This is a genomic window from Candidatus Nitrosopumilus sp. (assembly GCF_028278985.1).
Lineage (GTDB): Archaea > Thermoproteota > Nitrososphaeria > Nitrososphaerales > Nitrosopumilaceae > Nitrosopumilus.
In genome coordinates, this window is record NZ_JANQTA010000007.1 from 1 (window position 1) to 46,530 (window position 46,530).

Annotated in this window: 44 protein-coding genes and 3 tRNA genes; 26 read left to right on the top strand and 21 right to left on the bottom strand. The window is 32.4% G+C overall.

What is annotated here, in order from left to right; all coding sequences use genetic code 11:
* On the top strand, positions 1-2,646 hold a 2,646-nt coding region (locus Q0941_RS03065), incomplete at its 5' end, for a hypothetical protein (protein ID WP_299291252.1).
* A 4-nt stretch (positions 2,647-2,650) separates the two neighbouring features.
* Here the strand turns inward: Q0941_RS03065 and Q0941_RS03070 are convergent.
* Positions 2,651-4,108, bottom strand: coding sequence for a glycine--tRNA ligase (locus Q0941_RS03070; protein WP_299291254.1), 1,458 nt, complete (start codon positions 4,106-4,108; stop codon positions 2,651-2,653).
* Positions 4,109-4,141: 33 nt separating this feature from the next.
* Complete coding sequence (locus tag Q0941_RS03075) at positions 4,142-4,981, bottom strand: deoxyribonuclease IV (RefSeq protein WP_299291255.1); 840 nt, start codon at positions 4,979-4,981, stop codon at positions 4,142-4,144.
* Between the two features lie 83 nt (positions 4,982-5,064).
* Between Q0941_RS03075 and Q0941_RS03080 the strand changes: the two genes are divergently transcribed.
* The 5 genes from Q0941_RS03080 to Q0941_RS03100 are packed head-to-tail and all read left to right on the top strand — an operon-like array spanning position 5,065 to position 11,648.
* Entirely contained in the window at positions 5,065-6,090 is a 1,026-nt protein-coding gene (locus tag Q0941_RS03080) for a DNA primase (protein ID WP_299291257.1), read from the top strand.
* Complete coding sequence (locus Q0941_RS03085) at positions 6,087-7,208, top strand: DNA primase small subunit domain-containing protein (protein ID WP_299291259.1); 1,122 nt, start codon at positions 6,087-6,089, stop codon at positions 7,206-7,208. Before Q0941_RS03080 ends, Q0941_RS03085 begins: the two co-directional genes overlap by 4 nt.
* Positions 7,209-7,255: 47 nt before the next feature.
* Positions 7,256-10,108, top strand: coding sequence for a UPF0182 family protein (locus tag Q0941_RS03090; RefSeq protein WP_299291261.1), 2,853 nt, complete (start codon positions 7,256-7,258; stop codon positions 10,106-10,108).
* Positions 10,109-10,651 (top strand): type 1 glutamine amidotransferase, encoded by a 543-nt coding sequence (locus Q0941_RS03095; RefSeq protein WP_299291263.1) that lies wholly within the window; start codon positions 10,109-10,111, stop codon positions 10,649-10,651.
* A gap of 34 nt (positions 10,652-10,685) precedes the next feature.
* The gene (locus Q0941_RS03100; RefSeq protein ID WP_299291265.1) at positions 10,686-11,648 is read left to right on the top strand and encodes a hypothetical protein; all 963 of its coding nucleotides are present in this window, start codon (positions 10,686-10,688) and stop codon (positions 11,646-11,648) included.
* Here Q0941_RS03100 and Q0941_RS03105 read toward each other — a convergent pair.
* A tRNA-Gly gene (locus tag Q0941_RS03105) sits at positions 11,649-11,722 on the bottom strand.
* Between the two features lie 51 nt (positions 11,723-11,773).
* Between Q0941_RS03105 and Q0941_RS03110 the strand changes: the two genes are divergently transcribed.
* Positions 11,774-11,947 carry a zinc-domain-containing protein gene (locus tag Q0941_RS03110; RefSeq protein ID WP_299291267.1) on the top strand — a complete coding sequence of 58 codons (174 nt, stop codon included), beginning with the start codon at positions 11,774-11,776 and terminating at the stop codon, positions 11,945-11,947.
* On the opposite strand, the gene Q0941_RS03115 is transcribed toward Q0941_RS03110, so the two are convergent.
* Entirely contained in the window at positions 11,948-12,070 is a 123-nt protein-coding gene (locus Q0941_RS03115; RefSeq protein ID WP_299291269.1) for a hypothetical protein, read from the bottom strand.
* Between the two features lie 74 nt (positions 12,071-12,144).
* On the opposite strand from Q0941_RS03115, the gene Q0941_RS03120 reads away from it, so the two are divergent.
* Genes Q0941_RS03120 through Q0941_RS03140 form a run of 5 tightly spaced genes read left to right on the top strand, consistent with a single transcriptional unit; the run spans position 12,145 to position 16,872 of the window.
* The gene (locus Q0941_RS03120; RefSeq protein ID WP_299291271.1) at positions 12,145-12,555 is read left to right on the top strand and encodes a S6e family ribosomal protein; all 411 of its coding nucleotides are present in this window, start codon (positions 12,145-12,147) and stop codon (positions 12,553-12,555) included.
* Positions 12,556-12,586: 31 nt separating this feature from the next.
* Positions 12,587-13,849 (top strand): translation initiation factor IF-2 subunit gamma, encoded by a 1,263-nt coding sequence (locus Q0941_RS03125; protein WP_299291273.1) that lies wholly within the window; start codon positions 12,587-12,589, stop codon positions 13,847-13,849.
* Complete coding sequence (locus tag Q0941_RS03130; RefSeq protein ID WP_299291275.1) at positions 13,842-14,210, top strand: twitching motility protein PilT; 369 nt, start codon at positions 13,842-13,844, stop codon at positions 14,208-14,210. Before Q0941_RS03125 ends, Q0941_RS03130 begins: the two co-directional genes overlap by 8 nt.
* 34 nt (positions 14,211-14,244) lie before the next feature.
* A complete protein-coding gene (locus tag Q0941_RS03135) occupies positions 14,245-14,697 on the top strand; it encodes a YbhB/YbcL family Raf kinase inhibitor-like protein (RefSeq protein WP_299291277.1) in 453 nt (150 codons plus the stop codon).
* Between the two features lie 48 nt (positions 14,698-14,745).
* Positions 14,746-16,872, top strand: coding sequence for an STT3 domain-containing protein (locus Q0941_RS03140; protein WP_299291280.1), 2,127 nt, complete (start codon positions 14,746-14,748; stop codon positions 16,870-16,872).
* A 4-nt stretch (positions 16,873-16,876) separates the two neighbouring features.
* Here Q0941_RS03140 and Q0941_RS03145 read toward each other — a convergent pair whose 3' ends face one another.
* The 3 genes from Q0941_RS03145 to cobO are packed head-to-tail and all read right to left on the bottom strand — an operon-like array spanning position 16,877 to position 18,435.
* A complete protein-coding gene (locus tag Q0941_RS03145) occupies positions 16,877-17,032 on the bottom strand; it encodes an RNA-protein complex protein Nop10 (RefSeq protein ID WP_299291282.1) in 156 nt (51 codons plus the stop codon).
* Between the two features lies 1 nt (position 17,033).
* Positions 17,034-17,828: a translation initiation factor IF-2 subunit alpha gene (locus tag Q0941_RS03150; RefSeq protein WP_299291284.1), complete on the bottom strand. Its 795-nt coding sequence runs from the start codon at positions 17,826-17,828 to the stop codon at positions 17,034-17,036.
* 40 nt (positions 17,829-17,868) lie between these two features.
* Positions 17,869-18,435 carry a cob(I)yrinic acid a,c-diamide adenosyltransferase gene (gene cobO, locus Q0941_RS03155; protein ID WP_299291335.1) on the bottom strand — a complete coding sequence of 189 codons (567 nt, stop codon included), beginning with the start codon at positions 18,433-18,435 and terminating at the stop codon, positions 17,869-17,871.
* A 51-nt stretch (positions 18,436-18,486) separates the two neighbouring features.
* On the opposite strand from cobO, the gene Q0941_RS03160 reads away from it, so the two are divergent.
* A complete protein-coding gene (locus Q0941_RS03160; protein WP_299291286.1) occupies positions 18,487-19,839 on the top strand; it encodes a cobyrinate a,c-diamide synthase in 1,353 nt (450 codons plus the stop codon).
* On the opposite strand, the gene Q0941_RS03165 is transcribed toward Q0941_RS03160, so the two are convergent.
* From Q0941_RS03165 to Q0941_RS03180, 4 genes are read right to left on the bottom strand one after another with little or no spacing between them, the layout of a single operon-like run.
* Positions 19,828-20,469, bottom strand: coding sequence for a precorrin-8X methylmutase (locus tag Q0941_RS03165; protein WP_299291288.1), 642 nt, complete (start codon positions 20,467-20,469; stop codon positions 19,828-19,830). The genes Q0941_RS03160 and Q0941_RS03165 overlap by 12 nt on opposite strands.
* Positions 20,459-21,211, bottom strand: a complete 753-nt coding sequence (locus Q0941_RS03170) for a sirohydrochlorin chelatase (protein WP_299291290.1) — start codon at positions 21,209-21,211, stop codon at positions 20,459-20,461. The genes Q0941_RS03165 and Q0941_RS03170 overlap by 11 nt, the downstream gene beginning before the upstream one ends.
* Positions 21,208-22,260 carry a cobalamin biosynthesis protein gene (locus tag Q0941_RS03175; RefSeq protein ID WP_299291292.1) on the bottom strand — a complete coding sequence of 351 codons (1,053 nt, stop codon included), beginning with the start codon at positions 22,258-22,260 and terminating at the stop codon, positions 21,208-21,210. Before Q0941_RS03175 ends, Q0941_RS03170 begins: the two co-directional genes overlap by 4 nt.
* 31 nt (positions 22,261-22,291) lie before the next feature.
* Positions 22,292-23,377, bottom strand: coding sequence for a cobalt-precorrin-5B (C(1))-methyltransferase (locus Q0941_RS03180; protein WP_299291294.1), 1,086 nt, complete (start codon positions 23,375-23,377; stop codon positions 22,292-22,294).
* Positions 23,378-23,461: 84 nt separating this feature from the next.
* Between Q0941_RS03180 and Q0941_RS03185 the strand changes: the two genes are divergently transcribed.
* Positions 23,462-24,331 carry an NAD-dependent epimerase/dehydratase family protein gene (locus tag Q0941_RS03185; RefSeq protein ID WP_299291296.1) on the top strand — a complete coding sequence of 290 codons (870 nt, stop codon included), beginning with the start codon at positions 23,462-23,464 and terminating at the stop codon, positions 24,329-24,331.
* Here the strand turns inward: Q0941_RS03185 and metK are convergent.
* Positions 24,308-25,474 carry a methionine adenosyltransferase gene (gene metK / locus Q0941_RS03190; protein WP_299291298.1) on the bottom strand — a complete coding sequence of 389 codons (1,167 nt, stop codon included), beginning with the start codon at positions 25,472-25,474 and terminating at the stop codon, positions 24,308-24,310. The two genes, Q0941_RS03185 and metK, sit on opposite strands and share 24 nt — an antisense overlap.
* Positions 25,475-25,488: 14 nt before the next feature.
* Positions 25,489-25,734: a U6 snRNA-associated Sm-like protein LSm6 gene (locus Q0941_RS03195; protein WP_299291300.1), complete on the bottom strand. Its 246-nt coding sequence runs from the start codon at positions 25,732-25,734 to the stop codon at positions 25,489-25,491.
* Between the two features lie 107 nt (positions 25,735-25,841).
* On the opposite strand from Q0941_RS03195, the gene Q0941_RS03200 reads away from it, so the two are divergent.
* Complete coding sequence (locus Q0941_RS03200) at positions 25,842-26,495, top strand: ATPase domain-containing protein (RefSeq protein ID WP_299291303.1); 654 nt, start codon at positions 25,842-25,844, stop codon at positions 26,493-26,495.
* A 98-nt stretch (positions 26,496-26,593) separates the two neighbouring features.
* A complete protein-coding gene (locus Q0941_RS03205) occupies positions 26,594-29,332 on the top strand; it encodes a DEAD/DEAH box helicase (RefSeq protein WP_299291305.1) in 2,739 nt (912 codons plus the stop codon).
* Here the strand turns inward: Q0941_RS03205 and Q0941_RS03210 are convergent.
* Positions 29,329-30,738 carry a single-stranded DNA-binding protein gene (locus tag Q0941_RS03210; RefSeq protein WP_299291307.1) on the bottom strand — a complete coding sequence of 470 codons (1,410 nt, stop codon included), beginning with the start codon at positions 30,736-30,738 and terminating at the stop codon, positions 29,329-29,331. The two genes, Q0941_RS03205 and Q0941_RS03210, sit on opposite strands and share 4 nt — an antisense overlap.
* Before the next feature lie 200 nt (positions 30,739-30,938).
* On the opposite strand from Q0941_RS03210, the gene Q0941_RS03215 reads away from it, so the two are divergent.
* Together Q0941_RS03215 and Q0941_RS03220 are read left to right on the top strand one after the other, a co-directional pair.
* A complete protein-coding gene (locus Q0941_RS03215; protein WP_299291308.1) occupies positions 30,939-31,877 on the top strand; it encodes an ABC transporter ATP-binding protein in 939 nt (312 codons plus the stop codon).
* Entirely contained in the window at positions 31,861-32,622 is a 762-nt protein-coding gene (locus Q0941_RS03220) for an ABC transporter permease (protein ID WP_299291310.1), read from the top strand. The genes Q0941_RS03215 and Q0941_RS03220 overlap by 17 nt, the downstream gene beginning before the upstream one ends.
* Before the next feature lie 28 nt (positions 32,623-32,650).
* Here Q0941_RS03220 and Q0941_RS03225 read toward each other — a convergent pair.
* Positions 32,651-32,723, bottom strand: a tRNA-Gln gene (locus Q0941_RS03225).
* A 56-nt stretch (positions 32,724-32,779) separates the two neighbouring features.
* Positions 32,780-33,805: a DUF354 domain-containing protein gene (locus Q0941_RS03230; RefSeq protein ID WP_299291312.1), complete on the bottom strand. Its 1,026-nt coding sequence runs from the start codon at positions 33,803-33,805 to the stop codon at positions 32,780-32,782.
* A 63-nt stretch (positions 33,806-33,868) separates the two neighbouring features.
* Here Q0941_RS03230 and Q0941_RS03235 point away from each other — a divergent pair, with 63 nt between their 5' ends.
* The 5 genes from Q0941_RS03235 to Q0941_RS03255 are packed head-to-tail and all read left to right on the top strand — an operon-like array spanning position 33,869 to position 39,166.
* Positions 33,869-35,008, top strand: coding sequence for a hypothetical protein (locus tag Q0941_RS03235; RefSeq protein ID WP_299291314.1), 1,140 nt, complete (start codon positions 33,869-33,871; stop codon positions 35,006-35,008).
* Positions 35,009-35,041: 33 nt separating this feature from the next.
* Entirely contained in the window at positions 35,042-35,593 is a 552-nt protein-coding gene (locus tag Q0941_RS03240) for a nucleotide exchange factor GrpE (protein ID WP_299291316.1), read from the top strand.
* A gap of 6 nt (positions 35,594-35,599) precedes the next feature.
* Positions 35,600-37,486: a molecular chaperone DnaK gene (gene dnaK / locus Q0941_RS03245; RefSeq protein ID WP_299291318.1), complete on the top strand. Its 1,887-nt coding sequence runs from the start codon at positions 35,600-35,602 to the stop codon at positions 37,484-37,486.
* A 46-nt stretch (positions 37,487-37,532) separates the two neighbouring features.
* Positions 37,533-38,618, top strand: coding sequence for a molecular chaperone DnaJ (gene dnaJ / locus Q0941_RS03250; RefSeq protein WP_299291319.1), 1,086 nt, complete (start codon positions 37,533-37,535; stop codon positions 38,616-38,618).
* An 8-nt stretch (positions 38,619-38,626) separates the two neighbouring features.
* The gene (locus Q0941_RS03255) at positions 38,627-39,166 is read left to right on the top strand and encodes a hypothetical protein (protein WP_299291321.1); all 540 of its coding nucleotides are present in this window, start codon (positions 38,627-38,629) and stop codon (positions 39,164-39,166) included.
* On the opposite strand, the gene Q0941_RS03260 is transcribed toward Q0941_RS03255, so the two are convergent.
* Positions 39,153-39,353 carry a hypothetical protein gene (locus Q0941_RS03260; RefSeq protein ID WP_299291337.1) on the bottom strand — a complete coding sequence of 67 codons (201 nt, stop codon included), beginning with the start codon at positions 39,351-39,353 and terminating at the stop codon, positions 39,153-39,155. The two genes, Q0941_RS03255 and Q0941_RS03260, sit on opposite strands and share 14 nt — an antisense overlap.
* Positions 39,354-39,391: 38 nt before the next feature.
* Here Q0941_RS03260 and Q0941_RS03265 point away from each other — a divergent pair.
* Positions 39,392-39,476, top strand: a tRNA-Leu gene (locus tag Q0941_RS03265).
* A gap of 3 nt (positions 39,477-39,479) precedes the next feature.
* Here the strand turns inward: Q0941_RS03265 and gatE are convergent.
* Genes gatE through Q0941_RS03280 form a run of 3 tightly spaced genes read right to left on the bottom strand, consistent with a single transcriptional unit; the run spans position 39,480 to position 44,877 of the window.
* Positions 39,480-41,378, bottom strand: coding sequence for a Glu-tRNA(Gln) amidotransferase subunit GatE (gene gatE / locus Q0941_RS03270; RefSeq protein WP_299291323.1), 1,899 nt, complete (start codon positions 41,376-41,378; stop codon positions 39,480-39,482).
* Between the two features lie 8 nt (positions 41,379-41,386).
* Positions 41,387-42,676 carry a Glu-tRNA(Gln) amidotransferase subunit GatD gene (gene gatD, locus Q0941_RS03275; RefSeq protein ID WP_299291325.1) on the bottom strand — a complete coding sequence of 430 codons (1,290 nt, stop codon included), beginning with the start codon at positions 42,674-42,676 and terminating at the stop codon, positions 41,387-41,389.
* A gap of 32 nt (positions 42,677-42,708) precedes the next feature.
* Positions 42,709-44,877 (bottom strand): CDC48 family AAA ATPase, encoded by a 2,169-nt coding sequence (locus tag Q0941_RS03280; protein WP_299291327.1) that lies wholly within the window; start codon positions 44,875-44,877, stop codon positions 42,709-42,711.
* A 119-nt stretch (positions 44,878-44,996) separates the two neighbouring features.
* Between Q0941_RS03280 and Q0941_RS03285 the strand changes: the two genes are divergently transcribed.
* Both Q0941_RS03285 and Q0941_RS03290 read left to right on the top strand, forming a co-directional pair.
* Entirely contained in the window at positions 44,997-45,731 is a 735-nt protein-coding gene (locus Q0941_RS03285; protein WP_299291329.1) for a 50S ribosomal protein L2, read from the top strand.
* Positions 45,732-45,776: 45 nt separating this feature from the next.
* Complete coding sequence (locus tag Q0941_RS03290) at positions 45,777-46,055, top strand: acylphosphatase (RefSeq protein ID WP_299291331.1); 279 nt, start codon at positions 45,777-45,779, stop codon at positions 46,053-46,055.
* Here the strand turns inward: Q0941_RS03290 and Q0941_RS03295 are convergent.
* The gene (locus tag Q0941_RS03295; RefSeq protein ID WP_299291333.1) at positions 46,052-46,384 is read right to left on the bottom strand and encodes a hypothetical protein; all 333 of its coding nucleotides are present in this window, start codon (positions 46,382-46,384) and stop codon (positions 46,052-46,054) included. The two genes, Q0941_RS03290 and Q0941_RS03295, sit on opposite strands and share 4 nt — an antisense overlap.
* Positions 46,385-46,530: the final 146 nt, after the last annotated feature.

Genomic DNA, 46,530 nt, shown 5'->3' on the forward strand with positions numbered 1-46,530 from the left:
GACCTTACAGAAACACTCGAGTTTGTTGACGATATCGACAGAACAATCTCAGTCGACCTTACAGAAACCATTGAATTCGTAGACAACGTAGAGAGAACACTCACAGTTGACCTTACAGAAACACTCGAGTTTGTTGATGACATTAACAGAAACATCCCAGTCACATTAACCGAAACACTCGAGTTTGTTGACGATATCGACAGAACATTCACAGTAGACCTTACAGAAACACTCGAGTTTGTTGACGATATCGACAGAACATTCACAGTCAACCTTACAGAAACAATCGAGTTTGTAGACAACGTAGAGAGAACACTAATTGCATCAATTTCACTTGTAGAAACTTTGAGCTTAATTGATAATGTTGATACAGAACATGATGCAACAACTACACTAATTGAAACTCTTACATTTACAGCAAGTGCTACTGGATTAGCAAATCTAGGTATTGATCAAATCTTAATTGAAGATGACCAACCAGCTGTAGCTATCACTGATGATAATAAAGAATTAGTAATTACATCTACAGATATTGCACTTGAGACAATTGAATTAGTTAATGCCGATGATGTAGTAATGAACTATACTCTAGTTCAAACTGGAAATACCGTTACAATTGATAATGGTTGGACTGCATCATCTGATCTTGATGCAAGTGTAACATCCTTTGATGTAGAAGTTACAGTTGCTGATTCCACCGTAGTTACAGGACCTACTGGTTGGAACGGATTATTGAACTTACCAACATTAACTTCTGTGGCTCCTGCTGATACAAGCGATGTAACATATGATGATGTCACTTCTATTGAAATTGGTCTTTCTGCAGATGAACTAACATTTGATGAGCCAATTAGAATTGAGTTTAAGGGTGATGGTGGTGATAAGGGATTTGTGGCATTCTTCAAACGTGCAGGTGATTCTACTGTAACATTTATCGATAAGACTTGTGATGCTGATAATCTAGCTACTGTTGATGCACAACTTGGAACTTCAGATCAATGTAAAATTGATGATGGTACTGATCTAATCGTATGGACTACCCACTTTACATCATTTGGTGATGCAAGAAGTAGCAGATCTAGTAGCTCTGGTGATAGTGGTTCTAGTAGCTCTGGAGGTTCCGGTGGCGGTAGCGGCGGTGGCGGCGGTGGCGGCGCCAGCAGTGGATTTGCAGGAATCTTGGAGACTCCATTGTCAATTAATGAAGTATCATATGACAAATGTGACGAAAACATGGTAAGAATTCTTGTATCTAGCGATGCAGAGTTACCCCCAACTGTTACATTATACACTGCAAAACTTGGAACTGTACAAGCAACATTAGCTGAATCACAACCATTTGCTGAAAGTAACCAAATTACAAATATTGACAAATATGTCTATGAAGCACCTTTGGCAGAAGACGAATTGTTCTTTACTGTTAGAGTTACTGAAATAGGAACTGATGGTCAACAAAATACTGTACAAACAATAATTCATGCAGATGAATGTTCTGAGTCAATTACTGTTGTAGATGCTCCAACAGATGAACAAGAAATTACAATCGATAGACCAAGAATATTTGATACCAAATTCCAAATTGGTTCAGGTGAAAAACAAAAGAGTTCCATTGAATCTGTATTATATCTAGACAAGCAAGATCTTACTGTTTCAGCAATTGTTGATAGCAAATCATTACTAAAACGTGTTGAACTTAGAACAGTTCCATTAGGCGAATTAGATCAAAACTATATTGCAATGAGAATGAATGTTACTGCAATAGATGTATCTAATACATCATACATTGTTACAGCAACATTACCATCATACTTTATGGTTGAACCTGGTCTCAAATACTGGATTCATGTTCTTGATGACGAAGGCTATACTGTTGATTCTAGACCATATGAAATTGGAGTAAAACCAACTAAATTATCAAATGTTTCAGTAGAAATGGATGTTCCAACAGTAAAGGCAGCAGGATCTTCAATTACTTCAGAAGTCTATGTATTTACTAACAATGCACCAGCATACGGTAAAGTATCATTAATTGCTGATGGAAAAGTTGTATCAGAAAGAGCACAATTCTTTGATCTTGGCCAAACTAAGGTTACCTTTGATTGGAATGTTCCAGAGTCTGACTCATACTCTAGAAATGAATTACAAGGAAAAGTAGAATTGTATGATTCTAGTATCAGTACTTCATCAGCAGTAATTCATAGTCATCCAAAGACACTATCAATGCCAGCATCTGAATTGGCATCACTTGGATTAATTGAGATTGATGGACAATTGATTGCAGAGCCAGCATTATTGTATTCATCTAATTCTGATGATAACATGCAATTCCGTATCACGGATCCACAAGGCCAATGTGTTATTGGTGGAACCGATGATTGTACAATTAATGAAAGCACTAAGGATAATCGTGGAGGTCTAACTAGTATCATGTATGGTGATCAAGTTCTCAGAGTAAGATACAGTGGAGCAGAGAATGCACTAGAAAGATTCTCAATTACATCTATTGATCCAATTACCCAACCATGGACAGTCACATTAGAAACAACTGATGAAAGCATGTTACAAGAAGCACATGCAACATCTGAACCAATTGTCAAAGTGAAATACAGATATCACTCTGAAACAATAACTGTATTCTCAAATTAATTTTTTATGGATAAGAAATTGAATCTACAATAGTTGAATCTAAATCAGATATTTTGATTCTTTTTTGTTCCATACTATCTCGCATTCTAATTGTAACAGTATCATCTTCTAATGTTTGATGATCTACGGTAATTGCAAATGGAGATCCAATTTCGTCTAATCTTCTATATCTTCTACCAATGGCACCTGAATGATCCAAAAATGCATCACACTTTCTTTTAATTTGAAGATAAATCTCATCGGTTTTTTCTTTCAACCCATCTTTTTTTACTAAAGATAACATTCCTACATGAACTGGTGACAAGTATGGTTTTAGCGCTAAAACAATTCGCTCGTGCTCTTTGTCATCCTTCAAACTATGTTCTAAAATTGTGTACAAACTTCTATCAATCCCCATTGAAATTTCAAAAACATGTGGAAGTACTTTCTCATCATTATCCATCACTTCAAATTTCTCCTTACTTTTCTTAGCGTGACTAGACAAGTCATAATCTGATCTATAGTTACATGCAACCAATTCAAGCCAACCTATCGTAGTCTCAACCTCAAAATCAAAAGCAACTTCAGCATAGAATGCCTTTTCTTTATCACCTAATTTCCTAAACCTGCTTTTTTCAACATCAATTCCTGTTTTTTCATAAAACTCCATTAAAATTCCAAGATAGTATGCAACAAACTTGTTAGGAACAGTTCCAGATTCAATGGCCTCTTTGCAGGTCATTGAAATTGGGTTTCCATCTGTTTGGATTCGAATAACTGTATTTTCTATTTCAGAAAATCTATCCATTACATCTAATTTTCCTGGATTGCAAAAAACTTCAATTTCTGCCTGGTAAAATTCTCTTAATCGTAGTAAACTCTGTCTTGGCGCAATTTCATTTCTAAAACTTTTTCCTACTTGCGCAATTCCTAATGGCAATTTACCTCTCATAGTTTTAAACAATCTTGGAAAATCAACAAAGATTGATTGACATGTTTCTGGTCTAAGATATGCTTCTTCTTCTTCAGGACCAATTCCTACTTTAAACATCATATTGAAATTTTTAGTTTTATCAAAATCCCCTTTGCACTTTGGACATTTGATATTGTTTTGAGTAATTGCATTATCAAATTCTTCTAAATCTGCGCTTTCTGGTATTTCAATTTGAGCGATGTCTGCAATTGTCTTGTCTGCTCTGAATGTGGAATTACATTTTTTGCATTTTATGATAGGATCTGCAAAGTTACCCAAGTGTCCTGATGCTTCAAAGACTGATTTTGACATTATCTGCGAACCATCAATTTCTAACATTCCATCTCTTCTGATTAATTCTCTTCGCCATAATTCTAAGAACTTGTTTTTCAAACTAACACCAGATGGTCCATATTCCCAAAATCCTGCTTGAGCATCTGCATATACCTCACAACTTGGAAAATAAAATCCACGCTCAAGTGCAAGTTTCATTACTGCCTCATAATCCATCTTAATCTCTCCTAACATTCATTGAATAAATTTCTACGCAAAATCCTTTGCAATTCTAACATTCTCAAAGTCATCTCTCTCATCATCAATTGGAGTTTCTAAAATTATTGGGATTTTTTTCTTATTGGCAAACTTTACAACTGATGAAATTCCTTTTTCACCAATTCCTCCTAAACCTAAATGATAGTGTCTATCTAAATTACAACCCAACTCTCCTCTAGCATCATTAAGATGAAGAATTTTAAGATTCTTTAAACCAACATATTTGTCAAATTCCTCAAATGTTTCTTTAACATTTTTTTCTGTTCTTAGATCATATCCTGCAACAAATGCATGGCACGTGTCTAAGCATACACCAAATTTCTTTGATGGTTTTAGTTGTTTGAAAATTTCTCCTAGTTGTTTAAAATCAGATCCAACAGAGTTTTTTTGCCCAGCTGTATTTTCTAGTAAAATCATTACATCGTTTTTTGTTTTTCCTGCTTCAGTTAATCCTTTAACTAATCTTTCAATTCCTCCTTCTTCTCCAGTTCCTAAATGACTTCCGAGGTGAGTAACTAAATATGGAATTCCTAGTTGTGCACATCTTTCAACTTCGTTAATCAGAGTTTTAAGAGATTTTTCAAAACCATCTTTTTTTGGAGTTGCAAGATTTGGCAAGTATGGCATATGTGCACAAATTGCTAGTCTGTCAATCTTACTTTCCTTTAATTTTGATTTGAAATTATCAATATCTTTTGCAGTTAGAGGTTTTGCATGCCATCCTCTTGGATTGCGCGTGAAAATTTGAAAAGCAGTGCATTCTCTTTCAACTGCATTATCAACTGCCATGTCAATTGAACCTGAAATTGATACATGACAACCAACTTTCATACTCTAAATTTCTTAAAACATAATTTAAACCTCCATTGCCAGTTTAAAACCAGATTTTTATGTAAACTACGTAACTTACTAGTATGCTAGCATTAGGACAAGATGAAATTGCAAAATATCCCTTCTTAGCTGATGCGGGTCAATATCTTAAAGATAAAGGATTCACTCTTGAGCAGTTTGGCTCTGATCCGGATCTTAAGAATTTGATTGATAAAGCATATGATCGAATTCAGGTAGCAGCTGATGGTAAAATCTACAAATCCGATCTAATAGGAGATCAAGTTTCAAAAGAGGCTGCTTTACCCAGAGAAGTTTTCTCCTTTCTGTTGGCAATTGTCTTGCTAAAACTAAGTGGTATGCATACTTTGATCAAACGTTTTGCACTTGCAGAAGCAAGGCGTGCAGAAAAATATCTTGAAAAAGACTTGGCAAATATTTCAGATGAATCAAAAAAACAATTAGCAATACGAGTCATTAATGATCTTTTTTCAGTTCAAGTAGAAAAAATTGATGAGCACTTTGTAATACCAGTTTCCGATTATCTTAAACATTCAATTAATTTTCATGAAAGAGAATGGAAATTAATTAATCGACATGTAGAAGCTGGACAAGTGTTTTTAACTCCTCATGAAACAGTTAGATTAATTCGAAAAGAATTAGGAACTTACATCAATTCAAAAATTATTAATGCAAAAACTCCAACAATGATTCCAGGATTTGAGGATTCGGTTCAAAAACTTGTTTCATTATCAAAAAAATTCTCAACATTTACTGTAACTACTGGGGAATATCCACCTTGCATAAAACACGCAATTGAAGTTCTAGAAAAGGGAGAAAATCTACCACATTCAGGAAGGTTTATGCTTGCAACATTTTTGTTATCAAAAGGTCAATCTGTTGAACAAATTGCTCCGTTATTCAAAAATGCCCCTGATTATAATGAGCGTGTCACTTTGTATCAATTAAATCATTTAGCAGGTAGTTCTGGAAGTGCAACAAAATACTCTTGTCCTTCATGTGAGAAATTAAAAACACAAAGTTTGTGTTTTGCAATACCAGAATGTGACAACATCATAAGCCCATTACAATTTGGAAAGAAAAGAAAATGAATGAATCGGACATAAAATTTGTTGAAAGTTCATTCAAAAAATATTATTTTAATCATTTTGATTTGATTAAAGTTCCTGAGAGGACATCTGAAAGGGAATTTGGATATCAAAAATTTAATTCTGGAATGGTTAGACACATTTCCATTAAGGATGACAAAGAACTGCATCTTTTACTAATGCAAAATATTCCATCTGACGTCTACTGCTCTAATGCCTATTATACATTCCCCAATTTACCAATGAATGAAAAAGATTGGAAAGAAGCTGATCTGATTTTTGATATTGATGCAAAGGATCTTCAATTAGAATGTAGAAATGATCATACTGTTTCAATATGTAGTGACTGTAATAAAATTTCCAAAAACTTTCAACATTGTGATAAATGTAATTCATCAAAATTAGAAAAAAAATCCTTGCCATGCAAAACTTGTATCGATGCATCAAAAAGTGAAGCTAAAAAATTATCTAATATTCTTATTGAAGATTTCTTAATTCCAAAAGAAAACATTCAGATTTTTTTTTCTGGGAACGAGGGATTTCACGTATACGTTTACAATTCTCAATTTCAAGAAATTGGTTCACGAGAACGTTCAGAATTAGCTGATTATTTTATGCTTAATGGAGTTATTCCTGAAACATTTGGTATGAAAAAATTCAAGCCTAATCGTTCATCTTTTCCTGATTTTAATGAGAAAGGATGGAGAGGAAGATTTTCAAAAGAAGTGTTTGGAACAAAATCTAAACGCTCAAAAATCATCTCTGAATTATTAGCTAATGGTTATTCTACTTTTCAACAAACCATTGATAATGTTTCAGAAAAAATTGGTGTAAAAATTGATCCAAACGTTACCATGGATATTCATAGAATCTTCAGACTACCTGGCTCCATAAACAGTAAAAGTGGATTTACAAAAATTTTTTGCAAAGATTTGGCAAAATTTGATGCATATCAAGATGCTGTTTTTCTAAATGAAGAATCTGTTGAAGTCCTAGCTAATTGTCCTATTGAATTTAGACTAAAAAACAAAAAATTTGGCCCATTCAATAATGAAAAAGTAACTGTCCCAACTTATGCTGCTGTATACATGATTTGCAAAAAACTAGCAACCATTGCTTAATTTTGCTGGTAAGACATTAATTTACCAAATCACAAGAAAATTTGATTTTGTATAGCGCCTCTACTGACAAGCAAGCTCCACCTCCTGATGCTGGAAAATTCATTCGATTAGGAATTGTGGCTATAATTGGAATTGTGATCTTTGCTATTGTTGGCAATCAGGCAGTAATTTTATCAATGAATTTTACTGAATTTGGGGATCAATTCACTAAACCTCTCTATTACACACTTGTCTCAACAATTATCCTAGCTGCGGTTGCTTTAGTTAGGGTAAATGTTGCTGGACGATCTTCTATCTTTTGGTATGCAATTAACACCGCTATAGGATTCCTCTCAAGAGGTGGTCAACAAAATATCTCAAGCAGTATTCCAAGTTTTAGAGATTACAAACTTTCTGGTTCACAATTTGTAATTTGGCAGTTTACCAAAATTTTACTATTTGGTGCATTCTTTGCAAATATCATGTTTGGATTTGCTGCTATGGCATTCATTGATGGAAATACAATGGGAATTGAAAATGTTCCAAAATTGTTTACATTACCATTTGTAACTCCGGAAACTAATCCAAACTATGCATCTGAAAATGTTGTTCCAATGATTCCTGCTTTGATAGTTTTACTTCCACCAATTCTTGCTGCCATTGGATTACGATTAGTTTTGTATGTGGGAATCCATAGAATTATTGATGTCATTACTTCTTTCTTGAAAGATTCCAATGAAGGAAAACCACGTTATTTGAATTATGTTTCTACAATTGAAGGAATGATTGGTATCGGAGTTTTGTGGGCTGGATTTAACTTATTCTTTACAGATCAAATTGACTACAATACAAGATACCTAATTGGTGGAACTCTTGTAATTGGTTTTGCATTGATTGCATTTTCTGTTGTTGATAGAATTCGTGCACGTGTGTTAACACACATGTTCAAAAGAGATGTCTACATTCGTTTCTTGACAATTATAGCAATTGCAATAATTGTTGCAGGAGTTGTTTCTGTAAACAACAGTATTGCAGATGCAAAGAAAATTGAATTTCTAGGACCTTATACTGCACAACAAATTGGGGTTAATAGATATCTGGGTGAGCTAAATAATATTCAAGAAAATACACATGATGTACAACTTACTTCTGTCTCTCCTAACAATATCAATAATTATGTTAAACAAAATAGTGATGTTTTAGATGTAATCCGTGTATGGGATTGGGAGGCTGCATTTGCAAAGCTCAAGCCTGAAATCGGTTTAATCCCATATGTTGACTTTGAAGATAACGACATTTTACGTTTCAATAATACTCTGTATTGGACAGCATCCATGAAACCAATCCTACCAACATCTGTTAGCCTTGAAAACAGATGGTATAATGAGCATCTGGTATATACTCATGTGCCTGATGGCTTCTTAACTCTTGAAGCAACAGATGGTCAAATTGTAGATAGCTCTCAATTTTTCAAACAGAGGGAAATTTACTATGGTGAAGGAGGCTTATTTGAGCAAACATGGTCTGGATATCCAACCTCGCGTTCTGAAAGTGCAGAACTTGGTGGTGCATCATATTCAGGTCTAGGCGGTCTTGATGTATCTCCTCCATTAAGTTGGATCTTTGAACCAAACTTTTTGCTTTCATTCCCATCTGAATCAGTCCACATTATGAGATACAAAGATGTCAATGATCGAATGGAAATTCTTTATCCATACTTTTTGTATGATCTATTTGGCCAAGAATTAGATTCTCTTCCAGTAACTGATGGAACTAACTCCTACTGGCTAGTTCCTCTAATTATTGGATTTGATACTAGTGATGTTCCTTGGTCCGTAGGTAATCCGTATTTACGATTAGTTGGTTATGCCTTAATTGATTCTTACAACGGTGATATTCAGTTACTCAAAACTGGTGATGATTTCTTTACAGAAATGTTCTCTAGTCAGTATTCTGAGCAATTCCAACCAATGCCTGCATGGTTAGAGGAACAAATCAGATATCCAGTTGAATTGTTTAATTGGAAAACTGAAATGTATAATATTTACCACGTTACTAATGTTGAAACTTTCATTCAAGCAAATGAATTCTATGAAATCCCACGTGGCTTAGATACCTATTATGTAGAAGCAAAACCTCCAGGATTTGATCAAACAGAATTCTTAGGTTTGCTGTCTCTTGAATTGAGAGGCTCTCAAGGTAGAAACTTAGCAGGATATATGGTAGTTGAAAATGATCTTACAAATCTTGGAAATCTCCAATTCTATGAAGTTCCATTAAACTCTACTACAAAATTAATTGGTCCTACAGCTGTTAGAGAAGCATTAGATAGAGATCCTGAATTTGCTCAATTGAAAACATTACTGAGAAATCCAAGAATTGGAGATAATATTTTGTATCGTGTTGGTGATCATGACATTTACTTTATTCCAGTTTATACAGCTGGTGCAGGAGGAGTAGTTGCCCAATTAGGAACCATTGCTGCAGTTGGCGCTGCATTTAATGGCGAATACTTTGTTGGTCTTGGAGATACTCAAGAAGAAGCATTTGAAGCCTATCTCAAGAAAGTCTCAGGAGTAGCTCCAACTATTACTACACCTGATAGTGACTATGTAGAATTAGTTCGTGATGATAGGATTGACATTATCAAATCAGTATTTAGAGAAAATGATATCTCTATAGCTGAACCTACATCAATTCAAGTTCCAGTTTCATTTAACGAAGGACAAATGTTCTTCTTTACTGAAAAAGAACAAGAAGAAACTGAGGCATTCCTGGCTGCATTTATTGATGACTTTGTAAAACCACGAAGTGACAGAGTTTTCATGTGGCAAGATGAAAATAACCTCAACATTGGAACTGTATATGTAAAAGATGGAATTGCTGAAATGCATTACATTTCCATAGAGGTTGGAAGCTAATTGCTTCTAGTTGTAGACAATGGTTCTGTTTTTACTAAAAATTTAATTAATTTTTTGGATAAAAACCAAATTTCTTTTGAAAAAATGTCTCCAACTACAATAAATCTTAATTCCCTCTCAGAATTTGATTCATTCATTTTATCTGGAAGACGAAAAAATGAAAAAAAAACTAATGAAATTAATTCAAAAATTATTATGCATGCATTAGAAAATAATTCAAAACTACTGGGGATTTGTTATGGGGCTGAAATTCTTGCACTCACTTTGGGTGGAACAATCAAAAAATGTAATTCATTACAAAAAGGAGAGGAAACTGTATCAATATTTAAAGAAAATTCTATATCAAATAACTCACTAGATGTTTTTGAAAGTCATAGTTATGAAATATCAAAATTACCAAATTCATTATTACCTTTAGGTAAATCTAGTAATTGTCAATATGAAGTCATTCAACATCAAAATGGACTAATTTTTGGTACTCAATTCCATCCTGAAATGAGTACAGATGGTCAAGAATTGATTCAAAAATTTTGTTCTCTTTGATTGATTTTAATTACTGTTTGTTAGGATTAAATTCATGGAAGAAGAGAATCATGAACTATTACTACCTCTAGTTCAGGAGGAAAATATCTGTCTACCTTTACCAATCAATGTTGTTTCAAAATATTGGAACATAGAGCTTCCCATTGCTGAAGCTATTGAAACCTCTAAACGATATTCTGGATTTAATGGGAGTGTGCTGATTGAAGGAATAGAATCAGCTGAAAGGCATGGATTGAATTGTAAAATCTTACGTTCATCTTTACAAGAACTTAAAAAAATAATTGTTGCAGGAATTCCCCCTATTGTAATACTTCCAGGAATTCCTGAAATTACTCAACATGCATCCGTGATTACCGGCTTTGATGAAGAAGAAAAAACAATTTTCCATTATGTTCAACAAGGAACTACTGAAGGAGAACAACAAGAAGGTGCAATTCCTCAAGATGTATTTGACAAAGAATGGTCTCAAGAAGGAAGAATATTGATTGTATTGGCACCAAATGATATAATATCTCCAATATCTTTTGAAAACGAAAATAGTAATCAATCTAATCGACTTTGTTTTGATTCAGAAAGAAAGATGATTTTAAAGAATCAAGAAGAAGCCCTATCTCTATTAAAACAAGCAATTGTATTAGACAGTAAAAACTCAAATGCATTCTATCAATTGGGGGCATTGTTTAATGAACAAAATTCTACTGAATGTATCAAATATTATGAAGAATGTCTAAAAATCAATAGCAGATCATATCTATCTTATAATGGATTAGGTAATTTTCATCTAAAAACTAATCAATTTGAAAAAGCAACAGATTTCTATACTAAAGCAATTAAAATAGATTCAAAAAGATCTGCCAAAATTTACAAAAATCGTGCATATCTTCTTGACAAATTAGGAAAAAGTTCAGATGCAAAAACTGATCTACAAAATTATCTCAAATTTTTTCCAAAAGCTCCAGATCGTGGAGTAATTGAGCAAGCCATACGTGAATTGTAATGCGGAATACGGGATTTGAACCCGTGGCCTTCAGCTTGGGAAGCTGACGTCATACCAGACTAAACTAATTCCGCTAACTCAATTTTATTAATTATGATTAAATATCTTAATTGAGAACTTGTATTATGGATGCACGATGTCCTGAATGTGAAAAAGTTGCAATTTTAGATGATGCAATTACAAAAGTAAAATGCCCTCATTGTAATTTTGAAGCAGACTATGACTCCTATTTAGAAATCATGAAAGATCAGGCCGTTAACATGGCATCTGATTATATCCCTGATAGGCCTGGACTTTAATTACCAATAATTTCCTTTATCAGAACAATCCAAGTGAGCACCACAATTTGGACAGAACATATGACATGCTTGCATATCTACCATCTCTTTTTCACATCTAGGACATGTGATGCTTTCCTTCATGCCTATCATAATGAATTCTGATTTAAAAATAATGTCCAAAGGTTAATTAGTCGTTCAACTTTTTTTGGGAATACTTGGCAAACTTCAAGTTAACAATATCGGACATTAAAGGAAAATCTATTACAAAAGAACTCAAAGATAGCGATGCTAATCCATTATTAGGATTAGAATTGGGTAAGGAAGCTGATGCAACAATTGTTGGTTTAAGTGGAAAATTAAAACTCACTGGTGGTAGTGATAAGTCTGGAGTTCCAATGAGAAATGATATTCATGGTTCTGCTAGACAATATGTTCTATTATCAAAAGGAGTAGGATTACAGGATGCTGAAGCTGGCCAAAGAGTTAGAAAGTTAATGAGAGGTAATACAATTTCTGAAGAAATTTATCAAGTAAATTGTAAATTTGATGGTGAATTACCCGTAGATGAAGCTCCTGCTGAAGAAGCAGAAAACTCTGAAGAAAAATCTGATGAGAAAAAAGAATAACTTAACATATAACGATTCTACATTTTGACTAATGCATTGGAGAGAAACACTTCCTGATTGGTATGTAAAAAAATATGGTTATCAACCTTGTATCAATATTGGTACCGCAGGTCATGTTGATCACGGAAAAACTACTCTAATTCAAGCACTAACTGGTTCTTGGACAAGTGTTCACAGTCAAGAATTAAAACGTGGAATTACCATCAGAGTAGGTTATTCAGATGCTGCTTTTTACAAATGTAAAAAATGTGAAGAACCATTATGTTATTCAACTACTCCAAAATGCAATAACTGTGGTAAAGAAAGTGAATTATCTAGGGTTGTAAGTTTTGTAGATAGTCCCGGCCATGAAAGTTTAATGGCAAATATGCTTTCAGGTTCTGCATTAATGGATGGTGCACTCCTATTAGTTGCATCAAACGAAAAAGTTCCAAGACCTCAAACAAAAGAACATATTTTAGCACTTCAAACTTTAGGAATTCAACAAATTGTTATTGTTCAAAACAAAGTTGATCTATTAGATTACAAGGAAGCTGTTTCAAATTATCAAGATATTTCTAAATTTGTTAAAGGCACCCATGCCTCAAAGGCTCCAGTAATTCCTATTTCTGCTCAATCTGGACTAAACATTGATGCATTAATTGGTGCAATAGAGAATACAATCAAAACTCCGGAACGTGATGAGAAGAAAGAAACTGTAATGCATGTTTTACGTTCTTTTGATGTAAATAAACCAGGAACTAAACTTAAAGAAATCAAAGGTGGTGTAATTGGAGGAAGTTTAACACAAGGTGTTTTTAATGTTGGAGATGAAATTGAAATTAAACCAGGAATTCTAAACGAAAAAAAGAAATCTTATGAACCATTACAAACTGAAATTACTTCATTAGGAACTGCAGCAGGCATTGTAGACTCTGTAAAACCTGGAGGATTAGTTGCAATTGGTACAAAACTTGATCCTGCTATGACTAGAAGTGATTCCTTTATTGGCTCAGTTATTGGAAAACCAGGAACACTTCCTGAAAATTCTACTAGTCTTAAACTTGAAGTTAATCTATTTGATTCTGCAGTGGGTACTACTGAAGATATCAAAGTTCAACCTATCCAATCAGGAGAATTATTAAGACTTAACATAGGCACAGCTCCAGTTCTTGGAAAAGTTACAAAGGTAAAATCTAAAAATATTGAACTTGAACTACGAAGACCTGCATGCATCTTTAAAGGTGGAAATGTCGCAATTAGTAGAAGAATTACTGAAAGATGGCGTTTAATTGGTGCGGGTATAGTTGGTTGAAGTTATTTGTGATACTAGTTTTCTGATTCATTTATCAACACATAGAATTATCAATATAGATAATATTGAAATGGATATTGGTCAAATCACTTTTCTGGTACCTAATGTTGTAATTGAAGAATTAAAAAATTTAGAAAAAAATCCATCAAAAAAATTTGAAATTTCACAAACTATGAAATATATTAAAAATTTTAAAACTATTGAAATTAATGGAACTTTTGCTGATAAAGAAATAATTAATTATGTAAAAAAAAATAATATGATTGTTGCAACAATGGATAGAGAATTAAAAAACAAAATTAAATTATTTGGTAATTCAATTATTTCATTTTCTAAAAATAAAATTATTTTAGAATCTTAGAAAAATTTAACTTTAAGTAGAAACAATAGAAATTATGTCACCTTTAATTTTAGAAACAAGTTCTTTTGAGAATGAAGGTGTCATTCCAAGAAAATTTGGATATAAGGAAGGAAATTTTAGTCCTGCTTTAAAATTTCAGAATATTCCTGAAGGAACAAAATCTTTGGTGTTAATAATGGATGATCCTGATGCTATGGGTGCTGTTGGAAAAGTTTGGGTACATTGGGTTGTTTGGAATATACACCCAAATGATGAATTTCAAGAGAATTCAATTCCTTCTCATTGTTTAGAAGGAAAAACTGATTTTGGTGATAATGGATATGGTGGTCCTGCTCCCCCAGATAAAGAGCATACGTACCTTTTCAAACTTTATGCATTAAGTTCTGAAATTGATGCTAAAATAGATTCATCAAAAAATGAAATTGAAGAATTAATGAAGGATAAAATTCTTGAAACAGCAATTCTAAAAGGAAGATTTGCACCATAACAAGTATTATGTAAAAAGAATAATAACCTACAACTTTAACCTCGAGTATTGAATTCCTCCAAACTTCTCTCCATAGGAAATTATGATTTACGTTTACACCATCTATTAATTATTGGAATTCTGGTATTGTCATTTACAATCTCTTTTTTATTACGTTCTCAGCCAATTGAACATGGTTTTGAATTAAACGAGTTTGATCCCTTTTTCAATTACAGAGCAACTCAATATATTGTTGATAATGGAATTGATGCATATTTTAATTGGAATGATGATCTTAGTTGGTATCCTCATGGAAGAAATATTTCTGCATCATCTCAAATTTTATTACATCTAACAGCTGCATCTACTTATTCTATTTTTGGTGGTAATTCATCTTTGTATGATTTTACAATAATGTTTCCAGTAATTTTTGGCTCACTTACATCCATAGCAATTTTTGCTCTTGTTAGGGTTATCGGTGGAACTACTGCAGGCCTAATTTCTGCAATGTTATTTTCAGTTTCCCTACCTATATTGATTAGAAGTCCAATTGGATGGTTTAAGTCAGAACCACTTGGATTGTTTTTTTCAATTTTAGCTGTTTATCTTCTTTTGAGTGGATTAAATTCTAAAAATAAGAAAGTTGCATTTTCAAAACTATTGTCTGCAGGAATCCTGACAACGTTTTCAATTTCTGCTTGGGGCGGAAATCAATTTTTCATCATTCCTATTGGAATATTTTTTATTGTTCTTCCATTTATGAGAAAAGATCACAAATTCCTAATTTGGGCAGTTCCTACATTTTCATTTACTACTCTTTTGGTTTCATTAGGATTTGAACGTGGAATAATAGATGCGTCATCATTTGGAGGTATCTTCTTACTTGTAACAACATCATTTTTAATTATTTGTACATTAATCCAAAATTTTAGCTCTAAAAATAAAACAAGAAATGCTTTGTTATTCTTAATTGCATTTTTAATTGTTGGAAGTAGCATTTTTGTTCTAAATTCTTCATTAGATCTTTTACCCAAACCTAGTCATAGGTATCTAAACGCTATAAATCCATTTTTAACAACTACAGATCCCTTAGTTGATTCTGTTTCAGAACATGCAACTACAACTTTGGCACAATCATTCATGTTTAATTCTGTATTGATAATATTTGGTGGGATTGGTGTATGGTTGCTCATTAAAAATCTACATAATCCTAATCAAAATTTTATTTCTAATGATATGTTGTCTTTTACATTAATTTTTGGACTTGTAGGAATTTATGTTAGTTCTACTTTTCTTAGATTGGAACTTTTTGCATCTATTTCAGTAATTATATTGTCCTCATTAGGAATTTCATTTCTAATACAACAATTTTTTGGAACAAATCAGAAACATAAATCAGATATTAAAAAACCAATAAAATTTATTTTTGCTGGGGGAATAATCTTTCTCTTAACTGTTCCATTAGTTTATCCTCCTAATTCAAATGCAATAGCGCTAACACAATCACCTCCTACAATTCTGAATGGTGGTACCGTTTCTCCTATGGTAACAAATGATTGGCATGAAACCCTACTTTGGATTAAAAGCAATACTAACAAAAATGCGGTTGTTGCATCATGGTGGGATTATGGGTATTGGATTCAAACTTTAGGTGAAAGAGCTACACTGGCAGATAACTCAACATTGAATACAAAGATCATCCAAAATATCGCAAAAATGTTACTTAGTTCACCTGATGATGCATGGAACTCACTTAATACTATGCAAGCTGATTATGTCGTAATTTTTGTTTCAGCTAGTCAACTTAATCTCGAGTCTACACAACTTTACACACTAGGTGGAGGTGGCGATGAATCTAAAAAACAATGGTTTATGAGAATAGGCGGTTTTGATGAAACTAAATTTGTATATTCAGACGGTCTTAGCGGAACTAATCTATTTTGGGAACAAACTTTACTAGGAAAAATGATTCCATATTCAATTTTAGGTTATGTTCATCCAAATAATCTTGGACAACAATCCGAATCTTATGTGCCTGGCTTTGTGGGAATTTATGAAAAAGATGTCAAACTTGATTCAGATGACGAGCCATTGAAACTTGTTCATGCATCACCTGGATTTTATAAAGATGAACCTGGACACAAATTGGTTGTCTTGGTTTATGAAATCAACAAAAATTATACTCCAACAAAATAATTTACTAAGAATATCGATCTGCTAGTCTATATCTCATGTATTTGTCATCTGGAGAAAATTTTGCTGGATGTGCTGAAATAGTTTGATCATCACATTTTGAACACGACATTTTGAGCGTGTATTGATTGCATTTGGAACATTTCCTTAATTGAAATTTCAAATTAATCTTCTCTTGTTTTCTTTGATTCTTCTCTAGTAAAACTAAATGTTCCTTTTTTCTTTTCTATGATGGATTGAATTTCTGCAATTATGGGTTTAAGCGATTTCTCTGCAGATTTAAAATCTTCAGAAGTAATTGATAATCTGTATTTTGGTGCTCCTAGATAAGTAATATCAATAGTAGAATCTTTTGTTGCATCCAATAATGTTTTCTTAATTATTTCAACTCCATCTGATTTACTATTTGTAATTTCCATAATTCCCCGAATTTCTACTGATGGTAATTTTATTTTAGAACAAATTTCTTCAATTACAGTAGCAGTTTTCTTTGGAATTTTGAGTTCTTTTACAGAATCAATTCCATTTCTTCCAATTTCAAGAAATGCATCATAAACAGAATCATATTTAGAGTATAATCCGTCTTCTAGTTTTTCAATGTCTGAATCACTGAGTTTTGCTTTTTCTTTAAGGTTTTGCAGTAGGGTTTTTCCTTTTTCAAATTTTTTTACTTCTTTGAGTTTTTGTTTTTTCTGATCATTTGAAACTTGTTTTAAAGATAAATCAATGTCTCCTCTGTCTGGATTGACTTTTTTTACAAGGAGAACTTTTTTCTCTCCATCTTTTACAAATTTGTTAACTGAACGAATCCACCCTGGAGCAATCTCTGAAATATGTAAAAATCCTTGAACATCATCATATTCATCTAATGTGACATATGCTCCATGATCCATCACTTTGGAAACAGTTGCAAGAACAATTTCTCCTTGTTCTGGCATTTCTTGAATTTCAGTAGACATTTCTTCTAAAACTCCTATCTGTGTAAATTAATGTTGCTGGCTAGAAATCAATTCCTTTTTTTGCTTTGATTCCTTTCTGAAAAGGATGTTTAATTTCCTTCATTTCTGTGACTAGATCAGCAATTTCAATAATCTCCTCCTTGGCATAATTGCCTGTGAGTACAAGATCTACAAATTTAGGCTTGTTTTTTATCAAATTTATCACATCTTTAACATCAATCAAGCCTAGATTAACTGCATAATTGATTTCATCTAAAATTACAATATCATATTTTTCAGATTGAATTTTTTCATTGCTAATTTTTATGGCTTCTTTTGCTATTTTTTCATGATCTTCTTTTGGACTTTTATCATCAATTATTCCAACAAATCCTTTTCCAACTGCAACCATCTCAAAATTTGGTTCTAGTTTTTTTGATGAATCCATTTCTCCATAATGCCATGAACCTTTGATAAATTGTATCATGCAAATCTTCTCTTCATAACCAGATGCACGTAATGCTAAACCTAATGCTGCAGTTGTTTTTCCTTTACCCTTTCCAGTGTAAATAATAGTTAGGCCATTAACCATAATACTCTCTTCATTTCTCTTACTAAAAACATTCAGTATTCTTCAAATACATCAATTTAAATAAAAAAATCATGGTTATCATGCAAATTGAAAATACCTAGGATTGTTATTGCAGGTGCAACAAGTGGTGTAGGAAAAACATCTATTACGTGCTCAATAATTTACGCACTAAAGAAAAAAGGATTTTCTGTTCAACCGTTCAAGGTGGGCCCTGATTATATTGATCCAAGTTATCTATCCAGTATCTCAATCAACGATGCTTTCAATTTAGACGTCTGGTTAATGGGAAAAAATAATCTACTATCCAGTTTCATTTCAAATTCTAAATCAAATGTATCTGTAATTGAAGGTGTAATGGGATATTATGATGGATTTGGTGGGGATTCAAACTATGCAAGTACTCATCATGTATCATCAATTACAAAATCACCTACTATCTTGATACTTGATGCAAGTAAAACTGCTCGTTCAATTGCTGCGACAGCAATCGGATTTCAGAAGTTTCACCGAAATTCCAGAATATCAGGCATAATTCTCAACAAAATAGGTAGTAAAAAACATGAAAATCTCTGCAGAGAGGCTTTACAAATGACAAAACTACCAATATTAGGAGTTATTCCAAAAGATCCATCTCTAAGTTTAGAATCCCGACATCTTGGATTGTACTCTACATTAGAAAAGAAAACTCTATACAAAAAAATTGAACGTATTTCAAAAATTATTTCAAAAAATATTGATATCAATAAAATTATTAAAATCTCAAAAAATACTTCTGATTTTTTTACAAAACCAAATCATATTAATAAAAAACCAAAAATTACTATTGGAGTAGCTCTAGACACATCATTTAATTTCTATTATCAGGATAATCTCAAAGCACTTCAAAGAGAAGGAGCTAAATTGAAATTTTTTAGTCCCGTAAATGATAAAAAAATTCCAATATGTGATGGTTTGTACATTGGAGGTGGATTTCCAGAAATTTTAGGTTCTAAATTAGCAAAAAATCAAACTATGAAAAAACTTGTTAAAAAACTAGCAGAAGATAATCTTCCTATTTATGCTGAATGTGGAGGACTGATGTATTTGACAAAATCTATTTCTTCTGAAAATAGAAATTACAAAATGGTAGGTTTGTTTGATGCTGAAACCATAATGACCAAAAAAATGAAATTAAATTATACTAAAGGAAAAATCACAAAATCAATCATTTCAAATAATTCACATAATCTCCAAGGACATGAGTTTCATTATTCTAAACTAGATTCGGTTTCTTCAGATTCAAAATTTGCATTTGAATTAGAAATTGGAGATGGCATTAAAAATCATAAAGATGGATTGATTGTAAATAATTGTCTTGCATCATATGGTCATCTCTATTTTGATAGTTCAAACTATGCTGAAATTTTTGTTAAAAATTGTATGAAATATTCAAGAAGTTGATTCTGCTCTAATTAGCTTGAATATTGCATTAATTATTGCTGAAGCTGATGAACTTCCTCCTTTTCGGCCAAAATTTGTAATAAATGGTGCTTCTTCTAATTTTGAGAGTTCTTCTTTAGATTCTGCTGCACAAATGAAGCCCACAGGAATACCTATGATTAATGCAGGCTTGACAATTCCCTCTTTCACCATCTTTATGACTTCTTGCAAGGCTGTAGGTGCATTGCCTATGGCTACAATTCCCCCATCGATTTCTGATTTTGCTGCTCTCATAGATACCTGAGACCTTGTTTTTCCTTCTTTTTTTGCCAATTCCATAATTTCAGGCTTGGAAATATTGCAAATAATCTCATTTCCAAAATCTTTTGGATTTTGTTTGTTTAAACCTCCAATTACTCCATTAACATCTACAACAATACTGCATCCATTTTTCAAAGCATTCATTCCACTTTCAATAGCATCTTTGTGGAAAATTATTTTATTTTTATCAGCAAAATCAAAATCTGCTGTAGAATGAATAATTCTTCGAACTATTGGCCATTCTTTTTCATTATATGGATGTGAACCAATTTCATCTTCAATCATTTGCATACTTGCATCTTCAATAGATTGGCCTTTCTTAGTTTGCATTTTCAACCTCTCTGGCTCTTTCAATAACTAAGTTAATTATATTTTCATCAGTTCCAATATGTTTTGTAACGAATGTGTCTTTCAAGTTTGAATCTTTAAGTGCTGGAATCAAATTAGTGTTGATATCAGTTTTTACATGTGCACCCTCATGTAAGAAATAAAATACGATTATTAGCACTTTAGGTTCATCCTTTTCACATTTTTTAATTCCTTCAAAAATATCTGGTTGCTCAATCTCTAACCAGCATCTGCTAACATTTCTATATTCATTTACTAATCCATTTAAGATATAGTCTAATGACATTTGTGCATTAGGATCTTTACTACCATGACCAATAATCAGTACATCAACATCTTTTTTATCTAATTGTATATTATTTTCTTTCATTGTACTTGAAATTCTATTTTCAACAATATCTACCAAAGTTTTATGCATACTCATTGGTTTTGTAACTAAAAATTTCACATCTGTATCTTTTTGTAATTTCATTACATCTGTAACTGCAATTTTCACTTTTTTTCCTGGATACAAAAAATATGGGACTATTGTTAATGAATCAATATTTTGCTTGAGACATTTTGAAATTCCATCTTCAATAAATGGTGGTTCTACTTCTAAAAAGCAATAATCTGTAAAAATATAATTGCCTCTAGCCTTGATTTCCGCACAAATTGTCTCTAATTCTTCAGATGCCTCTCTTTGTCTACTTCCTCTGTCAATAAGTAATAGTCCACGCTTCAATTCTGTATTCTCGCTATAGCTATAGTCAAATTTGGAGGGAATTTCTGCTTTTCTACGATTAATTTCCCATTAGACACTAGAATTGCTGCAGCTTCTGAAACACTGGCAGTTCCTTCAAAGGCTTTTACTGTATCAGAAGGATTTGGGGCTGTAATTTTTGACAATTCTTCTCTTTCAATATATTGAACTGGAATATTGATCTCTTTTCCAGCATCAATTAATCCTTGAACATCTTGAGGTTTTTTAATTGAAACCAATTTTGCAATCGATTTAGAACTTAGTCTAAATTTTTTTAAACAAATTTCTATACCTTCCAATATTGTTTCTTTAGATGTATCCCAATGCAAACCAATTCCAATAACTAAACTTGGTGGTCTGTAGATGACCGATTCTCTTGAAATTTCATCTCCAATAATTTTATCTGAAATAATCAAATTTGCCTTTGATTTTGATTTTTCTAATTCTTCCATAGTTGAATAAAGAGTGACATTTTTTGGCAATTCCTTATACCATTCTTTATCTCCCACTTCTTGAAAAACACCTATTGGTTCACCATTTACCATATGTGCACTAATTCTCGTTACTACTGAATCATCATCAATCTTCCATCCAAAATTTCTTCCAACTAAATCTACTGCAATTGTTTTGTTTACATCTGCAGCAGTAGTGATAACGGCCTGTGCTCGTAATTTTCCAGCAATCTCTTGTGTTAGTTCATTTGCACCACCAATATGTCCAGATAATACACTAATTACAAAATTTGTTTTATCGTCAATTACAATTATTGCAGGATCTGTTTTCTTGTCTTTAAGATGTGGAGCAATTAATCGTATTACTGCACCTAGAGAAAATAAGCAGATTAGACCATCGCTGCTCTTGAATAATTCTACAATTTTTTCAGATGTAGGCTCAGAATACCATGTAATTGATGAATTTTCATTAGCAAATTTTTCCGGTGCAAATATTTCCCATTTGGGAAAAAATTCTTTTAATTTCTGCCCAATATTTATTCCATTTTTTGTAATAGCAAGAACGGATATTTTTTCCATATCAAAACCCTTGTTATTTTAATAAAATACCTTACTCTTTGGGCTCTCTAGCCAAAATATTTCCTTCAAAATCAAACAGTATGACATCTATGGGAACCTTTTTCTCACTATGATTTCTCATATGTCTGTAAACTTCGCTACAAATTAAATCAAAAAATCCTGTAATCTTATTTTCTTGAATAATTTCTGAAACATGTCTTGCGGTGTTTGCTTTTTTGATTGCTTCTATGACTTTGTCATTTGCATTAGCTTTTTTAGCTATTTCTGCAAGAAAATTCATATCTACTTTAGAACCTTTTACATGAGTTTGTTTAACTCCAGCAGCCATTTTTGCAAGTTTACCAATAAACCCAACAACAAATGCTTTTTTGATATTTTTCTTTCCACATTGTTGAATAGTGTATCCTGAAAAATCACCCATTTGAACAAAGCAATGTTCTGGAAGTTCAACAATTTTTTTTGCAAAATCTTCACTTCGTCCTCCAGTTGTTAAAACAACTGTATCATTACCCATTGCAATTGAAACATCAAGATTCTGTCTAATGGATGCAGCATATGATGCAGTTGAAAATGGAATTACAATTCCACTTGTTCCTAAAATTGAAATTCCATTCTTAATCCCGATTCTTGGATTGTCAGTTTTTGGTCCTAATTCTCTGCCTTTTGGAACAGATATTACAACTCTAATTCCTTTCTCCTTTAGAATTTCACTTCCAATCTCTCTTAGATTTTCAGTGATCATTTTTTTTGGAACTGGATTTATTGCTGGTTTGTTGATTTCTAGGCCTAATCCGGGCTTGGTAACTATCCCTACCCCTTCTCCTCCATCAATTTCAATATCATTTTTGTTTTCAGTAAAAGATAATTCAACAATAATTTCAGCACCATGAGTAACATCAGGATCATCTCCTCCATCTTTAATTACAGAACATTTTGCTTTGTTTTCATCAAAATTACAATTGTTTACAGGAATTTGTATGGTGGTCCTTTTAGGTAAAGTGATTTCAATTTCTTTGATTTCTTTTTGATTAATTATTGCCAGTAGTGAGGCTTTTGATGCAGCAGTTGCTGAGCTTCCAGTTGTATAACCTGTTCTTAATTTTTTTTCTTCAGCCACAAATAGATGTATACAATTACTGTATTAACTCTTGTTTGTTCTTTTTCTGAATAGATTTAAAATAAAAAACTGTTTCAAATTGATGTGGAAAAACCTCTTCAAATAGTTATTACAGGAGCTACCGGATTTGTTGCAAAAAATCTACGAAAATATTTGTCAGAATCCAATGTACACTTGATTTCCATATCTAGAAAAAATTTCAAAGCTTTCAAAAATGAAACTAAAATCATTTCTAAAACATATTCTGAAAAATCTTTACTTCCCAAAATTATCAATTCTGATGCTCTTGTCCATCTGGTTGGAATTGGAAAACAATCTTCAACAGAATCTTTTGATTCAATTAATGTTAACCTTACACAGAACATGGTAAATTTAACAATAAAAGCCAAAATCAAAAAACTAGTTTTTTTGAGTGGATTGGGGGTTTCACCATATTCATCAACTGAATATTTTATATCAAAACTAAATGCTGAAAATCATATAAGAAATTCTCCAATAAATTTTACAATTTTTCGTCCATCCTATATTGTTGGAAAAGATGATCTTTTTACAAAATATCTTAAAAAATGCATAAAAGATAAAATGATTCAAATTCCTGGCTCTGGAAAATATCAAATTCAGCCTGTTTACATTAACGATGTTACAAAATTGATTTTTACTTCCATTAAAGAAGAAAAATTTAGGAAAAAAATTATTGATCTTGTAGGACCCGATATCATTACTTTTGAAAAATATGTTAAACTCTTTCTAAAACATTCTAAAACAAAAATTTCCTATATTGATTTAGAAAAATCGTACAATCTTGCTATTAGAAATTCAAAATTTGATTATAGTGTTGATGATTTGAATATTCTAGTAGGTAATTTCGTTGGAAATCATAAAAAACTAAGCAAACTATCTAATGGTAAATTTCAATCAGTTATTCAATTGTTAAAGACCGGCGCCTTGCTTTAGTGCATCAGCTTTGTCTGTTTTTTCCCAACTAAATTCTGGTTCATTTCTTCCAAAATGACCATAAGAAGCTGTTTTTTTGTAAATTGGTCTTTTCAAATCTAATGTTGAAATAATTCCAGATGGTTTCATATCAAAATTCTTTCTAACCAAGTCTTCAATCTGATTTTCTGGAATCTTATTTGTACCAAAAGTGTTTACGTATAATGATACTGGTTCTGCTACTCCAATAGCATATGCCAATTGCACTTCACATCTATCAGCTAATTCTGCTGCAACCAAATTTTTTGCAATGTATCTGCACATGTAACATGCTGATCTATCTACTTTGGATGGATCTTTTCCAGAGAAAGCTCCTCCACCATGTCTTCCAAATCCACCATAAGTATCGACAATAATTTTTCTTCCAGTTAATCCTGCATCTCCATGAGGACCACCAATAACAAATTTTCCAGTAGGGTTGATGTGAACTTTAATTTCATCATTCCAAAGTTCTCCTAAAACAGGTTTGATTACTTTATCCAGAATTTCTCTTTCAATTTCTTCTTGAGAGATTTCTGGGGCGTGTTGGGTTGATACAACAACTGTTTCAATCCTAGTTGGTTTGTTATCTTCATATCTTACAGAAACTTGTGATTTTCCATCTGGTCTAACCCATGGTAATGTGCCATCCCTTCTTACTTGAGATAATTTTTGAATTAGTTTATGTGCAAGTAAAATTGGCATTGGCATAAGTTCTTTAGTTTCATTTGTTGCATAACCAAACATTAATCCTTGATCTCCAGCTCCTTGTTCTTTTTCTTCAGTAGCTGTCACCCCTTGACTGATATCTGGACTCTGTGAATGTAATCTTAGATTTACATGACAGGAATCAGCGTCAAACATTAACTCTTTGTTATCATAACCAATCTCTCTTATTGTTTTTCTAATTAATTCCTCTTGAGCATTTTTATCTAAATTAGCTTTTGATGTTACTTCACCTGATACCGCAACAAAGTCTGTTGTTACCATTGTTTCAACTGCTACTCTGGAATCAGGATCTTGTCTAAGAAATTCATCTAGAAATGCATCTGAAATATTATCACAAACTTTGTCTGGATGACCTTCGGTAACTGATTCTGAAGTAAACAAGAAATTATTTGTCATAAAAATCACCCATACTAGAGTTCATTTTCTAGTTTGATAAACAACACATTGTTGCCTCTTACAATAACTCTACCATAATTTGCAATGGTTTTACCTTCGTGTAATTCTTCGGCATCAGTCATGATCAAATTCATGTATGAATCAACATTATCCATTTTACCTTTGTATTCAACTTCGTTTTTCAGTCTAACTGTAACTTTCTTCTTTGTACTTTTTTGAAGAGTTGTTAAAGGTCTTTTTGCGCTACTTGATTGAGACACTAATTATTCACTTGATTTGCAACTTTGTTCTCTAGAATAAAAGCCTTACCTCGTATTTTTAATTCAAAATTCCTTAAATTTTTTCTTGTTTTTCTAATAATTATCACATGATTTCAACTGGAATTCAAAAATTGGACAAACTTTTGTCAGGTGGAATTTCTCATGGAATAATAGTAGATGTTTTTGGAGCAAACAGTACAGGAAAAACTCAATTTTTACTCCAATTATGTATTTCATGTATTAGAAATGGTGGAAAAGTATTGTATGTTGATACAACAGGAAATTTTAGGCCTGAGCGAATAATTGAGTTACAAAAAAAATTTTATTTAGATTCGGTTTCCCTAAAACAAATTTCTGTTTCTAGAGTTACAAACACACATGAACAAATTAATTCACTAACAAATTTTGATAAAAATTATTCGTTGATTCTTATTGACAATATCACAGATCTGTTTTCCTATGAATATCAAAAAGAAGAATCAATTTATGAAAAAAATTCAATATTTATGAAATACATGAATAGTTTAGCAAAATTCTCTTCCACCACTAATGTTCCTATAGTTGTCACAAATATGGTTAGAACAATTGATGGAAAAGAAATTGAAAATATGAAAACAGCAATTAGTCCTTTTACACATGTAAAAATTCATTTATTAAAAAAACCAAAGTTTTATTCTGGAATTGTAAATTGGGCTTTAAATCAAAATTCATTTCATTATAAAATACACGAATTAGGATTATCAGATGCTGAAGATATTTAACATGCTAATCTAAAGATTAACAATGGCTGGAATTTTTGATTCTATTCCAATAATTACAGTTGCTTTATTTGCACTTGGCTTAGTCGGTGTAATTGTTTATGAAAGATCACGTTCAAACTCAACAGAAGAATCAGATTCTTGATTCCTTATTTGGAAATTTTGGATTTTCAAAACTAACTGAAATTCAACATAAGGCTTCTCCTAAAATTTTACAAAAAAAAGATTGTTTAGTAATTGCTCCTACCGGTTCAGGAAAAACAGAATGTTCTGTAATTCCAATCTTTTCATTATTAAAAAATTCTAAAAAATCTGGAAAAATAAAGGCACTTTACATTACACCATTGCGTGCATTGAATCGAGATGTGTTTAGAAGAATTACAAAATATGCTCATTCAAATGATTTAACAATTCAAATTCGACATGGTGATACATCACAAAAGGATAGAAAGAAAATCACCGAAAATCCACCAGATGTTCTTATTACAACTCCTGAAACATTAGTAATTTTACTAACTCAAATCAAAATGTTAGATGCATTATCTGAACTAGAGTGGATTATTGTAGATGAAGTTCATGAATTATTGTCTAGTGAGCGTGGATCTCAGCTTTCTCTAAGTATGGAGCGTCTGGAATTTAATTCAAAATTTCCTCTAACAAAAATTGGATTATCTGCCACTGTGGGTAATTTTGATGAAGCGGCAAAATTTGTTGTGGGTACGAAAAGAACTTGTGAAATTATTCGAGATACATCTGTTCGAAAATATGATGTTGAGATAAAATTTGTAGATGGAACTATTTCTGATGTAGCCCAAAGTATTGTTGACTATGTTTCTGAATTAGATCTAGACTCGCCAATTCTATTATTTACAAACACTCGTGGAGAGTCAGAGTTTTTAGCATCTATTTTGAAAGAAAAATCTCCAATCCCTATTGAACTACATCACGGTTCTTTATCTAAAGAAGTTCGAGAAGAAACTGAATTATCTTTACGTGAGGGAAAACAAGGGATTGTAGTATGTACTTCTTCACTTGAATTGGGATTAGATATTGGTTCAGTTGAATTAGTTATTCATTATGGCTCACCAAGACAAGTTTCAAAATTTGTACAAAGAATTGGTAGAAGTAGACATAACCGTGATGCTTCTGCCCAAGGACTGATTATCACAAATAATTCTGATGATGAATTTGAGGCACAGGCAATTCTTAATCGAATTCAAGAGGGGTCAATTGAGGAACAAAAAATCCATGATGGATCATTAGATGTTCTTGCTCATCATTTGGTGGGTTTAACCATGCAGATTGGAGAAATGCAAGTTGATGATGCATTTAATCTAGTTACAAAAGCATTTCCTTTTAGAAATTTAAAAATAAATGAATTAATTGACGTTCTGGATTTACTTGATTCTAACTATTTGATATTTTTTGATAGAACTAAAATGACTTTTTGGAAGAAAGGACGTTCCTTCAAATATTATTTTGAGAACCTCTCTACAATTCCCGATATTTTAAAATTCAAAGTTTTTGATAGTGTTGGGAAAAAAATTATCGGTTCATTAGATCAACGATTTGTTGGAGATTATGGTGATTCTGGAAATATTTTCGTCTTGAAAGGCTCACAATGGAGAATTCTTAATGTTGATGAAAAATCCTTTACAGTCAACGTTGAACCATTTCGAGGAGGAGGAATTACAGTTCCATATTGGGAGGGTGAAAACATTCCAATTGACTACAAGACTGCTAGAAAAGTTGGTCAATTTCGAACAAAAGTCAAAAATGGTTCAATCAAATTATCCAACAAACTAATTACAAGTCTGCAATTTGATCAAATTCCTGATGAGGATCATTTTATCATTGAATCAAATCGTTCACAGGGTTCAATTGTAATTCATTCATGTTTTGGCACAAAAATTAATTCTACATTATCTACATTATTGTCTTCCATACTATCTTCATTGTTGGGTTCAATTGTTGATTCTCGTTCTGATGCATATAGAATTGTATTGTCATCTAGATCTAGAATTGTCGAAAAAATATTCCTTGATGTCTTAAAAGATGAATATGATTTATTTTCAATTGTAAGTGCTTCACTTGCAGGTACTCATAATGTAAACTGGAGAACATGGTGTGTTGCAAAAAAATTTGGTATAGTAGGACGTGGAGCAATTTATGAAAGAAAATCTGCCAGATTTCTGTATGAGAGATATTCAAAAACTTCTCTTGTACAGGAAGCATTGCGAGAACTTTTTCATGATAAATATGATTTAGAAAATTGTGAAAAATTACTAAACGATATCAGAGAGGATAAAATTAGCATTCAATGGATTGAAGTAGATAAATTCTCAAAGCTTGCAGAACCGATTTTAGATCATACTGCAAAATATTATTCATCACCTGCAAATCTAGACAAAGGTATTCTTGATCTAGTAAAATCTCGATTAGGAAAAACGAAACATCGTTTAATTTGTGCTAGATGTGGAAAATGGGAACGTGTTGTTGAGACAAATGAGGTTTCAAAATTAATTTGTCCCTATTGTAAGGGGAGACAGATTACTGCAACATTCTATTCGGATTATGATTTACCAAAAATTATACGAAAAAAACATGAGGGCAAAAAACTCACATCTGATGAGAAACACAAGTTTGATCGTGCCTGGAAAGTGTCTTCTTTAATAGAAAATTTTGGAAAAACCGCAATTGTTGTAATGTCTGGATATGGTGTAGGCGCAGATACTGCTGCACGAATCCTACGTAATATGGTTGATGAAGAACATCTCTTCAAACAAATCTATGAAGCTGAACGACAATATGTTGTCACTAGAGGTTTTTGGGATTCTTAATTCTTCTTTGTAATTTTTGAAAACGAAGTTAAGAATAATTCAATTCTACCTTCTAATCCTGCTTTTGCATTAAGACCAGTAATTGAAATTATTTCTCCCAATTCACATTTGTCAATTAATCTGGCTTGATTTCTCCAACCTTTAACCCAAATTTGACCAGTATCATCTTCCACAAACATCTCTGATAGTGCAATTGATTCCCCAGACTTTGTTTGCACTTCTCTTCTTTCTGGTACCTTTAAGATAATAGCTTCTATACAATAACTCTGATCAACTTTTACATCATTAATTTTTGTACGAATCTTTGAAAGTGTTGGAATTGATTCATCATTATCTAATTTTCTTACAAATGAATTATCATCTAATGTAATTGAATTTCCATAAACTTTTGATGGCATACATTCAATCACATCTCCTTCTGCACAAATTGAAGTAGAATTTGAAAAGTCACTGATATTGAACAATTTTCTATTATTGTCTACTCCAAGAATCATATTCTTTCCATTTTCAGTAGGAGTGATAGAAAGAATTCGAGTTACTATTGGTTCTGCTTCTTTTCCCCCTTCTATATCAATTATAGTTGCATCATTTCCATGAATCTCTAATCCTTGATTTCCGTTCTTCACTCTGACACCTAATAATTTAACTTTAGCATTCTGAGAAATCATATTGGGAATTGATGATTCGTCTTTTCCCCAAAGGACTACTCTCATTGCAGAATTATCTTTTCCTTTTAGCCGCATTCTAAGTGCTTTTCCAGGTTGACCTCGTGAGTTTGTGAATTCCATTCCGCTAATAACGCCATCAATTGTGCCTGAAATTACAATGTCTTTTTGTCCTTCTTGTAATTCACTAATGTCTTTGGTGATAGTTTCAATTGATGGAATCTCACTTGAGGAATCTGTTGTTTCAATATTTGAACCTGAACCAATATTTATTGTTGGAGAACCATCAAGATCTGATTTTACATATGCTTTGATAATTTTTATCAAATCTCCTGGTTTTAGATCCTCAATTCCTGGGAGATTTGCTTTTTCATCCCATAGTTTTACACTGGCAGTTGAATTTGAATCATAAACTGTCATAGTTCTTAAGTAAAATGGTGAACCATCTTTTCTAGAAAATTGTTTGGCTGGAGACAAGTTCAAAACTCTTGTTTCTAAAGAAATTTCTTTTGCACCAGCATACAGATCTTTTAATCCTAGTTCTACTTTGAGGGGTTCTGATAAACTCAGTCCATAATCAGATGCAATAAGAAATAGAGCTCCTTGGTCAGTGAGATAACCTGCACCAATTTTTTCTTTCTTCAAATTTATTTGATCTTGTATGTCTTCTTTAGACAGTTCTGGTTTTTGTTCAATTAATTTATTGATTAAATTTTCTAATTCTGACAATTTAATCTTCATAGAAATATTCTATTAATAAAAATTTCATTGAGTTTTAAAAAACTATTTTCAAATCTTTGATCGCATTTTTTTCCAATTTTCTTTCTAAAAATCAATATTATTTTTTCATAGTCACATTTTCACTCTCCAATCAATGTTTTTTTTAAAATTGAGACAAATTACCTCATTAAGTAAATTAGTAAGAAGATCGCAGTTTCCTTATGTCTTGTATTGAGGTAAGCCGTTTATCAAAATCATATGGATCTATCTCTGCCGTTAACAAAATTGAACTATCCGTTGAATCTGGACAAGTATTTGGATTTCTTGGTCCTAACGGTGCTGGAAAATCTACAACTATCAAGCTATTGACTACGCTAATTCCACCTACATCAGGCTCAATGTGCATTCTTGGAATTGATGCAGTCAATAACCCCCTTCAAATTCGTCATAAAATCGGAGTAGTACTTCAACAACCTAGTTACGAGCCTACTCTCTCTGTTGAGAAATCCCTTGACAAGTATGGAATGATGTGGAATGTTCCTAAAATTGAAAGAAAAAAGAGACTTGAGCAACTTCTTGTAGATTTTGATTTGAAAGAAATTCGAAAAAAACGAAATGAAGATCTTTCTATAGGACAACGAAGACGTGTTCAGGTTGCAAGAGAGTTTATGCATGATATGGAACTTTTATTTTTAGATGAACCAACTGTTGGTCTAGATCCAAATGCAAGACGAAATCTTTTAGATTATTTGAAAAATAAAGTTAAGACAGGTTTAACAATTTTTTATACTACTCATATTTTATCTGAAGCTGAATATCTTTGTGATAAAATTGCAATTATAGATAAAGGAAAAATTATAACTGTTGATACTCCAGATGGTTTAAAATCAAAATTTGGCAATGAAAAAACTATTAAAATTCATCTAAATGAAGAAAGAAAAGAAATCATCTCATTTCTATCAAATATTGAAGATTGTAAAATTGATTTTGATAATGGAACAAATATTATTATTCATTCGGAAAAATCTGAATACATATTATTACAAATTTTGAAAATTTTGAATGATGAAGGAATAGAAATAGAGGATTTATCTGCAGTGCCAACAAATCTTGAAGACATATTTCTAAAAATGGTAAGAGAAAATGCATCCGATAATTAGATTAGTAAATAGAAATCTCACAATTTCTCTAAATCCTGGATTTTTAATATGGCAAGTAATTTTTCCACTAATCTACATTTTTGTTGCAGGATTTGCTTATGCACCTCTAATACAAAATGTACCATTAGGTGCTAGAGACTTAGATTATCCTGCTTTTCTTGCATCGGGTATGATTGGATTTAACATAATGAATAGTACTCTTGTATCTGGAATAATAATTTGGAATGATAGACGTCATGGAATGTTTGAACAAATAATGTCTGGTCCCTTTACCAGAAGTCATTACATTCTTAGCAATATTTGTACAATAGGAATTGTTGGACTGGTTAGTGCATCTTTAATTGCCTTAGTAGGCTATCCTGTATTTTTTGATTCAATTGAATTTTCACTAATTACTATACCCTTGATTGTTTTCGGTGCAATCACTGGTTCAGTTTTATTTGGTTCCCTAGCTTCCATTATTTCGACAAGATTACGCTCAAGTGAAGGATTCAATGTAATTATCAATACTGTTTTTCTATTTTTTGCATTTGTAAGTACAGCATTTTATCCAGCAGAAGGTGCACCAGAACCTTTACGTTCAGCTTTCTATCTGAATCCCTTGACTTATCTGGTTGATGTGATTCGAGCAGGAATCTTTGGTACATTTACAGAATTTGTATTTTATGAAATGATTGTTCTTTTAGCAATGGCTGCTGGATTGTTTATAATAGCATCTAAATTATTAACAAAACTTGATTTCTAATCCCTTCTTTAATTGAATTTTGATAAAGTAGCCCGAGGCAGATTCGAACTGCCGTCACGGGCTCCAAAGGCCCATATGCTTGACCTCTACACTATCGGGCTGCTAATCAAAATTCACTAATTCCCTTAATGAACTTTGATTTAGTCTAATTCTGAAGTTATTGATTTATAATTTTGACTAACAGTTCTATAGGACTATCCATAGAATTTACAATTTTTTTTATTCGTTTTTTATGACTTGTATCAGGCCTGTCAAATATCCTATTCATATGTCTAGCAATTTTGGTTGGATTTGTTTCTCTTTTCAACATCTTTTTTTGAACTAAATAATTTTCAATAATGTTTGGAATAGCATTGTATGAAATTGTAGGTACACCTAATAATGTAGATTCTGCAGTCATTGTACCTCCAGATCCAATAAAAACATCTGTTTTTTCTAGAAGTTGTTTTCCATCATATGACATTTTGATAATTTTTGCAGAATTTCCACAAATTTTTTTAAATTGCTCAATTTGTTTTGGGTATCTTCCTAAAATTAGAATATTTTCATTTTTAAATTCTGAAATAATTTTCTTTATAATTGGAATAATAATATCTGATTTAGAAGTGTATGCAGCTTGTTCTTCCTCAATTCTTATTAAAATATTTTTTTTCTTTTTTGTAAATGGGATTCTATTTTGATTTTTCATTTTTCTTTTGATAGTTACAGCAGCATCAATTGCATTATATTGAATAATATTTTTTTCATTAATTCCATATTTTGAGAATTCTTTTTTTTGAATCATTTTTGGTATTAGTAATTTTTGAATTAGTGGTAATGTCAATCTCATTACTGCATCTGCATGGGGTGAATCGCAAAAAGCAATGTGTTTTATTCCTAAACCAAATGAAATCCGTGCAGCTTCTGGTGAACAATAACTTATAACAAGATCTGGAGAGAATTTTTTTATTTTACTATATAGTCCAGACATTCTTTTGATACTTTCATTTAATTTCTCATTTCTATCGCCTCCTCCGTGTCTTCCAACCACTGAAATTTTGAAATCTCGTATTTTCGCAATTCTTATGACTTCACGATATTCTCTTGAAGTGCATAAAATCTCATGTTTTTTGCCTAGCTTTTCAATTATTGGCTCCGAAAACAACAATTGCTTTGGAGTTAGAATATCTATCCAAATTTTCAATTATTCTTCTAAATTGGGTAACTTCAATAAGTTTTTCTTACTCCAATACATAGGCGAAGTATAATGGGGGGAGCAAAAGTGGTTGTTTATGGATTAAGTACTGAAGGATATGCAATTGCATCTCAAATGGCAATCAAAGGAGCAGATGTCTACATAATAGACGAATCAACTCCTTCTGCAATCTCTTTAAAGGCTGAAATTGCCAAAACTTATCCAAATGTTTCTTCTCTAAAAGAAGACGAACCATTGTTAGCAATGGAGCCAATTGATGTTGCAATCTCAAAAGCTCAATATCTTTTCTTTACCCCTAGACTCAGAAAAACTGGCCAAGACATCAAAACTGAAATTCACTCAAAATTCAAAGATGCTGTTTCTTCATTAAAAAAGAAAAGTGCTGTGGTTTTTACATTACCAACTGGGTTTGGTGGAAATAATGAAAATATCTCTTTACTAGAACATGTAACTGGTCTTGAAGTAGGAAAACAAATTTCCTACTTCTATTATCCATTAGAAGATCCTAATCAACAACCAAAAATCATTGGATCATTTAATGGAAAAGAAGATTCAACACTTGCTGAATTATTAACTACTGGGAAAAAAGAGAAGAAATTTGTTGCAATATCTTCATCAGAACATTTTCATGCAATTGATGTTCTTTCAAGATTTTCTAGCCTATGTAGTGTTTTAGAAGTTTGCAAATACGCTCAAGATGATATTACAAAAAATGATTTGTCTTCAGATGATTTCCAAAACATCTTTTTAGATAAAATGGTTGGTGGTCTGTTTGATCTTAAGTCTCTAGGCTCATCTTTTGAAGGTGCTAATACTTTGATGTATTTGATTAATGGAAGTGTCAAAGGAATTGATGGATATATCAAACGTTTAATTGATGAAATTCGTTCTACATTAAAGAAAAATGATCTAAAAGCTAGTAGAACTAAGATTGCATTATCATGGACTCTAGATCAACATTCAATGCGTGGTGACAAAATTGAAATGCTACAAAATCTAACATCTAGGTTACGAGATTATATTGGAGATGTCGAAGCTTATGAAGATCCAAACTTTGATCTCTTCCATTCAGATAAAACAACAATTGTGGTAGCTTGCTCTCAAACCGATTTTGATCATATTGAAAAAACAAAACAAGATTCTGATTTAATTATAGTTAAAGCAAATCCTTTGTGTGAAACTATACAATAATAATTTAAATTAGCTTTTAAAAAAATTCAGACTATGACTGAAGAAGAAAATTCTGATGAAATTCCAGTTAATGTTGTTTCAAATGAAAATAGTGATGATAATAAACTCCAATCTTCTGAAAATGATTGTGATGAAATATCAAAAGAATTAGAGTCTGTAAAAGAAAAAAACTCAGAATACGAAGAAAAACTTAAACATGTTTTGGCAGATTTTCAAAATCTTTCAAAAAAAACTCAGTCAGATATTGAAAACGGTGTTAATGCAAAAGTTGATGATTTTATTTTAGATTTCTTAAAAATTTATGATGATTTTGTTAGAGCAAAGCAAGTGTTTACCGAAAGTAATGTTGAAGCTGAAGGATTAGATGGGATTCTGAAAAATATGGATTCTTTGCTTCTAAAATATCAAATCAAGCCCATTGATGCACTGGGAGAAATTTTTGATCCAAATTATCATGAAGCTATATCTGTTATCAATGATAGTGACCTGGATGATGGCACTATTACTAAGGAGATCAGGAAAGGATATATTTCTCAAACTAGGGTCATAAGACCAACATTAGTAGAAATTTCAAAAAAAGGATGATAAAATATGGCTAAAGTTATAGGAATTGATTTAGGAACTAGTAATTCTGCTGCAGCAGTAATGATGGGTGGGAAACCAACTATTATTCCAGCTGCTGAAGGTGCTACGGTAGGTGGAAAGGCATTCCCCTCTGTTGTAGCATTTTCTAAGGAAGGTGAGTTACTAGTTGGCGAACCAGCAAGAAGACAAGCTGTTACTAATCCTGATAATACAATTGTAGCAGCTAAAAGAAAAATGGGTTCTGATCACGTTTTTAAAATTCAAGACAAAGATTACAAACCACAACAAATCTCAGCATATATTTTACAAAAAATCAAAAAAGATGCAGAAGCATTTGTTGGAGAAGCTGTGGAAAAAGCTGTCATTACTGTTCCTGCATATTTTGATGATAATCAACGTCAAGCAACAAAAGATGCTGGTACTATTGCAGGTTTGGATGTTGTAAGAATAATTAATGAACCTACTGCTGCATCTCTTGCATTTGGATTAGACAAAGCAAAAGAAGACATGAAAATTTTGGTTTTTGACTTTGGTGGAGGTACTTTAGATGTAACAATTATGGAAATGGGTGGAGGTGTATTTGAAGTAATGAGTACATCTGGTGATACTCAATTAGGTGGTACTGATATGGATAAGGTCATTATTGATTACATTGTAGATGAATTCAAGAAAAAAGAAGGTGTTGATTTAACACAAGATTCTACTGCAATGACAAGAATCAGAGAAGCAGCAGAAAAAGCCAAAATTGAATTATCTACAGTTATGGAAACTGATGTTAATTTACCATTTATTGCACATGATCCTTCAAGTGGAGCAAAAAATCTAGAATTAAGAATTACTAGAGCAAAACTTGATGAATTAATTGGGCCAATCGTTGACCGCTGTAAGCCTTCTATTCTTAAAGCATTAGAAGATGCAAAACTATCTCCATCAGACGTACACAAAATTGTGATGGTTGGAGGTCCGACTAGAATTCCTTTGGTACAGAAATTTGTTAGTGAAGTTATCGGAAAAACAGCAGAATCTGGTGTTGATCCTATGGAAGCAGTTGCTATGGGTGCTGCCATTCAGGCTGGTATTATTGCAGGTGATGTTGCAAGTGATATTGTATTACTTGATGTAACGCCTTTAACTTTGGGTATTGAGACCTTAGGAGGAGTAAGAGAGCCTCTTATAGAAAGAAATACCACAATTCCTACTTCTAAAAGTAAAGTATTCACTACAGCAGCTGATAATCAAACTGCTGTAACAATTCACGTTGTTCAAGGTGAACGCCCAATGGCTACAGATAACGTTTCTTTGGGGAGCTTCAATCTAACTGATTTACCACCTGCACCACGTGGGGTTCCACAAATTGAAGTTAAATTTGACATTGATGCAAATGGAATCATTAATGTAACTGCAAAAGATCTTGGAACTCAAAAGGAAGCAAAGATTACAATTGAATCTTCTTCAAAACTTTCTGAAGAAGAAATTGAAAAACTAAAAGAAGATGCAGAAAAATTCTCTGATGAAGACAATAAAAAGAAAGAAAAAATTGATCTTAAGAATGAAGCTGAAAGTTATATCTACACTACAGAAAAATTAGTTAATCATGATTTGAAAGATAAAATTTCTCAAGAACAAGGAATCAAAGTAACTGATGCAGTAAAAGAGGTCAAAGAAGTTCTTGATAGAGAACCTGAAGAATTAAAACCAAAACTAGAAGCCTTACAAACTCTTGTTAATGAAATTACAACTGAACTTTACAAAAATGCATCCCCTCCACCTGGTACTGAAGGACAAGCAGGTGCTGAAGGACAAGCAGGTGCTGAAGGACAAGCAGGTGCTGAAGGACAACAGTCTAGTGAACAAACATCTGAATCTTCTTCTAATGAGAACAAGACCAACTGATTTTTCTAATTCCTTAACTAATATTCTAATGATATAGTGATGATATATGGCTGCAAAACGTGATTATTACGAAGTTTTAGGAGTTTCAAAAACTTCTTCAGCTGATGAAATAAAAAAACAGTATAGAAAATTAGCATTAAAATTTCATCCAGATAGAAATAATTCTTCTGAAGCTGGAGAACATTTTAAAGAAATCTCTGAAGCTTATGCAGTATTATCTGATACCGAAAAAAGACAAATTTATGATCAGCATGGTCATGCTGGAGTAGACGGAAGATATAGCAATGAAGATATCTTTCAAGGTGCACGTGGAGATTTTAGCGATATTTTTGGTCAAGGTGGGGGTGGTTTCGAATCAATTTTTGAATCAATCTTCGGTCGTGGCGGAGGAGGTTTTGGATTTAATCAACAACGGGGTTCTGACATTCTATATGAGACATCTGTATCCTTAGAAGATGTTCTTCACGGAAAACAAATGGAAATTGAATTACAAAAACAAATTGAATGTGATACCTGTCATGGTTCAGGATGTAAACCTGGGACAAATAAGAAGACTTGTGGAGCTTGTAATGGTCAAGGACAAGTAAGACAAACTAGGAATATGGGGTTTGCATCCTTTGTCACTGCAGCTCCTTGTTCATCATGCAGAGGTCAAGGATCAATCATTGAAACACCATGTGAAGAATGTAAAGGACGAGGAAAGAAAAAGGGCTCCAAGACAGTTACATTTGAGATTCCACCAGGAATAGACTCTGGAGATTATACTGTTCCTAATGAAGGAAATGAAATTCCAAATGGATCAAATGGTGATCTTATTGTACGAGTTAGAGTTCAATCTCATTCTCAATTCAAACGAGATGGTAAAGACATCTTTTATGATCATGATGTATCTATGGTAGATGCTGCTTTGGGTTGTGATATTGTTGTGCCTACATTGCAAGGTACAGAAAAGATTAAGGTTGATTCTGGTAGCCAGCCTAACACCATAATAAAATTAAAAGGAAAAGGGGTTCCTCATATCAATTCTAGAGGTAAAGGAGATCAGTATGTTAGGATTGTAGTTAACGTTCCTAGAAAGCTCAACAAACATCAAAAAAACCTTCTTGATGAATTCCAAAAATCTTCAGAGTAGATCAAATTATGAAAATTGCATTAGATGTTGATGGAGTTCTTGCCGATGTAATTGTTTCTTGGTTAGAACATAATAACAAAATTCGTAGTGAAATTTTAAAACATGAAATTACTGATTGGAATTTTTGGAAAAAATTTAACATTAATCAATATGATTTTTATGCTGAATTAAGCAAATGTTGGGAAAATTGGTCAAACATCCCACCCACAGAAACAAAATTATCTGATTTTACCAAGAAAATTTCCCAATTTGGACAAGTAGATATTGTTACTGCTAGAGAACGCTCAACTGATTCTTTTGTAAAAAATTGGCTTAAACATCATGATATTGTTTATGAAAATTATGTTTCTGTAGTTAGCGGACCAATGAAAGCTGATTTGAATTATGATGTATTTATTGACGATTCTCCTCTAAATGCTATGAAAATTTTACAAAATCAAAAAAGAATTTTTCTTTATGACCAACCATGGAATCAAAATATTGTTGATAAGAGAATTAATAGAATTTCAAATCTATCTCAAGTCATTAACCAATTTAATCAGAAATAAATTTTCTAATATTGATTTGATGCCCACTTCTTACATGATTTGCATGTGTAGTTTTTAGCAATTCACCAATTTTATCTTCATTGTAAAATTTGATATTATATCGTCCTAGAACTTTTTTACAATTTGTGCAATATACTTCTCGAAATTCCATTTTTTCACTTTTCTTATCCACTTTATTTTCCAGCATAATAAAGAAACTTATGCTAGATCTCAAAATTTTACGATGCGGGAGTCGCCCAGCCTGGTCAACGGCGTAAGGTTCAGATCCTTATCTCTTAGGAGTTCGTGGGTTCGAATCCCACTTCCCGCATTATTACAATTTTTTTTGAATACTTTTCATTAAAATTCTGTTTACAGTTTCACCTGATGCTTTTCCTCTTAATTCTTTCATGACTATTCCCATTAGAGGACCTATAGCTCGTTCTTTTTGATTTTTTATCAATTGATGATTTTTATCAACTATTTCTTGAATAATTTTTTCTAAATCTGATTCATCAACTGTTTCAATTGATGATGCCTTCATTGCTTCTTCAATAGTATTTGATTTTCCAGACATTATGCCCTCAAATATGATTTCGATTGATTCTTTTGCAATTTTACCTTTCTCTAAAAATTCAAATGTTTTTACAATTTCTTGATTTTTTAATAATTCAGAATCTAGTCCATTTCTTTCCAAATTTGTAATTGTTGAACAAAATACTGATGCTACAAATGTTGGATTTACCTTTGATTTTTCTACAATTTTTTCAAACAAATTAATGTATTTTGAATCAAAAATTTGTTCCGCTAATTGTAAGTTCAAATCATATTTTGTTTGTAATTCTTTTAATGATTCATCCCATGATTTTGGAACATTCTTTTTTGATTCCTCTAATTCATCCTGAGAAATAATAATTGGAGGAATATCAGTTTCAGGGTACATTCTAGCTGCACCAGGCCTTGGGCGAAGAAACTTTGTTTGGCCTTCTTGCGTAGCTAATCTTGTATCAATAGGTATCCCATGATTTTTGATATGTTCTATTCTTAGAATAATTTGATCTATAATGATTTTCATTTTTTCTTCTGGACAAGCTAAAATAAGAAATCCATCATTTTCCTTAATCTTCATGAATTCTTTGAGATTTTCTATGTCTGTTGACTCTACACCATAATTTGGAAGCTCATCGGAGTGAAATACACCTCCAATTCCAAAAAATCTAACCAATTCTGCTATTTCTTTTCCCAAACGAATTCCCTCATATGGTGAAAAACCAAATAATCCGGCCAAATTTTTAAATGAAATTCCCACTATTCTCTGCTTTTTCTTTATAGCATTCTGAATAATCTTTGAATTACATTTTGAAAATAATTCAGTAAGATCTTTTCTATCCTCATTTTCATTATGAGTCCATTTTCTTGTTTGGAGTTCTTTAGAAATTATTAACAATCCGTGTTGTCTCATTGCTTCATATTCTACAACTTTTTGTAATTGATCTAATTGTTGGACACCTTTAACTTCGATAACAACTCCGCCTTCTCGAATTGAAACATTAACATCTTGTCTAATTGATCCTAATCCCCGTCTAACTTTTTTTGTACTTCTAAGAATTCTTCCTAATGCTAATGCAATTTTTCTAATATTTTTAGGATCCACTTCAAATGGCTCTGTAGCAATTTCAACTAATGGAATTCCTAATCTCTCTAATCCAAATTTTCTAACAGATCCTTTATCGCCTAAATTTTTTGCAGCATCTTCTTCAAGACAAATTGATTGGATGCCAATTTTATTTTCTTCAGTTTCAAAACTCCCTCCTTGAGAAATAAGCATGGTTCTTTGAAAACCGGTAGTATTTGAACCGTCTACAACGGTTTTTCTCATTGGATAAATTTCACTAAATATCTCTGAATTTAGTGCTGAAGCTATCACTAATGCAATTTTTTTTGCATCTACATCTAATTCATGGGGAGGTTCTTCATCTTGTTCAACAAGACAACTACTTTCTGGATTTGCGTAATACACAATAGATTTTGATTTTGATTTTTCAAATAATGCGGCTGGATCATATTCTCCAAGCTCACTTTTTGCAGCTCTTAATTTTCTCTGGAATTTAATTGAATATTCTTCTGTTTCAATTGGTTCACAATCACAAAATAACTTCTTGTTAGTAGCTAACTGTTGATGAATTTCTAATCCTACTTTGACTCCTAAATCGTTTGGTGTAATTTCAGTCATTTTCTTTCCTAGTTAGTTAATTCAGAAGCAATGTTTTCAAGCATAATTTCCTTTATTTCATTAGAATTTTCATAATTACCTAACACCCACATTGCTTTGACTAATGCAACTTCTGGAATCATATTTTCAAGAGGAATTATGCCTAAATTTAACAAATCTCTTCCACTTTCATAGACAGTCATTCTTACTCTACCATCAATACATTGTGATGTCATACCTAAGAAAATCCCTTTTTCTTTAGCTTTTTTGATAGATTCGTACATCACTTTTCCAACATGGCCTAGACCTGTTCCTTCAAAAATAATTCCACTTATTCCAGAATCGATAATCTGCTCTAGAATTTTAGGATCATACCCAGGATGATATTTCACTAAAACAACTTTTGTATTTAATTTTATTTTTGGCTCAAAGTCTTTTGTAGAAAAGAAATCTTTCTTCATGTTTTTTTGAATTTGTTCTTCTGCAATTATAAATGCAGGATTATCTCCTATTGTTTGAAATGCTCCTCTTTTACTCGTATGATTTTTTCTCACTCTTGTTCCAATATGACAAGCTATCGTATTGTCATTTTCATCTTGATGCATTACAATGTAAACTCCTCTTGTTTTAGTTTCTGTAATGAATTTTGTTGCTCCGATTAAATTCAGTGCTGCATCAGATGATGCTCTGTCAGAAGATCTTTGTGAGCCAACCAGTATTATTGGAATAGGAAAACCTGTTAATGCAAATGATAAAAATGACGATGTGTAATGCATAGTATCTGTTCCATGTGCTACAATAATTCCAGCATAATCTGATTTTTCAAATTCTTTAATCTTGTTTGCAATTTCCAACCAATTTTCTGGCATTATGTTTTCTGAATATTCTGATAAGAGAACTTCTGCATCAATGTTGGCAATTTCAGAAAGTTCTGGAACTGATGAATTTAATTCTTGAGCAGTTAAAACTGGAGTTACTGCTCCTGTTCTATAATCAACTTTACTTGCAATTGTTCCACCTGTCGAAAGTAACAATATTTTTGGCAATCCTTCTTTTTTCGTAATTTCTTCAGAAGTTTGAGTGATTTTTTCAGCGGTTTGATTTTTTTCTATTTTTTCAATTCTCACAATTTCTAAACCAATATTGTATCCACTTTTGAGTTTAATCACGATGTGTTGATCATCGCTATGCTCATATCTAGGCATGATTATGCCTGAATAAGTGATATCAGAATGAATCTTTACAGAATCTCCAACTATGATGTTATTTGATTTTAAAAATTCTAATGATTTTCCTTCATACCCTCTATATTCTGACATTTATGAGGAATAGATTTGCTATTTTATTAAAACTACCTGTAATAAGATGCTACTAATTTTTCGCCCATCTTGAGGTCTTTTTGTTCTCTTACTTTCTTTACTGCTTCCTCAAAGTGTTTCATAGTAACTTTAGCATCAATACTGCTTTTCTCTACGTCTTTGACATCTGGATGTTTATCTAAGAATTCATGAATTACTAATGAAACTGCTGTATTTGCAATGGATGATGTATCTGCACCACTCATTCCATCGGTAATTTCTGCAATCTTTTCCATATCTACATCATCACCAATTGGAATCTTTTCTGCGTTAATTTCCAAGATACGCTTTCTGCTGTCTTTGTCTGGATTTGGAACTTGGATAATCTTGTCAAATCTACCTGGTCTTAACAAAGCTGGATCAATCATATCTGCTCTATTAGTTGCAGCCAAAACTACAACGCCATGCATGTTTTCCATTCCGTCTAATTCTGTAAGTAATTGACTCACAACTCTCTCAGTAACAGCTGTTTCTCCGCCTGCACCTCTAATTGGTGCAATTGAATCAATTTCATCAAAGAAAACTACACATGGTGCTGATTGACGTGCTCTCTTGAAAATTTCTCTAATGCCTCTTTCTGATTCTCCAACCCATTTTGAAAGTAATTCAGGACCTCTTACTGAAACAAAGTTTGCCTCACTTTGTGTTGCAACTGCTTTAGCAAGTAGAGTCTTACCAGTACCACTAGGGCCGTGAAGTAAAATTCCTCTTGGCATACTATGACCTAATTTATCATAAAGACCAGGATATTTCATTGGCCATTCTACTGCTTCTTGTAATTCTCGTTTTACTTCTTCTAAACCGCCTACTTCATCCCATTTAACATCAGGATTTTCAATGAATACTTCTCTCATACCAGAAGGTGTTACCTCAATGAGAGCTTTAGTAAAGTCTTCATGATTTACTATCAATTTGTCAAGTGTCTCTGGTGGAATTTTTTCCTCTTCTAAATTAAGAATTGGTAATAATCTTCTCAAACATTTCATTGCAGCTTCCTTACACAAGTATTCTAAGTCGGCACCAACATATCCATGACTAATTCCTGAAATTTTATCAATATTTACGTCATCAGATAATGGCATGTTTCTACTGTGAATTGCAAGAATGTCTTTTCGACCTTTTTTATCTGGAACTTTAATCTCAATTTCTCTATCAAATCTTCCTGGCCTTCTTAGTGCAGGATCAATTGCATTTGGTCTATTTGTTGCAGAAATTACAATTACTTTGCCTCTTGCTTCAAGGCCATCCATTAGAGACAACATTTGAGATACAACTCTTCTTTCAACCTCACCAGTAACTTCTTCTCTTTTTGGTGCAATAGAGTCAATTTCATCTACAAAAATTATTGATGGAGCTTTTTCTCTTGCTTCTTTGAAAATTTCTCTTAGTCTGGCTTCACTTTCACCATAGAATTTACTCATAATTTCTGGACCAGAGATACTAATGAAATGTGCATTACTTTCATTTGCAACTGCTTTAGCAAGTAATGTCTTACCTGTACCAGGAGGACCATAAAGTAAAACTCCTTTTGGTGCTTCAATTCCCAATTTTTCAAAAATCTCAGGATGTCTTAATGGTAATTCAATCATTTCTCTAACTTTCTTAATCTCATCTGTCAATCCACCAATGTCTTCGTATGTTACTTGAGGAACGCCACGTAATGTTTCTCCTTTTTCAGCAATATGGAAAACTGTTTTTTGAGTAACTAGAACAGCGTCAGCTGCTGGGGTTACTCCAATTACTTGAAATGTTAATCGGCCACCAAAGTATGGAACCATTACATTATCTCCCTTGATTAGTGGAACACTTTCTAAAGCATCAGCAAGATATCTCTCATCAATTGGAGGGATTGCTTCAAGTGGTGCAACTACAACTTTTTCAGCTGCAACTGCTTTAATTTTTCTAACAGAAATAGTATCTCCAATTGCAATTCCAGAATTATTTCTGCCTAATCCATCAATTCTGATAATTCCTTTACCTTCATCAGATGGATAAAGTGGTAGACATTTTGCAACTGTTCGTCTTTTACCTTTAATTTCAATAACATCGCCTGTAGAGGCATTTAGAGTATCCATTGAATCATAATCAATTCTAGCAACACCCCTTCCTACATCTCTAGTATATGCTTCTAGAACTTTAAGAGAAAGGGCATTTTGACTCATACAGAAAAGCCCTCTGTCTAATTTTTATATCTTTGTGGTAATTTTGCCAAATTACAGTAAAGCCAACCTAGGAATCTAATCACAAGCTTAAAATTCTCTGAGCGTCGGAAACGATCAACTTGGGTAAGAGACCACTAGTAAGAAGAAGAGGCCGTGGAGGCAATCAGTTTAGATCTACTTCTACTGGAAAAGTAGGTTCCAAGGCAAATTACCCACGTTTTCCATTATCTGAACAGCATGAAGGAAAAATCATAGATCTTATTCATGAACGTGGAAGAGATGCACCTTTGGCAAAAATTCGTTTTGAAGATGGTTCAATCTCATTTGTTCCAGCAATTTTGGGTGCAAAAGTTGGTGAAACATTACATTTTGGATTAAAATCAAAAATTGAACAGGGAAATGTTATCAGTATTCAGAATATTCCCGATGGAACTATTGTTTGTAATATTGAAAAACACTTTGGCGATGGCGGAGCCATTGTTAAATCAGCAGGAACTAACGCAACTATTTTCTCACATGGAGAAGAAGGTGTTACAGTAAAATTACCATCTGGAAGATTTGCAACACTAAATCCAAAAAACAGAGCAATGATAGGAACTCTTGCTGGTGGCGGTGTTAGTGAAAGACCATTTATGAGTGCCGGTGGAAAATGGAGAAACTTTAAAGCTAAAGGTAAGAAATATCCAATTGTTAGAGGTGTTGCTCAAGCAGCTTATGTTCACCCTCATGGTGGTGGTCGTCATCAACACGTTGGTCAAAGTTCTACTGTTTCAAGAGATGCTCCTCCTGGTGCAAAGGTTGGAAGTATTGCAGCTAGAAAGACCGGTAGAGCTAGAATTAAAGAAAGAAAGTAACTTTCTAACCTAAAATTGATTAATAGCTCGTAAAAAGATATTCTATTGACTAACCAAAGAATCCACATTTTTGTTACTGGAAAGGTGCAGGGTGTGTTTTTTCGCCAAGCTCTAAAAGTCATGGCTAAAAAAAATGATGTATTTGGTTGGGTAAAAAATCTGAAAGATGGTAGAGTTGAAGCCATTTTAGAAGGAAACCAGGAAAAAGTTAGTAGACTAATTGAATGGGCACATGGAGGTCCTGCTAATGCGAGAGTTGAAGATGTTGAAATCCGAAACGAGGACTTTACTGGAGAATTCTCAAAATTTGATGTTTTGTACTAGTGAATTTCTTCATATGCTTCTTTGATAATATCACCAAATTCAGAAATTGATTGTTCTTTTTTTATTTCAATTATTTGAACAGGAATTTTTCTACTTTTTTGAATTTTGATAATTACTCCATCCCTCTCAGGTTGAACATCAGCAAACCATCTAAAAGTCATTGATTTACAAAAAACTACTCTGTGCATTCTTACATCTTCAACTACATTTTCTCCTAACGAAAAACAAAATTCTCTAATTTTATCAAAAAATGGTAACACTTGGACAGGAATTTGTTTTTTAAAGTCTTCATAAGTTCTCTTGTTTCCAAAAGAAATCATTCCTTCCATATTGTTGTAAACTATGTTTAGAGTATAAAGGTAGTAGATCTGCTGGTTCCAGTCTAGACGAATAGCCCCATTTCAAGGCGTACAAGATCCGCCACGTTGACGAGGAAGCGTGGATGCTCCACCTTAGGATTGCTCCCTCCCGGACC

What these genes read in the sequence shown, in the direction of transcription:
- Q0941_RS03070 (WP_299291254.1), bottom strand. Translation starts at nt 4,108, where the DNA reads ATGGATTATGAGGCAGTAATGAAACTTGCACTTGAGCGTGGATTTTAT.
- Q0941_RS03075 (WP_299291255.1), bottom strand. Translation starts at nt 4,981, where the DNA reads ATGAAAGTTGGTTGTCATGTATCAATTTCAGGTTCAATTGACATGGCA.
- Q0941_RS03080 (WP_299291257.1), top strand. Translation starts at nt 5,065, where the DNA reads ATGCTAGCATTAGGACAAGATGAAATTGCAAAATATCCCTTCTTAGCT.
- Q0941_RS03085 (WP_299291259.1), top strand. Translation starts at nt 6,087, where the DNA reads ATGAATGAATCGGACATAAAATTTGTTGAAAGTTCATTCAAAAAATAT.
- Q0941_RS03100 (WP_299291265.1), top strand. Translation starts at nt 10,686, where the DNA reads ATGGAAGAAGAGAATCATGAACTATTACTACCTCTAGTTCAGGAGGAA.
- Q0941_RS03110 (WP_299291267.1), top strand. Translation starts at nt 11,774, where the DNA reads ATGGATGCACGATGTCCTGAATGTGAAAAAGTTGCAATTTTAGATGAT.
- Q0941_RS03115 (WP_299291269.1), bottom strand. Translation starts at nt 12,070, where the DNA reads ATGAAGGAAAGCATCACATGTCCTAGATGTGAAAAAGAGATGGTAGAT.
- Q0941_RS03125 (WP_299291273.1), top strand. Translation starts at nt 12,587, where the DNA reads ATGCATTGGAGAGAAACACTTCCTGATTGGTATGTAAAAAAATATGGT.
- Q0941_RS03135 (WP_299291277.1), top strand. Translation starts at nt 14,245, where the DNA reads ATGTCACCTTTAATTTTAGAAACAAGTTCTTTTGAGAATGAAGGTGTC.
- Q0941_RS03150 (WP_299291284.1), bottom strand. Translation starts at nt 17,828, where the DNA reads ATGTCTACTGAAATTCAAGAAATGCCAGAACAAGGAGAAATTGTTCTT.
- Q0941_RS03165 (WP_299291288.1), bottom strand. Translation starts at nt 20,469, where the DNA reads ATGCAAACTAAGAAAGGCCAATCTATTGAAGATGCAAGTATGCAAATG.
- Q0941_RS03175 (WP_299291292.1), bottom strand. Translation starts at nt 22,260, where the DNA reads ATGGAAAAAATATCCGTTCTTGCTATTACAAAAAATGGAATAAATATT.
- metK (WP_299291298.1), bottom strand. Translation starts at nt 25,474, where the DNA reads ATGACAAATAATTTCTTGTTTACTTCAGAATCAGTTACCGAAGGTCAT.
- Q0941_RS03200 (WP_299291303.1), top strand. Translation starts at nt 25,842, where the DNA reads ATGATTTCAACTGGAATTCAAAAATTGGACAAACTTTTGTCAGGTGGA.
- Q0941_RS03205 (WP_299291305.1), top strand. Translation starts at nt 26,594, where the DNA reads ATGAAAGATCACGTTCAAACTCAACAGAAGAATCAGATTCTTGATTCC.
- Q0941_RS03210 (WP_299291307.1), bottom strand. Translation starts at nt 30,738, where the DNA reads ATGAAGATTAAATTGTCAGAATTAGAAAATTTAATCAATAAATTAATT.
- Q0941_RS03215 (WP_299291308.1), top strand. Translation starts at nt 30,939, where the DNA reads ATGTCTTGTATTGAGGTAAGCCGTTTATCAAAATCATATGGATCTATC.
- Q0941_RS03220 (WP_299291310.1), top strand. Translation starts at nt 31,861, where the DNA reads ATGCATCCGATAATTAGATTAGTAAATAGAAATCTCACAATTTCTCTA.
- Q0941_RS03235 (WP_299291314.1), top strand. Translation starts at nt 33,869, where the DNA reads ATGGGGGGAGCAAAAGTGGTTGTTTATGGATTAAGTACTGAAGGATAT.
- Q0941_RS03240 (WP_299291316.1), top strand. Translation starts at nt 35,042, where the DNA reads ATGACTGAAGAAGAAAATTCTGATGAAATTCCAGTTAATGTTGTTTCA.
- dnaK (WP_299291318.1), top strand. Translation starts at nt 35,600, where the DNA reads ATGGCTAAAGTTATAGGAATTGATTTAGGAACTAGTAATTCTGCTGCA.
- dnaJ (WP_299291319.1), top strand. Translation starts at nt 37,533, where the DNA reads ATGGCTGCAAAACGTGATTATTACGAAGTTTTAGGAGTTTCAAAAACT.
- Q0941_RS03255 (WP_299291321.1), top strand. Translation starts at nt 38,627, where the DNA reads ATGAAAATTGCATTAGATGTTGATGGAGTTCTTGCCGATGTAATTGTT.
- Q0941_RS03260 (WP_299291337.1), bottom strand. Translation starts at nt 39,353, where the DNA reads ATGCTGGAAAATAAAGTGGATAAGAAAAGTGAAAAAATGGAATTTCGA.
- gatE (WP_299291323.1), bottom strand. Translation starts at nt 41,378, where the DNA reads ATGACTGAAATTACACCAAACGATTTAGGAGTCAAAGTAGGATTAGAA.
- gatD (WP_299291325.1), bottom strand. Translation starts at nt 42,676, where the DNA reads ATGTCAGAATATAGAGGGTATGAAGGAAAATCATTAGAATTTTTAAAA.
- Q0941_RS03280 (WP_299291327.1), bottom strand. Translation starts at nt 44,877, where the DNA reads ATGAGTCAAAATGCCCTTTCTCTTAAAGTTCTAGAAGCATATACTAGA.
- Q0941_RS03295 (WP_299291333.1), bottom strand. Translation starts at nt 46,384, where the DNA reads ATGGAAGGAATGATTTCTTTTGGAAACAAGAGAACTTATGAAGACTTT.